We start from the raw sequence: 57,200 nt of genomic DNA, 5'->3' as shown, positions 1-57,200 counted from the left end.
TCAGATACTGCCCCTGCATGATTGGGTGCTGCCGGTGGTCTTCCGGCAACACCGGGTCGATCTCGGGTTGCGGGAGATGCGGCCGGGGGAAGCCGACTCCTACGAGGCGCGTGCGTCGAAGGTGGGCGCCGAACCCACTCCGGAGTACGGCTTCGTCGGTCGGGATCTGGATGTGCACGGTATCGAGCGGATGCTGCTGACCGATCCCGACCGCAACCAGATTCTGGTGCGTGGCATGGCGGGAGCGGGAAAGTCCACCCTGCTGGCACATCTGGGCTGGTGGTGGCAACGCACCGGACTCGTGGACGAAGTGTTCACCTTCAGTTACGAGGATCGAGCATGGACGGCGGATCAGGTCGTTCGGGCGATCGCCGCCCGGTTGTGGCCGGATCGCACGGCGAACGCGACCTGGGAGTCGTCGTCGGAGGAGGCGAAGCGGGAACTGGTCGCGCGCACGCTGCGTGCGCAGCGTCATCTGCTGGTGATCGACAACATGGAATCGGTCACCGGCGCGCCCGCCTCGATCCCGCACGCCCTTCCGGCGGGTGACCGAGAGGCATTGCGGGAGCTGCTCGCCCGGTTGCGCGGCGGTCGTACGCTGGTGGCATTGGGGTCGCGTGAAGCGGAAACCTGGCTCGCGGCGGAGAGTTTCGGCGCGTGCGTGCACGAATTGGGTGGATTGGACCCGCAGGCCGCGTCGGTGCTGGCCGACCGTATCCTGAACCGTCACAACGCGGTCGGCTACCTCGACGACCCGGATCACCGGGAGGCGTTGACCGCGCTGCTCGAGTCGCTCGGCGGCTATCCGTTGCCGATGGAAGTGGTGTTGCCGACACTGTCGAGCACCACGCCCGCCCGTGTCCTGGAAGAACTCGGCTCCGGTGGTCCCGGCGCCGATCCGACGGGGTCGCTCCGCGCGGCGATCGAATACAGTTACGCCGCACTCGACCACGCTGTGCAACGCGCACTCGCCTTGTTGGCGCCGTTCACCGCCGTCATCCCCGGCGCGGACCTGCTCGCCGAATATCAACGGCTGCTCCAGGAATACGAGCCGGACGACGATCGGTGGGGCGCCCTCGATGTGGTCGCGGGGGTGGAAGCGGCGGTGCGAATCGGTGTTGCCGCCCGGCACGAGAATCTTTCGGGCTGGGTACGAGTGGTGCCGGTGCTGCCGTACTTCCTGCGCCGAACCGTGCGCGCGCACCCGGGGTGGTGGCAGGCCGCTCGCCGAGCGCACTACCGGCTGCATGTCCTGCTGGGTGAGCGCCTGCTTTCGCAGATGATCGGCCTCGATCCCGCGAGTCGAGCGAGCGGCCACGCGACCGTCCAAGCCTGCTACGCCAACTTCACCGATGCCATGGACACCGCCCTCGAACACGGCTTTCCCGTCACTCCGGTCCTGTGGCCGATCGAGGTGCTACTCGATCAGACACGCCAGTACACAGCCCGCGAACACCTACTGCTCGGTGCGGCGACCGCGCTGAGCTCGCACACCGGTGCGGTCGCCCGTAACGAACTGGCCCGCCTGCTGCACCAATTGGGCTGGGTGGCCCACGATCAGCGACGGTTCGACGAAGCCGAGGGCCACTACCGCCGAGCCCTGGAACTGCTGCTCGAACTCGGTGACAGACGCACCGCCGGGCGCACCTATCACCAACTCGGCCTGGTATGTCATGACCTGCGCCGGTTCGATGAAGCCGAGAGACACTACAAGCAGGCCGTCGAAGTGTGGCTGGAATTCGGCAGCAGGCACGCCGCCGCACGCACCTATCACCAATTGGGCGTAGCAGCCCACGCGCGGGAGCGGCTCGAGCAGGCCGAGGATTATTACCGCCAGTCGCTGGAATTGAAATTGGAATTCGGCGACCGGCCCGGCGCCGCGGTTACCTACCACCAATTGGGGAAGCTGGCACGTGACCAGCGGCGGCTCGAGCAGGCCGAGGAACATTTCCTGCAATCCCTTGGGTTGAAGCTCGAATTCGGTGACCGGCGCGGGGCCGCGAGTACATACCACCAACTCGGCATGATCGCTCACGACCGGAGCCATTTCGAGCAGGCCCAGGACTACTACCGCCAGGCCCTCGAATTGAAACTGGAATTCGGTGATCGACACGCCGCCGCGCTCACCTATCATCAGCTGGGCTCTGCGGCCCAGGACCAGAGGCGATTCGAGCAGGCCGAGGACTACTTCCGCCGGGCTCTCGAGTTGAAGTTGGAATTCGGTGATCGACACGGCGCCGCGAGCACTTATTACCACCTGGGGATGGTGGCCGAGCAGCAGCGGCGTCCCGATCAGGCCGAGAATCATTATCGCCGGGCGCTACAGGCGTTCCCTGTCGAGGACGGCGAGCGTGGACCTGTCCATGCGGCGACCGCTCTCGGCCGATTGCTGATCGAGATCGGCCGCCGTAGTGATGCTTTCACCGTGCTCGTCGAGGCCGCGGCCGGATGGTGGCGGATCACGGGCGGTTTCGATTTCCCTGGAATCGACGCGCTGGCCGAGCAATACCGCCATCTCGACCAGCGCACGACCGACGACGTGATCGATGCGCTCGCCCCGACCGTCGCGACCGCACTACGACAACGTCTCGCGCCCCGCGTGTGACCACCGGTTGCCCCATAACCGACGACTGGTGTCCACTGATGCGGTCGAATGTAGATCCACCATATTCCCAGGAGCGGCGATGCCACGATCCGCAGTCGGTTCCGCCTACGGCCGAGCGCTTTTCACGAATCAGGGTGTCCTGGCGACCTGGTTGCCCGATCGCGATCTACGTGTCGGCGATATCGTCGCCCGTGCTTCGGGAACCGGGATCCTCACCGTCGAGACGACATTGGCCGACTTGCTGCACGGCGCCGCACCGGCCACCGTCACACGCGACGGTCCCGACGCCGTGACATTGCAGCGCGGCGCCACCATCGACTACGCCGCGGCCACAGGCGTTCCCGTGCTCACCGCGGCGCTGAGTTTCGCGTCCGAATCATCGTTCATCTTCGTCGCGAGACAGGGGGTGTCCGAGCATTACGAGCGACTGGAACCGATCCGCGCCGCGCTGCTCGACTTGGCCGCCGCCAACGCGTGGCGCGCCACCTGGCAGATCGTCACCGGCGTACGGCGTTTCACCACGTGCACCATCGTCATCGCCCGGCAAGCGGGCACCACCGCGCGAATCACACTCGATCCCGCGATCGCGCTCCCCGGCCTCGACACCCTCACCGCGGCGGCGAAGGTCGCCATCACCGGCGGCGACGCATCCACCTGGGAACTGACGAACGCCGCGCCACTCTACGAGGCCCTCACCGTGCAACGAAACTTCTGGACCGGGCAACCCGGCGTATCCGATGGCACATTCATGGACCTCGATTCCCGACCGCCCGACGAACATATCGTCATCCGCGCCGAGCCCGGCGAACTCGACCTTCCGTGATTCCGGCCAGAACAGTTACTACACGCGTATGCCCAACACCGCGGTGGCGTCGTAATCCTCGGATTCGGTGATGCGCGCGCGTAATCCGTTGGTGCGCAAGATGTCAGCGGCCGCCGCGGCTTGAGAACGACTTTCCTCCACGAGCAGCGCTCCGCCCGGCGCCAGCCAGTTTCCGGCCTCGGCGGCCACGCGGCGCAGGATGTCCAGACCGTCGGGTCCGCCGTCGAGGGCGCGGCGCGGTTCGTGATCGCGGGCCTCGGGCGGCATGTGCGCGATTCGGTCGGTCGGGACGTACGGGGTGTTGCACAGCAGGATGTCGATACGTGCGCGCAGTTTCGCGGGCACCGGCTCGAACAGGTCACCCTCGTGAACGGTCGCGCCGAGTGCGGTGAGATTGCGCCGGGCCAGCACGACCGCGGCCGGTTCGATATCGGAGGCACTCAACTCGATCGAGACACCCGCATCCGCCGCCGCGACGCCGAGCGCAAGTCCGAGCGCACCGCTACCGCAACACAGATCGAGCACTACCGGCCGCGTGACCTGCGATGTTCGAAGGTGATCGAGTGCCAGATCGACCAGGAACCCGGTGCGCCGCCGCGGCACGAACACCCCGGGACCGACCGCGACACGCAAACCATGGAACTCCGCCCACCCGACGATGTGTTCCAGCGGCTCACCATGAATCCGCCGCACGATCAACCCCTCAGGATCGACCCCGTCGCGCTCGGCGGACTCCAACAGCAGCGCCGCCTCCTCTTCGGCGAACACACACCCCGCCGCCCGCAAACGCCTTGTCACTTCGGCATCGTCTGTCGACATCACCGCGCCATCCTGCCCCGTCCCAGGCCGTCGCGCAGCCGAATTTCGGGGCGAGCATGTGCCCGCCGCCCCGCGCTCAGGGGCGGGCGGGGTGGGTCAGCGGCTGGTGGAGAGTTGGAAGGTGCGGGTGGCATCGAGGTAGATACCGCGTTGGTTGGGGCGGGAGGGGGGTGGGAGTTGGGAGACCAATTGGTCCATCGAGGTCATCGCGCCGACCACGGCGGTGCCCGCGACGATGAAGTCGGCGACGGCGCGGCGGATGTGGTTGGGGGAGGTCACGACTACCGCGCTGGTGGCGCCGATGTCGCGCAGGAGTCTTGTGGTGTAGAGGGCGTTGCCCACGGTGGAGCCCGCTCTGGTTTCGAGGTGGATGCGGTTGGGCGGGAGGCCGTGTCCGACCAGCCAGGCGCGCATGGCTTCGGCTTCGGTGATGCCGTTCTGCGGGTTGCCGCCGGTGACGACGACGGGGGAGAAGGGGGCGGCCACCGCTTGGATCCAGGCGGCGGTGAGGCGGTTCACCAGTTCCGGGCGCAGGGCGCCGTCTGGGAGCAGGCCGTAGCCGAGTACCACGATGCCGGTCTGCGGGCCGATGAGTGCGGGCAGCGGGTTGGGCAGGGTGCCCGCCGCCGCGCCGACGGCGTCGATGACGTGGTTCGTGCCCGCCGCCATGCCGGGGTCGACGGCGTTGAGCCTGGCCATCGCGTCGACGAGGGCGGGGATGTCGCCCGCGAAATGCGACCAGATGGCCTGCAACGACAGTGCTTCGGCGTCGGCGGGGTCGGCGCCGATGAGGGCGCGCAGGTCGGCGCGGCCCGCGGCGTCGTCACCGTCGGTGAAGTTGCGTTGCGCTGAGTTGTACAGTGCGTCGGTCTCCGGACCCGCCGACGCGGGCGTCGCGGCGACACCGCTGAGAGCGACGGCCGCGCAGGACGCGGCGATCAGGGATTTCCAATGCCTCGAGATCTTCACTGCAGTCGACACCTTTCCACGTGCGAAACGGGTTTTCGGTATGTCAGCTGGCGGATGGCCGTGGGCAAACTGTGACAACGATACGGCCGGTCACCGCCGTCGCCCGGCAATTGCGGGGCCGAATGCGAGGGCTGTGTCGCCGGTGCGAGGCGCGCTCGGGCGACGCGCGGCGATCCGGCGCACGGCGCGCGGGCGTGTCACCGTAGGGTGGGGCAACGTGGATACCGTTTCGCTGACCGGCAAGGAACTCGCCGCCGCCATCAACGCCGACACCGGGGCCCGCGCCGCCGCGCTCGCCGCGAACGGCCCCGCGCCGCGCCTGGCGCTCGTCGTCGCCACCGACGACCCGGCCAGCGCCTGGTACGTGAACTCGCTGCGCAAGGCCGCCGAAAGACTCGGAATCGCTTGCGACCGTATCGATCTCGGCGCCGAGGCGAGCGCGGAGACGATCCGCGCCGAACTCGCCGCTCGCAGCGCCGACCCGGCCGTCGACGCGATCATGCTCCAGACCCCGCTGCCCGACGGCGTCACCCTCGACGACGTGAGTTCGTCCATCGCCGCCGACAAGGACGTGGACGGGGTGAGCCCGCTGTCACTGGGACTGCTCGCCGCCGGGCGCACCGGATTCGTGCCCGCGACCTCCGAAGCGGTCGTGGAACTGCTGAAGCATCACCGGATTCCGTTGGTGGGCAAGCATGTCGCCGTCGTCGGCCGGTCCAATGTGGTCGGCAAGCCGCTGGCGCAACTGCTGCTGGCCGAGAACGCCACGGTCACGGTCGCGCATTCCCGCACCGCGGATCTGGCGGCGGTCACCTCGGTCGCCGACGTGGTGGTCGCGGCGGCCGGGCGCATCGGCCTGGTCACCGGCGCGCACGTGGGCGAGGGCGCGGTGGTCGTCGATGTCGGCACCAACGAGGATGCCGACGGCAAGATCGTCGGCGATGTCGAGGCGGATTCGGTGCGCGGCAGAGCGTCGGGCCTGAGCCCGGTGCCCGGCGGTGTCGGTCCGGTGACCACGGCCCTGCTGATGCGCCACGTGGTGGTCGCCGCCGAGCGCGCCCGCGCCGTGTGACCCGGTAGGCGGGAGATCGCGACTGTCCGGTCTCGCACCGCGGAGGATCGAGCCGAACGAGGCCGAGGACCAACGACGCTCAGGTGCGCATCGGGTGGGCGCGGAAGAAGTCCCAGATGAGCTCGGTCGCGTCGACGGCGACGGTACTCGCGCCGACCAGCGGCGCGGGGGAGAAGGTGGCCGCGGTTCCCGGCCACACGTGGCCGCCGCCGACGATCGAATACAGCTGGACCTCGCCTTCCTGCGGGCACGGGTAACTGCGCAGGACCACCTCGGGGGCGACCCACTGCTCGGCGGGGTCGCCCGACCCGCAGCCGTTGCGCCGTGCCCATGCGTCGGCGTCGGCGGTGATGCTCTGCGCGCCGGGACCGTTCGCGCTCGGCCGGTCGCCGCGGCTGCCCGCGGATCCCGAGCCGTCGGAGGCGGGGAGCAGGCGGGCGTTGGGGCCGAGACCGCCTTCGTAGGCGACGATCGGGTCGGCGGTGCCGTGGAAGGAGATGACGGGGACCGGGCGTGTGGTGTCGCACCACGCGAAGTCCTGGAGTCCGGCGACCGGTGCGATGGCCGCGATCCGGTCCGAGAATCGGCAGGCCAGCGCCGAGGAGGTGAATCCGCCCATGGACAACCCGGCGGCGTAGACGCGACGCAGGTCGACGCAGACGGTCGATTCGATGTGGGTCAGCAGTTCGCCGAGATAGGCGATGTCCACGCTGTTCTCGCCCTGCTCCCATCTCGGGAGCGCGAGTTCGTCGATCTGCGGGGTGATCGTGAGGTATCCGTTCGCCATGCCGTGCGGGCCGAATCCGGTGCTCGCGTGTTCGAGCGCGGCGGGTTCGAGGTAGCCGTGCAGGTCGAGGATCAGCGGCAGCGGGCGGTCCGCACCGGGCGGCACGTTTCGGATGTAGCTGCCGGATTTGCCGAGCGCGGCGAACGACAGGGTCGATTCGCCGGGGGCGGGTGCGGGCGCGGCGCAACCCGTCGACGCGCGCGGCGCGATATCGGAGTCCTCGGCCCGCGCGGGCTGTGCGGCGGCGGTGAGCACGGCCGCGACGGCGACGAAGGCCGCGGCGAGCGCGAACAGAGGTCTGCGTCCGATCCGGCGCCCGGCGTCCGATCCGGTGAGTCTGTTGCCGATCATGAAAGGGATGCTCTCACGCGTCGCGCGCGACGATGGCCGGTCGCCGCGGCCTTTGTCGCCGTTCACAAGCCCGCGTCCGCGCGGGTGTCACCTCTCGGCGACGAGTAGGCGAAGGCGCGTCCGTGTGCGCCACGCCGGGCGATGGAAGTGGTGGGGTGCGGTCTCCGACGCGCGCGGTGGTCACCGACTGCGATGTGGGTGAGCGCCCGTGAGTGTCGTGCCGGGTGACGGCGGTGACGAGGGTGCGGTCCACGATCGGCGCGGCGATGACCGACTGCGCCGTGTGGGCGAACGCGCGGGTTATGCGGGGGCGATAGCGGTGATGAGGGTGCGGTCGCCGACGCGTGCGGTGGTGACCGACTGCGCGGTGTAGGTGAACGCCGCTGTGCCCGGTCGGTATTCGGTGACCGCCACCAGGTATTGGCCCCCGGTGGGGCCGGGAGTCATGCTCACGCAGTAGTTGGTGCCCGCCGGGATGGAATCGATGCCGCGCTGGATGGCGGGCGTGGTCGATACCGAGGCGTTCGGTGAGACGAAGGAGCGCGCCTGCGAGGCCGAGCGTGTGACGTAGTAGGCGTGCTGGAAGGCGAAGATGACGGCGGGTCCGGAATCGACCCCGCCCGCGCCGTTGCCTTGGATGCGATCGCCCACCCGTTCGGCCGGGCACTGGGCCACCGCCCGACCCTCGGTGGACCCGGGGACCACGACGACTTCGGCGGAGGTGCTCGATGCCACCGACTGTGGCGCGGGTCCGCCGCGGAACTGGAAGAACGCGAGGCCGACCAGTATCACCGCCGCGAGCGAACCCGCCAGCGGCGCGGCCCAGCGCGGAATTCGCCTGCGCCGCTTGGACCTGTCGATCATGCGGGCGAAGACGTCTTCCTCGGGTGGCGGCGCTTGCGGCCCGGTGTTCGGGCGCGGCGCGTACGTCGGCGCGACGGACGCGTGCGCCATCCATTCCGGCCGGTGGTCGTAAGGCCGTTCGACCGGTCCCGCGTCCGGTGGCAGCGATAGCGGAGCCCGCCCCCGAAGTGCCGGTCGCACACCCATGTTCGGTCGATCCATTACCCCGCCTCCATCAGGTCCACACCGTCGAGTTCGTTCCCACATCGGATGCCGCCCCCGGAACGATACTGCCAGTTTGCTGTCCCCGACATGCTGCGCCGCTCGCGCGGTGCTCGGCGTATCGAAACCGTTCTATCGCAGCCGATTCTAACCGCGCGTCGCGATAAGGGAAGGTGAGTGTCGCGTCTACGTCGCCGGACGCGGTCGGGGTGCGGTCACGGAATCGCCGTTCGCGGTAGCGAAATCCGTTGTGGTGATGGAAGAATCGGGTTCGGGGGCGGTGTTCCCGGCGTCGGATGCGGCGAGGTCGGCGAGGAGTTCGCGCAGCAGTTCGCGCCGAGCGGAGCCGAGCGGCGCGAAGATCTCGGCGGCGGCCTCGTGTCTGGCTCGCGCCATGTGCTCGAGTGCGCCCGCACCCGCGTCGGTGAGCGCGAGGCGGATGGCGCGACGGTTGGCCGGGTCGGGCGTTCTGGTGACCAGTCCCGCGCTTTCCAGCGCGTCGACCACGGTGGTGGCCGAACGCGGCACGATGCCGAGCCGCTCGGCGAGCTCGGTCATCGACGGCGGGTGCTCGGCGTATCCGACGACACGCAGGGCTCGCGCGTTCGCGGGAGTGAGACCGAGCGGGGCGAGCCGCGCCATCTGGTTGCGCCGGATGCGTTTGGCGGTGCGCAGGAAGAGCTCGGGAAGGTCGGCTTCGGGACCGCTGTCCATATTTCCGAGCTTAGCTCATTGTTCGGTGGAACAATTATGAGTCATACTCGGTTTCACGGTGTGATTCCAGGAAGGAGGCGCCTGTGACGCCACCACCCACTCGTCTGCGCCGGATACTCCGGCTCTTCCGCCCCTATCGCGCCCGCCTCGCGTCGGTCGCCGCACTCGTCGGCCTGTCCTCACTGGTCGGGCTGGCCTCGCCGTTCCTGCTGCGCGCCGTCCTCGACGACGCCCTGCCGCACGGCCGCACCGGCCTGCTGACCGCGCTCGCCGCGGGCATGGTCGCCGTCGCCGCGCTGACCAGCGTCTTCGGCGTGCTGCAAACCTATATCTCCACCGCCGTCGGCCAAGATGTCATGCACGACCTGCGCTCGGCGGTCTACGCCAGATTGCAGAGCATGCCGCTGGCGTTCTTCACCTCGACCCGCACCGGCGAGGTCCAGTCCAGGATCGCCAACGACATCGGCGGCATGCAGTCCACGGTCACCTCGACGGCCACCTCGCTGGTCTCCAACGTCACCACCGTCCTGGCCTCGGTGATCGCCATGATCGCCCTTGACTGGCGACTGACCGCGGTCTCGCTCGCCATGCTCCCGCTGTTCGTGTGGATCTCGCGCCGCGTCGGTGACGAACGCCGCAAGATCACCGGTCAGCGGCAGCGCCAACTCGCCTCGATGTCGGCCATCGTGGAGGAGTCGCTGTCGGTGAGCGGCATCCTGCTCGGGCGCACCATGGGCCGTTCGCCCGCCCTCGTCGACGATTTCACGCGCGAGTCGCGCGGCCTGGTCGACCTGGAGATCCGCGCGAGCATGGCCGGTCGCTGGCGGCAGTCCACCATCCAGATCGTGCTCGCCGCGATGCCCGCCGTCATCTACTGGGTGGCCGGGCTCACCGCCGCGGGCGGCAGCCCGCTGGTGTCGATCGGCACCCTTGTCGCCTTCACCACACTTCAGGCCGGACTGCTGCGGCCCATGGTGCAGATGCTCGGCACCGGCGTCGAGGTGCAGAGTTCGCTCGCTCTGTTCGACCGCATCTTCGAATACCTGGACCTGCGCCCGGACATCGCGGAACCCGCGCACCCGACGCCGCTGCCCGCGCCGCGCGGCGACCTGCGATTCGACGGCGTCGGTTTCGCCTACGGCGTCGACGGCCGCCGGGTGCTCGACGGCGTCGACCTCGCCGTGCCCGCTGGTTCGAGCCTGGCCGTGGTCGGTGCGACCGGATCGGGCAAGACCACCCTCGGCTACCTGGTCGCGCGCCTCTACGACGCGAGCGCGGGCCGGGTGACCGTCGACGGCGTCGACGTGCGCGAGCTGTCCTTCGCCGACCTCGCGGCGGCGGTCGGCGTGGTCTCCCAGGAGACCTACCTGTTCCACGCCTCGGTGGCCGACAACCTGCGCTTCGCCAAGCCCGACGCCACCGATGCCGAACTCGAGGCCGCCGCCCGCGCCGCCCGCATCCACGACCACATCGCCGGACTGCCCGATGGCTACGACACGCTGGTCGGCGAGCGCGGCTACCGGTTCTCCGGCGGCGAGAAGCAGCGCCTGGCGGTGGCGCGCGCGATCCTGCGCGATCCGCCGATCCTGGTTCTGGACGAGGCGACCAGCGCGCTGGACACCCGCACCGAACGCGAGGTGCAGGACGCCATCGACGCGCTCTCGCACGGTCGCACCACCGTCACCATCGCGCATCGGCTCTCCACCATCCGCGACGCCGACCAGATCGTGGTCCTCGACCATGGCCGCGTGGTCGAACGCGGCGCCCACGAGGAACTGGTGCGCCTCGGCGGTCGCTACGCCGAACTCGTGGCCCGCGACGCGACGGCGCTCAGTGTGGCCCGATGAAGTGTCGCCCGCCGAATTCGTACCCCGCCGAATTCGTAACCCGTCGCGAGCGCACGGGATTCGCGGACCGAACGCCGAACTCGTGGCGTGACGCGATGGCGGCCGGTACTGCCCGATGAATTCGTAACCCGCCGGAAGTACGCGGGATTCGGCAGACCGAACCGCCGAATCCGGCGCACCACAAAGGGATCGGCCTACCGACCAGCGGTATGGCCGATCCCGCGGTGTCACATCACCAGTGGATGGTCACCGGATCGCCGACGCCGACGTTGTTGTAGTACCAAGCCGCGTCCTCCGGAGCGAGGTTGACGCAACCGTGACTGACGTTGGCGTAGCCTTGGGAATCCGTCGACCAGGGTGCGGAGTGTACGAAAACACCACCCCAGGTGAGCCTTTCGGCGTATTCACCGTTGATGTAGTAGCCCTCGGAGGAATTGCGCGGGATTCCGATGGTGCTGGAGTCGAACACCACCGAACGGAACTTCTCCAACACGGGGAAGGTGCCGACCGGCGTCTCCCAGCCCGGTTTGCCGAACGACGCGGGCATCACCCAGACCACCTGACCGCCCTGGCTGACGGTGAAGGTGTGCGCGGACATGTCGCCCACGGCGACCACGCCCACATTCGTCTGGAATTCGCTGCGCACGGTGCCGAACTGGACCGTGATGGTCGAGCGCGCGGGTAGGAACTCGGCGGGCGTCCAGGTGAGTTCGGAATCGCCGGACCAGGAGTAGGTGCCGGACAGTGGTAGAGCAGAACGGATGTGGAGGTTGCTCTCCGCGCGGGCCTTGTCGGCGACGGGAGCGGCGAAACGAACAGACACAGGATGTGCGATACCCACCGTTGTCCCGGGTTCCGGCGAAATCGCCGTGACCCGGTCGACCGATGGGGTTCCGATCATTGTCGCTGCTGCCGCACCGGACCCGAACACGGCCACCGAAATGGCCACGAACGCGAGTAGCAAATGGCGTAGTGCGCCCCTCATGGCATCCACCCCTTTCGAGATGGTGTGGTACGGGGAACACCAGCTTACGTCCTCATGATCAACACAGTCGAGCCGGGTGGGGCGGATATGTTTCGGATGTGACGCATGGGTTCTGTAAGGCCTGAGAGGTCGCGAATCACCCGCGAACGGCGTGCAACACGTCCGCGTAGATGCCTTCGGCGCGCGCGACGATCTCCTCGACGCGCAGCAGCGTCGGCGCGAACCTGTCGCCGTCGGCGGCCGCAAGCGAGGCCACGTTGATCTCGATGTTGAGCCTCGAACTCGTCGCCGCGGCGCGGGCGGCGTCGGCGGCTGCGCCGATGTCGGTCACCACGTTCGGGTTGCCGATCGGCAGCAGTTCCGCGGCCAGCGACAGCACCTCGTCGGCTTCGTCGACCACGGCCGCGGGCACCCGCGCGGCCTCGATGAGCGCCACGGTGATCGCGGCGGCGCGCGCCGCGGCCTGCTCCTCGGTGTCCTTGGGCAGTTTGTAGGCGGCCCCGACCGCGGTGAACGCGGCGGCGTCGGCGTCGGCCAGTGCGAGCGCGCGGCCTCGGGCGGCGTCGGCGGCGTCGACGACGCGGTCGACGACCGGGCGGTGCTCGGCGTCCTTGGCGCGGGTGGTGTAGCGCGCGACCATGGCGATCAGCGCGGCGCCCTGCGCGGCGTGCAGCGCGGCGACCGCGCCGCCGCCGGGTGCGGGCACCTTGGCGGCCAGCTCCGACAGGTACTCCGACACCTGTACCGCGCCGAAGGACGCGGATTCCGGGGAGGAGATGGATGGCTGCGACACGGAAGCTGTGGCCTTTCGCTCTGTGTTGTCTCGACGTCCCACGCTACCGGGTGCCGCCGCGCGGGCGGCCACGGGCGCGCCCGCGTGTGCCGGTGCCACCTGTCGGCGTAGCCGGGGATATGTTGACCTCATGCGGATCGGATTGAGCATCAACTATTCGGGTGGCTTCAAGGAGGCGGCGGCCGAGGTCGCCGACCTCGAGCGCGCCGGACTCGACGTCGTGTTCGTTCCCGAGGCGTACTCCTTCGACGCGGTCAGCGGCCTCGGCTACCTCGCGGCGAAGACCGAGCGACTGCAACTCGCCTCGGGCATCCTGCAGCTCTACACGCGCACCCCGACGCTGACCGCCATGACCGCGGCCGGTCTGGACTACGTCTCCGACGGCCGCTACATCCTCGGCCTCGGCGCGTCCGGCCCGCAGGTGATCGAGGGCTTCCACGGCGTCGCCTACGACGCGCCGATCGGCCGCACCAGGGAACTCGTCGAGATCTGCCGCAAGGTGTGGCGCCGCGAGAAGCTCGAGTACCAGGGCAAGTACTACCGCATCCCGCTGCCCGAAGCCGAGGGCACCGGCCTCGGCAAACCGCTGAAGTTGATCAATCATCCGGTGCGCGAACGTATTCCGGTGCTGCTCGCGGCGCTCGGGCCGAAGAACGTGGAACTGGCCGCCGAGATCGCCGAGGGCTGGCAGCCGATCTTCTTCCTGCCGGAGAAGGCGAAGCAGGTGTGGGGCGAGGCGGTCGACGCCGGCAAGGCCAAACGCGACCCCGCGCTGGGCGAACTCGAGATCTACGCGGGTCCGGCGCTGGCCATCGGCGAGGACGTGGAACCGCTGCTGGAATTCGTGAAGCCGATGATCGCGCTCTACATCGGCGGCATGGGCGCCAAGTCCAAGAACTTCTACCACGCGCTGGCCACCCGCTACGGCTACGGTCCCGAGGCCGACCGCATCCAGGAGCTGTACCTGGCGGGCAAGAAGGACGAGGCCGTTCGGGTGGTGCCGGACCAGCTGGTGCGCGACGTGTCGCTGATCGGTCCGCTCGGTTACGTGAAGGAGCGGGTCGCCGCCTTCCGCGAGGCCGGGGTCACCACGCTGAACGTGGCGCCGCTGGCCGCGACCGCCGCGGACCGGGTGCGGTTGATCGAACAACTGCGCACGATCGTCTGACCCGGGCGCGCGAACGACGAGGCCGGACCCACCGCCGCGGTGGATCCGGCCTCCTTCGCGCTCGTGCGCTCAGTCCTCGCGCAGACCGGCCAGGGCCGATTCCAGCGTGGAATACAGCGCGAACACCTGGTCCAGGCTGGTCATCTTGAGCTGGCGGCTGGTGGCGGGCCCGTCGGCGACGACCGCGATGGTGGTCGCCTGTCCCGCCCGCTGATGGGCGGCCACCAGGGCCGCCATACCCGCCGATGCGAGGAAGCTGACGCCGGACAGATCGATGATCAGGGCCGCGGGTTTCGCGGCGAGGATGCCTTCGATCGCCGTCTCCAGTGCGGGAGCGGTCGCCAAGTCGACCTCGCCCGCCACCGTCAGCACCGTCGCCCCGTCGTGCACGGCGACGGAGGTGCTCATCGTGTCCGCGAGGGGATACGCGTCTCCGGAAGTGTTGGTCACGACTTTCACAACACACAAACTCACGCGAAAGCGCAACTCCGACAGGTCGCGGCGTCGAAGACGGTCGGTATGTTCGGTGCCATGGCGAGTCGATGCCGCCTGCGGCCCGGGCTGCCCGCGGACGAATAATCGCCCGGTGGTGGTCGCCGATCGGTGCGCCGCCGCGCGCGGCGGCGCGGATCGCCGACCACCGCTCGGGTCATTCCTCGTGCGCCTCGGTGTAGCGCTGCAGGTAGAGTGCCTCGCCGAGCTTCTCGACGAGGTCGAGTTCGGTCTCGAGGTAGTCGACGTGCTTCTCCTCGTCCTCGAGGATGTGCTCGAAGATGCGCGCGGAGGTGACGTCGCCGCGCGAGCGCATCAGGTCGATGCCGCCGCGCAGGCGCTGCACCGCCTCGAGTTCGATCTGGAGGTCGGCGCGCAGCTGCTCGGGCACGGTCTGGCCGATGCGCAGCGCGTTGAGTTTCTGGTAGTTGGGGAGTCCTTCGAGGAACAGAATCCGGTCGGTGAGGATCTCGGCGTGCTTCATCTCATCGATGGATTCGTGACGGGTGTACCTGGCCAGCTTCGGGTAGCCCCAGTTCTCCTGCATCTTGGCGTGCAGGAAGTACTGGTTGATCGCCGTGAGCTCGGCCGTCAGCTGCTCGTTGAGCACCGTGATGATGTCCTGGTCGCCTTCCATGCCTGCATGGTGACACAACTGTGGCCCGATCGTGCACTCACGATCGGGTGTGTCGGATCACGCGGCCGGCGTGTCGCGATTCAGGCGGCAGATGTTTCAGCGGTCGCTACGGCGAGCCTGGCCCGGGTGATCACCTCCGAAAGTCGTGCGGTGCAGCTGCCGCAGCCGGGTTTCCAGCCGCAGGCGGTCTTCACTTGCCGGGTGGTGCATGCGCCTGCCGAAACGCAGTCGTGCACATCTCCTTCGGAGACTGCGTTGCAGATACAGACGTACATGACACCCTTGTCGGCAGGAGCGATATTTCCCTGAGGTTAGCCTCTACTGAGGAGGTAAGCCTCCCCTAATGTATAGCAGTCGCTCATGAAAATGGGAACACCGTCGCCCGTAAAAATTCGCACTGCCGATCAGCCCGACGGCGGGCCGAAAAACGTAGGGCCCCTCCGGTATCTGGCGCAACCGCCCTTGACGGGACGTGTCGAACCGATCGCACCGGGAATGACGGCCGGTGACGGAAAGAGGTAGCCATGAGCATCTTGGGCAGTAGGAACAGATACGCGACCCGATATCGCCGCCCCGTACGCCGCCGCCGGTGGGGTTCGAGGTACGGGGGAGGGTGGAGCAGGCGCGGCCAGGCGCGCGCGCCGCGGACGGCTTCGAGCTCGGGCGGCGTGGCCTCGGTCGCGCGGTTCGGGTTCGCGGCGCGCGGGGTCGCCTTCCTGATCCTCGGCATCCTCGGTTTCCTGCTGGCGATCGGCACGGCCGAACACGAACCGGATCCGGGCGGCGCGCTGGCCGCGGTCGCCGAGAAGCCGCTGGGTTATCTGCTGCTGTGGATCCTGGCCTTCGGATTCCTCGCGCTCGCGGTGTGGCGCGGCGTGCAGGCCGCGAGCGCGGGCCGCACGTACTCGGGCGGACACCGGCTCTACGCCGTCGTCTCCGGAATCACGTACGCGCTCGCGTTCCTGGTCACGCTGCGTTTCGTGGTGCACGGGCGGCTGCCCGCCCCGAGCGACGCGGTCGCCCGCGACCTGAGCGCGCGGGTACTGAGCTGGGACGGCGGCCAGGTGGTCGTACTGCTCGCGGGTATCGCGCTCCTCGCCTTCGGGGTGTGGCAGACGCTGCGCGGACTGCGCCTGGACTTCCTCGACGATCTGCGCATGGGCTGGATGACCCGCGGGGCACGCCAGGCCGTGGTCTGGCTGGGCCGGTTCGGCTACGCCGCACGCGGCCTCATCGTGATCTGCCTCGGCTTCGCCGCGACGCTCGCCGCGCTGAACTACGACCCGGCCGAGGCGAAGGGCATCGACGCGGTGCTGCGCGACTTCGCCGAGAAGCCCTTCGGCCCGTGGCTGCTCATCCTGGTCTCACTCGGCCTGATGGCCTTCGGCCTGCTGTCCTTCCTCGAGGCCAGGCACCGTCGCACCTACGGCGGAGTGCCGGTCTGATCCGCCGGACGGCCCGGTCAGCGCCGCCGCACCCGCACCAGCCAGGCGGCGACGTCGACCGGGCCCTCGGCGGGCAGCCCGTGCCGCACGGCGTCCTCGGCGACCACCGAGGTGACCCGCCCGCGATACGAGGTGGGGACGAGATCCTCCAGCTCCCATTCCCGACCCGCGAAGGACTCGCGGATCAGCGACTCTCCGATACGCGGTCCGAATCCGGCCTCGACATCGGAGAGCGCGAGTATGTGCAGGGTCGCCTCCGGCACGCACAGTCGGTGCAGCGCGCGCACATAGGTGGCGCGCAACTCGGGTTCGGTGCCGAAGACGTGGAACAGGGCGCTGTCGAGGACGGTGTCGAATTCGCCGGGTGCGGCGACCTCGGGATCGGCGAAGGCGAGCATGTCGGCGACCTCGAACCGCGCGCCGGGCACTCCCTTGGCCTCGGCGTTGCGGCGCGCGTAGGCGACCGCGCTCGGCGACAGGTCGAGCCCGAGTACGTCGTAGCCGAGCGCGGTGAGCGCGATGGTGTGCTCACCGGCGCCGGTACCGGGATCGAGGACGCGGCCACGGATGCCGCCCGCGCGCTCCAGGGCGACGATCGCGGGCTGCGGTTCGCCGATCACCCAGGGCGCGGTGTCCTCGTCGTAGACGGTGTTCCAATCTCGCACGATCTGTGTCATGGCTCCAGGATCTAACCCCAACCATGCTTAAGGTCAAGTCGCCGCGCGGACTCCGTCCAGCACCCCGGCGACCACGTCGGCCATCCGGGCGCGGAACATCTCGGGACCGAAGGATTCGGCGTGCGCGCGCACGGCAGCGGGATCGTAGGCGGTGGTGTCGGTGCGCAGGAATTCGGCGAAGGCCGCGACGACTCGGTCGTCGGGGCCGAAAGGCAGATGCGCGCCGGTGACGCCGGGGACGACGGTGTCCAGCGCGCCGCCCTGGCCGACCGCGAGCACCGGCGCGCCGCAGGCCATCGCCTCGACCGGAACGATGCCGAAATCCTCCACGCCGGGCATGAGCAGCGCGGCGCAGCGGCGATACATGTCGACGAGCACGTCGTCGGGTGCCGCGCCGAGAAAGGTGGTCTCCGGGCCCGCCATCGCCTCCAACTGGGCGCGATAGCGTCCGTCGCCGACGATCACGAGGCGGCGACCGGACTCGCGCGCGATGCGAATCGCCAGATCGGGCCGCTTGTAGGGGACCAGACGGCCCGCGAACAGCAGGAAGTCCTCGCGTGCGACGGCCGGGTCGGGCGCGAACCGGTCCAGTCGCACCGGCGGATTCACCACGGTCGCGGGCAGGCCCCACCAGTCGCGCACCCGCTCGGCCACGGCGTGGGAATTGGCGACGACGGCGGTCAGGCGCGGGGCGGCGGCCCGTTCGGCCCGTCGCGCCAGCGCGCCGAGCACCGTGAGCGCCGCCCGCCCCGCGAGCCCGCCCGCCTCGCGCGCGCGAAACGCCGGATCCCAGGCCCAGCGGGCCGGGCTGTGCACGTAGGCGACCACCGGCGCTTCGGTGGCGAAGGCGGCCTGCACCGCGAACGCGTGATGGCTGACGACGACCGCGTCGAAGCCGTCGCGCAGCGGCAGCCCACGCAGCGCGCGCGGCGCCAGCGGCAGCAGCGGCGCGTGCGAGCGACGGCCGGTGGCGGTGTACGCGCGGGTGAGCCAGGTGTCCTCGATGGTGTCCCACGGCGGGTGCGCGATCGCGGGCGCGGCGGCGGCGTCCACGATCGGGGCGAAGACCCGAGCGCCAGGCCAGGTGCGCGCGAATTCGCCGACCACGGCCTCGGATCCGCCGTACTCGGTGAAACGTTCGTGGACCAGGGCGATACGCGGTTCGCTCATCGCGCGGCTCCTTCCAGACTGCCCAGCTGTCGCGGGGCGGCGTAGCGGCGCAGCGCGGGCGCGACCGGCCTGCCCCCGAGGAAGGGGGCGGCGCTGCCGTGGTCGAGTGCGCGGCGGTAGATCACGGCGGCCGCGCGGCACGCGTCGATCGTGTGGTCGATATCGGCGTCGGTGTGCGCGGCGGAGGTGACGAAGGACTGCCCGAGCACGCCGCGCCCGAGCAACTCGCGGAGGAACAGGGTGCGGAACTCCTGCGATGGCATGCCATCGGGATCGAGGGTCTGGAAGATCAGGCACGAGGAGCGACCGGCGACTTTCAGCCGGTCCGCGATGCCGAATTCGGCGGTGACGGCCGCGAATCCGGCGCGCAGCCGGTCGCCCGCGCGCTCCATGCGACCGATCGGGTCGGTGGTGGCGTAGGCGTGCACGACCGCGCGGAAGGCCGCGAGCGCGCCGGTCTCGGGCCCATGGGTGGTGGAGAGCAGGAAGACCCTTGGCAGGTCGGTGCGCAGCCCGCCCAGTTCCATGTACTCGCGGCGGCCCGCCAGCGCGGACAGCGGGAAGCCGTTGCCCATCGCCTTACCCCAGCAGGACAGGTCGGGCGTCACGCCGTACACGCGCTGCGCGCCGCCCGATGACCAGCGGAATCCGGTGATGATCTCGTCGAAGACCAACAGCGCGCCGTAGCGGTCGCACAGCGCGCGTACGCCTTCCAGGTAGCCGGGCAGCGGTTCGTGCAGCGCGGTCGCCGCCTCGAGCAGCACGCAGGCGATGTCGCCGCCCGCGAGTACCGCCTCCAGCGCGGGCAGGTCGTTGTAGGGGAAGCGCACGGTCGGCGGGGTCGGGATGCCGCCGTTCATCTCGGTGGTGCCGATGAACCAGTCGTCGACGGAGAAGAACGGCTGCTCGCAGGCCGCGACCGTGACCCGTCCGGTGACCGCGCGGGCCAGCCGCACCGCCGCCGTCGTCACGTCGGAACCGTTCTTGGCGAATTTCACCATGTCCGCGCCGGGGACCAGATGCAGGAAGTCCTCGGCGGCGAGCAGTTCGAGTTCGGTCGGCCGGGAGAAGTTCACTCCGTTTGCGATGGCGGCGGCCACCGCGTCCACCACGGGGCGGTAACCGTGGCCGAGGGTCACCGACCGCAGCCCCATCCCGTATTCGACGTACTCGTTGCCGTCCCGGTCGACGACCCGGCAGCCGTTGCCGCGCACCAGGATCGGCGCCATGTCCTCGGGGTACTGGTCGTCGCCGCGCGCGTAGGTGTGCGCGCCGCCAGGCACCACCTCGTGCAGCCTGGCCCGCGCGGCATCGCTGCGGGCGGAACTCCTCGGCGTGATCGGGTCCATGCTCGCTCCTGTCCTCAGCAGCCGAATTCGGTGACGGCTTTGAGATATCCGGCGCTCTGGCGCAGATACATCCACGCCCAGAACCACGGGCCGGAATCGCTCGGGCTCGCCACCATGGTCAATTCACCGTCGAAGCATTTGCCGACGATGTAGCGCGCCCGCGACACGTGCGGGGTGAAGGTGACCACGATGATGTGGCGCCACCCCTCGGTCTCGGCGCGGCGGCGGATCTCCTGCGCCTCGCCGCGCGTCGTCCACGGGTCGGGTTCGAAACACGTGACGCGGAACGGGTATCGGCCCGCGCAGTACTTGGCCATCATCGGGTCGTCGAGACCGGTCGAGGCCGAGATGACCAGCTCCGGCGCGTATCCGCGCTCGGCGAGGTCGAGGCCGAGGTCGAAGCGCTCGTAGGCGGTGCCGCCGAGCACCACGATGGCGTCGGCGGGGCGCAGCGGGTCGACCTGCGGGTGCACGAACACCGGAAGACCGCCCACCGCGAGCGCCGCGAGCAGCAGCGCGGCCGCGACCGCGAACACCCACCGCCGCAGGCGGGTTCGGGGAGATCCTGAGGTGCGCGCGGTCACGGGTGCACCTACCGTGGCCGTTCCCGGCCCAGCGGCGCCGAACCGACCGCGCCGGTCGGAGAGACGGTCAGCCGCCAGTAACCGCCCTCGGCGTCGCGCAGCACCACGCCCGCGTCGGACCGGTCGGAGACGTAGGCGCCGTTGGCCAGCACCGAGGCCACCACCGCGCCGTCGGCGGCCTTGGCCCGCACGATCTCGGCGTCGCCGCCGCGCGCCTCGGCGGTGACGGTGCCGCTGAACACCGGCCGATATTGGCGACCGCGCCCCACCACCTGCCACGCCTGCGGGAACACCGCGGGATCGATGTCCTCCCCGAGTCCCGACACCAGGTTCACCGCGGTGCCGTCGGGGCAGCCCGCCGCGTCGATGCGCAATTCCGCAGGCCGCGAACCGGGATCGGGGTCGAAACCGATATTCGCCAGATAGGGCTGGCGGCAATGGTTCAACTCGACCCCGACCGAGCGCGCCGCCACCTTGCAGTTCACCATGCCGAACTGCGCGGGCCCGCCCTTGCCCGCCGCGCCGACGGTCACCGCCACCTCGGCGCCCTCGAACCACACGTTGGTCAGCCACCAGTTGTTGGCCGCGCCGTCGATGAGGATGTGGCGGTCGGTGGTGCCTGGATCGGTGTCGGAGACGAATTCCATATTGGTCAGCGACAATCCGGCATTGTGGTCGTTGCCGGTGCCGAGCACGCCGATGCGGTTGCTGGTGAACTTCGACGAGCTGATGTAGTTCTGGATGCACGAGGTCGAAAGCCCGACCCCGAAGTTGTTGATGTCGCAGTCCATGAACGCCGTGCCGCCGGTGTTGTCGCGCAACACGATTCCGCGCTGCTTGGCGTAGCGGGGGTAGTTGTCGCTGAGGTGGTTGCCGCGCACCAGCACCATGTCGAAGCTGCACCGGAAGCATTCGGCCAGGTCGATGGCGGTGGCGGACGGGCCGGTGAGGTAGAAACCCAGGCGCGAGAAGCGGATTCGCTGCTTGCCGCGCAACGCGACCAGCGTGGTGTCCTTCTCGCAGAACACCGTGGTGACATCCGCGCCGTCGCCGTAGACCACGGCGTAGTTCGGGAGGTCCGGCCACTCGGTGACCTTGTAGTCGCCCGCGGGCAGGTACACCACCGGTGCGGCCCCGTCGAAGCGGCAGGCGGCCGCCAACGCCGAGGTGTCGTCGGCCTTGCCGTCGCCGACCGCGCCGAAATCGCGGACATTGCGCACCGTCGGCGAGACCGGCCCGCCGGTGCCGACCGGGGTCTGCGCCTGCTCGCAGGCGGCCAGCGGCACCGCGGCGGCGCCTACCCCGGCCGCGCCGAGTCCGGCGACGAGCAGGCGACGGCGACGTAGGCCGCTCACCGGTTCGATCCTCGGCGCGTCCATGGCATCGGCGCTCCTCGGCCCGCCCCTGTCGTAGGCGATGCTCGGCGCGCTCGTGTCATCGGCGCTTCTCGGTCCGCCGGTGTCGTGGGCGCTCCTTGGTCCACCCGTGTCGCGGGCGCTCCTCGGTGCGCCCGTGTTATTGGCGTCGCTCGGTTAGCCCGCGTCATCGGCGGTCCCCCGACCGTCGCCGCCACCGGCGCGGCGCCGCCACTGTGACGAAACCGGTGAGTGTCGCGCCCGCCGCGGTGAGCGCGTCGCGGGTAGCGCCGACCCGCTCGGGGTTCGGCGCGGGCAGCGCGACCACGGCCACGGTGGCATCGCATTTCGACGCCAGCGCGAGGGCGTCGGTGCCGTACGCGCCGACCAGCACCCGGTCGTAGCGCGCGGCGGCTTCGACGAGGACGGCGTCGAAGCGCACCGAGGCGAGCAGGTCGGGGGTGCGCAGGTCGGCGTCGCCGAGTGCGAGTCGCGCGTAGGACCGCTCGCCGGGGGCGAGCACCGCGTCCTCGAGTGTGGTCTCACCGCGCAGCACGGCGGCCAGTCCGCCCTGGTCGGGGCCGCTCGCCTTGTCCTCGACCGGCGGCGTGGCCGGGATCTTGCGGGTGTCGAGGACGGTGGTGCGCTGTGCCGCGTTCTCGAAGAGGCTTTCGGCCTCCGCAGATCCGGAAACGGTGCCGTTGCGCACCGGCCAGTCGATATCGACGCCCGACGAACCGACCGACGGCGACGCGGCGGCCTCGCGGGCGATCTCGGCGGAGATCACGAGTACCGTCTCGGTGTCGATGAGCAGCACCTTTCCGCCGGTCGCGGCGATGCTGTCGGCGAGTCCGGCGCTCAGGTCGGGCGCGTAACCCCGATCGGTGGCGGCGACAAGCACGGATTTGGCCTTATCGGGCAGCCTGCTGCGCAGCGCGCGCAGTTCGTCGAGCTGGTCGTCGGTGCCGAGGGTGACCGATCCGAGGACCGCGCCCAGCGGTTCGAGTTCGTCGGTGGTGCGCACCTTGCGGTCCAGCCGTTCCCACACGTAAGCGGCTGCGGCGCCGAGCAGCAGGCCCGCCAGGATGCCCGCGGCGAGGATCTTCGACGTGCCGGGTCCGCTCGGTTCGCGGGGGCGTTCGGCGCGGTCGACCACCGCGACCCGGGCGGCGGGCGCCGCGGAGCGCTCGATGGTTTCCAGGTCGTCGACCAGCGCGCGGAACTGCGAGACCACCTCGTCGGCGAGCACGCGCGCGCGTTCGGCCTGGGTATCGGTGACCGTGACCCGCAGCAGGGTGGTCGCGGGCGGCGCGTCGGCGCTGATCTTCGCGCGCAAATCGTCGCGGCTCATCTTCAGCGAGAGCTGCCCGATCACCCGGTCGACCACGGAGTCGCTGGAGACGAGTTCCATATAGGACCGAACCCGCTGCTGGGCGGCCAGTCCGCCCTGGTAGGAGTCCGCGACCGAGGTGCCCGTCGCCATCGACACGTACATGGTGCTCGACGCGCTGTAGGTCTCGGTCGTCGACTGGATCTGGTAGCCCGCCAGCGCGACGCCGAGCACGAGCCCGGCCACCAGGACCACCCAGCGTCGGCGCGCGATGCGCAGGTAGTCGGCAAGTCCCATCATTGATTTCCTTTACTTCCCACGACCGCCGGCGCCGGTGGCCCGGCCGTGGTCGTCACGTGTTCGTTGTTCCGTCGTTCCCGATATGCGCGCCATTCGATCACCGCGAGATGGGTGAGCCAGGCCAGGACGACGACTTGCAGATATTTTCCGAGCGTTTCCGCGCTGCCGAGCATGCCGCGTTCGAAGACGACGGGCACCTCGATCAGCGCGATTCCGAACATGACCGCGACCAGGCCGCGCGAGTACAGCGAGCGTGACCAGCCGACGAGCAGCACGGCGGTGAACAGCATGCCGATCACGACGCCCGCCGTCCCGCCGAGCACGTAGCCCTCGTTGACATTGCCCTCGGCCAGCGACACCGAGATCTGGCTCATGTCCACCGAGGCGCCACGCACCTCCTGCGCCCACGCGGTGCCCGAATGCAGTTTCTCCCCGGTGAGCAATTGCGAGGGCACCATGCTGCGGGCCAGGTGCCCGACCACCTCGCCGGGCGACAGCCACGACGACGGCCCGACATAGTAGGCGTCGGTGGCGGCCTCGAGCAGGTCGAACCGGCGCAGCAGACCCAGGAACGGGCGCACCTGCTCCGGATACGCCGAGTCCACGATCGCGGACTCCGCGCGCAGGTAGGGCGTGGATTTCAGGGACTGCAACCAGTCGAATCCGGCGATGCCGGCCCCCGAGACCGCGCCGATGCCGAGCAGTTTCGCGCGCGACCAGCCGGTGAGGGCGAAACGCACCGCGATGGCGAGCGCCGCGCCGAGGACCGGCGTCTTGGACTGGATCGCGGTGGTCCACCACAGCTCGCCGAGCAGCACCATCCCGAGTATCACGGCGGTGGTCGACGGGCGCGCGCGCAGGAACACGATCGCGCCGATCGCGCCGAGCGTCGCGGGCATGGTCAGCAGGCTCAGCACCGGCGAGGCGCTCTCGACCTCGCCCGCCGCACCCGCCGCGCCTACCGCCACCGAGGCGAGGCGGGCCAGCGTGCCGAGTACGTAGAGCACGCCCAGGGTGGCGATCAGGTCGGGATCACCGGCCAGCGCGGCCACCCGTGGCGTTCGCCCGCGCGACCACAACACGTAGGCGAGCAGCACCGCGGCGTAGAGAGCGAGTCCGAAGGCGACCGGGCGCAGCGCGGCGCCGATCGCCACGTCGTAGCCGAGGTCGGCCAGGCGCGGGTCGGCGACATTGTCGCCGAAGCGCGGTTCCGGACGCACCGCGAGCAGCACCACCGGGCGCGCCACATACGACATGCCCCAGTACACGGCCTGTGCGACGAGCAGGACGCGCAGCACGCCCGAGGTGATGCATGCCGCGATGACCATCGTCGCCAATGCCGCGATGATGGTGAGGATTTCGGGTCCGAGGACGGGCATTGTCACGGCCGCGCCCCCGCGGTCTCAGCCGAGCGCACGCAGGATCTCCTCGGCACGGTCGGCGTAGCTGTGCCCGCCCTCCACGATTCGGCGGTGCCCGGCGGCGGCGACCTTGGCGACCTCGTCCGGGAACGCCACGCAGCGCTCCAGGATGTCGTCGAGTTCGTCGCGGCTGGAGAACAGGTACGCCTCGGCGCCGTCGGAGAGCAGTTCGGCGTGCTCGTCGGTGCGTTCGCCGACGAACAGTCCGCCCGCCGCGGGCACTTCGAAGGTGCGGCAGGTGTGGGTGTCGCGGTTGTCGGAGTTGAGCAGCACGAGGTTCGCGGTCACCGAGGCCACCGCGATGGAGAAGTCCTCGCCGTACACCGCGCCGCCGATCTCGGCGCGCGTGGTGCGCAGCTGGCGCACCCGCCGCCAACCGGGGCCGCGCACCAGCAGTTGGGCGCCGTAGGTGCGGGCCAGCGACACCATGCCGTCGCGGCGGTCGGGACGGCACGCGCCGATGAAGCCGACCAGGTACTGCCTGCTCGTGCGGCGCGCGCTCGGATGATGCCAGGCCGGGTCGTAGGCGCTGCGCACGAACAGGGCGTTCCTGGCGCCGCGGTCGAGCAGTTCGCGCACGTTGTGCCGCTTGGTCGTGACCACCAGATCCCATTCCGACTCGGTGGCCAGATAGCTCGGGGTGGTGTTGACCGGGTTCGACACATCGTCGGGACTGTAATGCACATGTAGCGCCGCCGGGATGTCGAGCAGGCGGCGCTGGTCGAGATGCACCGATTTGAACGCGAACACCAGGTCGGGCCGTAGTTCGGCGGCCGCGCGCTCGAGTCGCGTGTGCACGTGTTCGACGGTCCACGGCGCGCGCCGCTCATGGGATTTCGCGTAGGCCCACGAGGGCGACAGCCGCGGCGGCAGCGTGGCCGGGGTCGAGTCGATCACCATGATCTCGTGCCCGCGTGCCCGGAAACCTTCGGCGAGCGAGCGGGCATTGCTGCCGAGCCAATCGTCGCCGACGAAGAGGATCTTCATCGCGTCTCACTTTCGCCGCGCCGCGGCGGCCGCGGCGCGTTCTCGGACGATCAACCCGCGCATACGCGCGAGATACCAGACGGCCACCGCGAATTCGGCGGCCACGATGCCACCGACGAGCGTCCACAGCGAGTGCGTGCGCAGCGCCAGCAGCAGTGCGATCGCCGCGACGGCGGTGCCGGTCACCGCGCCGATCAACACGCCGACGGTGTCCTGCCGAACCGGCAGGACGGCCGTGGTGACAAAGGAGGTGACGGTGGTGGCGGGCAGGATCAGGGCTTCCAGCCGCAGCACGTCGACCGCGCCCTGGAATTCCTCGCCGAAGACCAGCACGATCACCGTCGGCGCGGCGACCCACAGCAGTGCGCACGCGATCACCGCCGCGCCGACGCAGGCGGCCAACGCGCGCAGGGCGTCGGGCCAGAACCGCTCGCTGCCGCCGCGCCGGGCCATCCTGGGCAGCAGCGCGAATCCGATGGGGTCGAGCAGGGATTGCACGGCGCGCACCAGGCGGTCGGCGGCCGAGTACAGGCCGAGCGACACCGCGTCGAGCACCGAACCGTAGACCGTGGCCGAACCCTGCCCGTAGCTGGTCACCATCAGCCGCCCGGTGACCACCGGCGCGGCCACCCGCAGCAGGGTGAGCACCTCGCGCGGCCGCGCGGGCGGGCCGAAGCCGCGCCAGGAATCCCACCAGGTCAACGCCACGCTCACGGCGGCCGACGCGAGCAGGCACAGCAGTGCCATGGACGCGGTCGGCCAGCGCGGCAGCAGCAGGAGCAGCAGACCGAGGTAGGCCAGTCGCGCCACGCCCTGATAGATCGTCGACGCGCCGAACCGGCCTTGTCCGATCAGCACCCAGTCCTCGGACATGGACCAGAACCCGCCGACGAACAGTCCGAGCAGGATCATGTGCAGATGTTCGGGCGCCTTCGCCGCGATGCCGACCGCGAGCGCGAGGCCGAGGATGCCGAGGATGCCCGCGCGGATCGCCAGATAGGTGCCGCGCGTGCGGTTGACCAGGTCTTCGCGGGTCCCCGATTCCTGGACGCGCGCGGCGAGGAAGGAGGTGATCCCGAGGTCGACTACGAGCGAGCCGAGGAAGTAGGACGACATGCCGATGGCGAGCAGGCCGAGCCCGGACGCGCCGAGTACGCGGGCGATGATCGGCAGCGTGGCCACTGTCACCAGGTACTGGCCGTACTTGCCGAAGCTCACGTAGGCGATGTCGCGGATCACCCCGAAGATCTCCTTGCCACGTGAGCTCGGCCCCGAAACTCCCGGCAGCGCACCGGCTTCGAGCAGCGAGACGGTGATGACGGGCAGTTTGACGGTCGGCATGTCGGTATTGGTCGGCATGTCGAGCGCGACAGGTAACTTGATCTTCTCGGTAGGCGGGTCGTATTCGGGGCCGCGCAGGCCGTCCAGCGAAACCGGGTAGTGGCGCGGCACGATCCGGATCGGGACCGTGCGCTCGGCGAAACGGGTCATCGCGGCACCGCCGTGGAGTCGGCGTCGCGGCGCAGCACGGTGGCGAGCAGTCCGGTGACGACGCGCGCGGTCTCCTCGATGCCGAAGTCGGCGGCCCGCGCCCGACCGGATTCGGCCAGCCGCGCGCGCAATGCCGGATCGGCGATCAACCGGTCGAGGGCGGCGGCGAGCGCGGCCGGGGCGCCCGGTGTGACCAGGACGCCGTCGCGTCCGTCGCGCACGATCTCGGTCGGCCCGCCCGCGTCGGCGGCGATCACCGCGCATCCGGCGCGCATCGCCTCGACCACGACCTGTCCGAACGGTTCGGGGGTGACCGAGGCGTGTACCGCGATGTCGGCGGCGGCGAAGTGGTCGGTGGGATCGTCCACGTGTCCGGCGAATTCCACCGGCACGTCGAGTTCGGCGGCGAGCGCGCGCAGTCGGTCGCCGAACTCCTCCTCGTCGAAGAAGGCGCCGCCGACCAGCGTGACCGCCGCGGGACGATGCCGCAGCAGCGGGAGGGCGCGCAGCAGTACGTCCTGGCCCTTCCACGGGGTGAGGCGGCCGACCATCACGATCCGCACCGCGTCGGGAGCGCGCTGTGCCTCGCGCTCGACCGCGCGACCCGGTTCGAGCCCCGGATACGCGACGACCGCGCGCCTGCCCGGGGTGAACAGTGTCCGCAGGGTGGAACGGCTGTTGGCCACGACCCCTCGCACGGCCAGCCAGCCGAGTACTCGCAGCCCGAACGCCAGTGGGCCGCCGAAGTAGTCCGCGGCGATGCGATCGTGCACCTGCCACACCAGCGGCACGCCCGCGCGCCGCGCCGCGATGGCCCCCATGAGCAGCGCCTTGGTGCTCTGCGCGACCACCACGTCGGCGCCCGCCGCGCTGACCTCGGCGCCGAGGCCGCGGCCGAGGCGCATCAGATCGCGTGCGCCGCCGAGCAGGCGCAGCGGGCCCGAGCCCGCGATGGTCAGCGAGCGGCTGTCGAAGTCGTTGCGCCACACCGTCACCGGTATGTCGCGCGCTTCCAGCAGCGCGACCAGCGGACCGTCGGCGGTGAGCAGCACGGACGCGCGCACCCTGCCGTCCCGCGCCAACGCGGTGAGCAGGCGCAGCGTCGCCAGTTCCGCCCCCGACGGGGCGGCGGTGTGGGTGAGGAAGACCGCGCTGATCATCCGATGAGCTCCCGGTACAGGGCGATGTGCCGGTCGGCGGCGGCGGACCAGGAGAAGGTCTCGGCGTGCATGCGGCAGCGTTCGGCATCGGGCAGGTCGCCGTCGAGCGCGGTGATCAGGCGTGCGGCGAGCGCTTCGGCGTCACCCGATGGCACGATCAGCGACGGGTCGAGCGCGCGCACCGAATCCGGCAGACCGCCGCAGTCGGTGACGATCGGCGCGCGACCCGAGGCCAGCGATTCGAGCGCGATCAGACCGAAGCCTTCCAAGGTCAGCGAGGGGACGACGGTGCAGTGCGCCCGCGCGTACAACTCGGTGAGGTGTTCGTCGGTGGTGTGGCCCGCGAAGGTCACGGTGTCGGCGCAGGTGCGCGCGAGTTCCCGCAGGTGTGCCTCGGCGGTGCCGGTGCCGACGATCACCAGCTCGGCGTCCGGCCGCGCCGCGACCACCGACGGCCAGCCGCGCAGCAGCACGTCGATGCCCATCCGGTGTTCGAGCCTGCGCACGCACAGCACCACGGGCCCCTCGGCCGCGCGTTCGGGTGCGCGCGGACGGAACCGCTCGAGGTCGACACCGGGCGGCACGACCCGCACCGCCTCGGGCCGCACCCCGTACCGCTCGACCAACAGGTCGCGGAAATGCTCGGACAGCACGACGAAACGACGCGCCCCCGCGGCCCGCATCCGTTCCACCGCGAATTTGGCGCGCACGGCCAACGGGCCTGCGCCCGCGGCCTGACTCTCGGCCGCCCACGGCCCGTGGAAATGCACGACGAGGGCCTGCTCGCCGCGCGGTCGCGGGCCGTACAGCGCGAAATGCCGGTCGAGGATGGCCGGTTCGGACCGGTCGCGGTCCAGATAAGCGGTGCGCGCGCGCCGCAGCGTCGAACCACCGGTCGGCCCCCAGGACGTGGCGCCCTCGGGTGCGGCGCCGAAGGCCGCGGCCGACACCCGCGCGTCGGGATGCGCGGCCAGCGCCGCATACAGGTCGGTGAAATAGCGGTTGAGCCCGCCCGGCGCGGAGCCGAACCACTCCGAACCGGTCATGTGCACGCGCAACGGGGATCGCGACACCGTCATCGCCACCTCCGCGTCGTCGTGGTCGCGTACATCGCCCATCCGTGCGTCATCGCCATCGCAACCTCAGCGTCCGATCCGGGCGCGCAGCAACGCGCTCGCGCGCACCCCGAGCCGTTGCAGGGCCGTGCGGGCAAGTCGCAGGTCGCCGATGGCGATGTCCAGCGGGGAGAGCAGGCGGGGGCAGTCGCGGGCGAGTCGGTGGTGGAAGCGCAGCGTTTCCATGAGCTTGCTGACCGTCGAGGTCTGGCTGCAGAGGTTGAACGTCGAATCGCGCCAGGCGGCGGCGACCTCGGTGAGCCCGAAGAACAGGCCGAACTGTCCGACGCGGGCGAACAGGTCGACGTCCATGGGGAAGACCAGGTCGCCGCGCAGGCCGCCGACGCGGTCGAAGTGTTCGCGGCGGAACATGGCGGCCGCGGTCGGCCCGAAGTCGGCGGGACCGCGCCGCACGATGGTGCGCGCCAGTGAACGCGGACTGTGCACGCCGCGCAGTCCCGGCAGGCCGAGTCCGGTCTCGAGCAGGGTGCCGCTTTCGTCGATGACCTGGAATCGCGAGGAGCTGATGGCGAACCTCGGATCGCTCATGATCTCGAGCTGCGCGTTGAGCGATCCAGGCAGCAGGATGTCGTCGGCGCACACGACCTTCACCAGGTCGCCGGTGGACAGCCGGATGGCGCGGTTCCAGTTGTCGCCGATCGGCAGCGTGGTCTCGTTGCGTTCCAGGCGCAATCGCGGGTCGCCGAAGGAGGCCGCGATCTCGCCGGTGGCGTCGGTGCTCGCGTTGTCGAGGACGAGTAATTCGAAATCGGCGTCCTGGCTCAGGATCGAGCGCAGGGTCGGTTCCAGTGTCCGTCCGGCCTCATAGGCGGGGACACAGATCGAAAGGCTGACCACTTCCCCTCCTTTTAGAGGAATAAAAATGAATTCGGCAACATGGTGGCAATATGACCTGAATTGATCGGGAGCGGCGGGCGGAGCGTGCTCTGCTCGGTCACGCCCGCTCGGCGATACGGATGGACAATCGCGCCGGTAGCGATGGGAATCGCGTAGGAATACCGGAGATGAACAAGTGGGATGCGGCTCGCCGATACATTGTCGGCACCGTTCCGAAAATTTCCATAAAGCCCTCGTCGCAGATCACAGCAATATAAAAGCTATCTCGATTTCCCGGCGGTGGGAACCCCTCCCATCGCACGTGGGCGACCTCACACCAGGTCAGGCCGTTGGCGCGGACTACCGGTTCGGGCGCACCTCCGTCACCGCGGCCGGTTCGTCGACGAGCCAGCGACCGGCCAGTTCCGGATAGCGATCCTCGACCTCGGCGCGCAGATCGGGCACCGTGAGCAGCACCCGGTCCGGTCGCGCCGCCACGAGTTCCTCGGGCGAGATGATCGGCACGTCGGTGCCCGGCATGCGCCTGCCCTGTTTGGCGGGCGAGGCATCGGCGACCGCGGTCAGCACGCCGCGATGCGCGCCCGCCAGCCGCAGCAGCGCCACCGCGCGCGAGGCCGCACCGTAGGCGTACACCCGGCTACCCCGCGCGGCGAGCTCGCCCAGTTCCTCGCGCAACGCGACAGCCTGCCGATCCGCGGCCCGCTGGAGTCCGCGCAGCACCTCGGGATCCCGGGCGCTCGACTCCCGCGCGAGCACGCGTTCGATGGCTGCGTCGGGCGCCTCGCGCGCGTTCGCCGCGTGCACGGCCGCGATCAGCACGGTGCCGCCGTAGAGCTCGAATTCCCACGCGGTGACCGGCGCCATGCCCGCGTCGCGCAGCAAGGCCGTGAGGACCGACAGTGTGTAGTACGCGAAGTGACCGTGCCGCAACGCATTCCACTGTTCTCCTGCCACGATGGTATGCACCGAATGGTACTGCACCAGCAACACACCGTCCGGCGCGGTGGCCGCGGCGCGCGCGGCGAAGGCGGCGCGCTGGTCCGGTTCGTGCATCAACCCGAAGCTGTCGAGCACGATATCGGCGGGCGCCTCGGTGGGGGAGAAGCCGCGCGCGGCAAGCAGATCCAGCCAGCTACCGCCGTGCGGACTACCGAATTCGCGCACGCCGCGCCCGGTCAGCAAACCCGAGGCCGCCACCCGAGCGACCGCGTCGGCGGCCTGCTCCCGCAGCGCGCGCGGCTCAACCCCGCGCGGCTCGGCGGTGTCGGTCTCGTCGGGCCCCAACTGGGTCAGACCGCAGGCGCGGCAATGCCGCATGGTCAACGGATGCACGGCCTCGTCCGCGCGCACCGGCTGCGCGGCGGGCGGGAAGTGATCGGCCGCTGGCATCCGCCCGAGATCGAGCACGGTCACCAGATCGCCGCTACGGCAGCCCCGGCAGATATCGGCGAACGGATCGGTCATCGCGCGCACCCCTCGCCACGTCGCCACCGCGACGGTCCCGGCGACGTTCTCGGCCGTGGCGACAATCGGGGCGGTGGCGACGTTCTCTGTTGCGCCGACATATCAGCCACCGACTCCGATCGGATCGCCGCCCGCCCGCGCCGATTCGATGCCACCGGCTCCCGAGGAGAGCGACGCCGAATCGGCACGCGAGGGCGTCGTCGACGTGGCAGGCGCCTGCGCTTTCGGCTCCGGTGTCACCGAATCGGACAGCTCGGCCGACGTCGTCGCCGCGGTCTCGGTCGATGTCGCCGCGGGTGCTGCCGTCGCGGGCGCGACCCTGCGCAGTTCCGCATCGATCTCGCCCTGCTCACCGAGGGCGCGTAGTCTCGCCAGGCGCACGAAGCGCCCGGTGAAATCCGCGGCGGTGAGTCCGCGCGCGCAGTATTCGGTGGCGAGTTCCGCCGCCCCGTCGGCCACGCTCCACAGCGCTTCGAAACCGAGTTCGCGCCGAGCGGCGCTGAAATCGACCCGATACGAACGTGGATCGGCCCCCGACTCCCCGGTGATCAGCACCTCGGCGCCCGGCACGACCTCCGCCACCGCGTGCGCGATATCGGCGACGGTCAGATTGTTGACCTCGGCGCCGATGTTGTATGCGCGGCAGTGGATCGCCTCGACGGGCGCGTCGAGGCAGCGCGCGAACGCGCGCGCGATGTCCTCGGCGTGCACCAGCGGACGCCACGGGGTGCCGTCGGAGAGCACCTTGACCACACCGTCGAGCACCGCGTGTCCGACGAGATTGTTGAGCACGATGTCGGCGCGCAGCCTCGGGGAGAAGCCGAACGCGGTCGCGTTGCGCAGGAAGACCGGGCTGAAATCGCCGTCGGCGAGCGCCACCAGATCGTCCTCGACCCTGACCTTGCTCTGCGCGTAGGGCGTGAGCGGGCGCAGCGGCGCGGATTCGGCGACCAGTCCGTCGCCCGCCGCGCCGTACACCGAACAGGTGGAGGCGTAGAGGAATCGACGCACGCCCGCGTCCTTGGCCAGGCGCGCGAGCCGCACCGAAGCGTGGTGGTTGATGTCGTGGGTGATCCGCGGCGCGAGCGCGCCGAGCGGATCGTTGGACAGCGCGGCCAGGTGGATCACCGCGTCGAATCCGGCGAGGTGTTCGGCGCGGACCTCGCGCAGGTCGACGGCGAGTCCGGGCGGATCCTGCGGCGCGTCGCCGAGGACGCAGTCGGCGAACCAGCCGATGTCGAGTCCGGTCACCTCGTGGCCCCGCGCCCGCAGCACCGGAACCATGACGGTGCCGAGATAGCCCTGATGGCCGGTGACGAGTACCCGCATCCTTCACGCACCTCCGAAATCGATGACAGCTTTGTCGAGTGAGAAACCTTCGGCGTATTCGGCCCGGCACTGCACCCCGCGGATCCGGGCCAGCCCGAGGAACGCCGCCTCGTCGAACCAGTCGCGGTCGGCCTGCGACGGGTAGCACTTGTGCAGCAGCTCGACCTTGCGTCGCGCGAGTTCCGCCGAAACCGGGTGCAGCACATCGGGTCTCGGTGTGTCGGTCTCCCACTTGAGTATCTCGTAGCCGAGGATCATGTGGTCGCGGAACTCCGTCGGCGCGAGTTCGGCGAGCAGTCGGTGGTCCTGGTGTGCGTCGGCGCGCTGCGGCGCGAACACCAGATCCGGGTCGACGCCCGCGCGGAATTCGGCCAGCGCCCCCTTGATCCGCGCCCAGTGCGCAGGCGCGCGCCCGTCCGGGACGTCCAGCACCGTCAGGTCGAGATCGGCTGTGCCGCAGAAGGATTCGAGCGCATGCCGTTCCTCTTCGGCGCGCGGTGTGCCGCCGCCCGCGAGGACGAGTGCCCGCACCCGCAACTCGGGACGGCGCTCGGTGATGGTCAGCAGCGTCGCGCCCATGCCGATGGCGATGTCGTCGCAGTGCGCGCCGAGTACCGCGATCTCGTCGACCCGATCGGTCCGCAGGGTGATCACGACGCTGGACGCTCCCACACCATCCACGGCCGGTCGCCGCGATGATAGGCGGCGTCGAGTTCGGCGCGCTCCTTGAAGGTGTCGGCGGGCTTCCAGAAACCGAAATGCTGGTAGCCGAGCAGTCGACCGCTCGCCGCCAGCGCCCCGCAGGCGTCCTCAACGAGGTCGCCGCCGGGCGGCAGGTGGTCGAAGATCTCCTGCGTGAGCACGAAATAGCCGCCGTTCTCCCAGATCGGCAACTGGGCGACGGGGGTGATCTCCTTGATCTCCCCGCCCGGCTTCATCTCCACGCAGTGGAACGAGGACTGCGGCGGCACCACCATCATCGACGCGGCCGCACCGCTTTCGTGCCGCCGCGCCACCATCTCGTCGAGCGGCGCGTCGGTGAGCACGTCGGAGTAGTTGGCGAGGAACACCTCGTCGCCGTCGAGATGCGGGCGCGCCCGGCGCAGCCGTTCCCCGATGGCCGATTCCACGCCGGTGTCGACGAAGGTGATGGTCCAGTCGGCGATATCGGAGCCGAGCAGTTCCACCGCGCCGTCGCGGATGACGAAGTCGTTGGACATCGTCTCCTGGTAGGTGAGGAAGTAGTTCTTGATGTGGTGCGCGCCGTAGCCGAGGCACAGGATGAATTCGCGGTGCCCGAAGTGGGCGTAGTAGCGCATCACATGCCAGATCAGCGGGCGCGGGCCGACCATCTGCATGGGTTTGGGCACCACATCGGTATCACTGTGACGCATACGCATGCCGTATCCGCCGCAGAAGAGCACGACCTTCATACCGGGACGACCTCCACGACATCGGAGCCGACCGCGTTCGGGTCGAGCACCCGCACGGTCGGCATCGGATAGACCAACCGCCCGCCCCAGGCGCCGATGTGGCGCAGCTGGGCGGTGAGTTCGGTCTCCAGATTCCAGGGCAGCACCACGACGACATCGGGCCGGTCCGCGTCGATCCGCTCCGGCGGATGGATCGGAATGCGGGCGCCCGGCGTGTAGCGGCCGTGTTTGTAGGGGTTGCGGTCGACGGTGTACTCCAGCAGGTCCGGTCGGATACCGCAGTAGTTGAGCAGGGTGTTGCCCTTGCCCGGCGCGCCGTAGCCGACCACGCGCTTGCCCTCGGCCCGCTGTTCGAGCAGGTAGCGCAGCAGGTCGTGGCGCACGGATTCGGCGCGTTCGCGCAGCGGCGCGTAGCCGTCGACCCGGTGCAGTCCGGCCTCGGCCTCGCGGGCGAGCAGCCGTGCGACGCGTTCGCTCGGTTCGGCGACCGCCTCGGGCCGTGCCCAGACGCGCAGCGATCCGCCGTGGGTGTCGAGTTCGTCGACATCGGCGACCGCGAGTCCGGCGGTGGCGAGGGCGCGCTGCGCGGAGGCGAGCGTGTAGTACTGGAAATGTTCGTGGTAGATGGTGTCGAACTGGCCGTGGCGCACCAGGTTCAGCGCGTGGTGCACTTCGATGGAGATCCAGCCGTCCTCGGCGACCAACGTGCGCAGCGCGCGAGTGAAACCGAGCAGATCCGGAATGTGCGCGTAGACGTTGTTCGCCACCACCAGATCGGCCGGACCGTGTTCGGCGCGCACCGCGGCCGCGACCGACTCGTCGAGGAACGCCGTCAGCGTCGGCACGCCGGATTCGCGCGCGGCCGCGCCCACGTTCACCGACGGTTCGATGCCGAGACAGCCGATGCCCGCCTCGACCACCCCGCGCAGCAGATATCCGTCGTTACTCGCGACCTCGACCACGAACGAATCCGCGTCGAGTCTGAGCCGTTCGACGGCCGCGCCGACGAATGCGCGCGCGTGCCGCACCCAACTGTCGGAGTAGGAGGAGAAATACGCGTATTCGGTGAAGGTCTCCTCGGGCGTGATGAGCGCCGGGATCTGCAGCAGCAGACATTCCTCGCATATCCGCAGGTGTAGCGGATAGGTGGGTTCGGGCAGGTCGAGTTCCCCGGCGGACAGGAATTTCTCACACGGGGGTGTGGCTCCCAGGTCCAGCACACTCGACAGCCGGACCGAGTCACACAGACGACAACGCACGCGGGCTCCGCTCGGAAATACTTCTACTGACGTCGCACTTGATGTCGGCAGCCTGATGTCGGCAGCCTGACATCGGCGGCTTCATATCGGCGGTGCCCCACAGCCCGAGAAGCGAACTTCTCTGCCGACCGTCAGAAATTATCATCCGCGCCCCGGATTCGCGAGTCGCGCGGCGGCCGGAACCGGCCGCGAAAATGTGAACAGCACGTCTTCAGTTACCTCCGGTTCGGCGCACATCGCTCGACGGTCGCATACGCCGCCGTATCCGCCCCGCCACCGACTTCTCGCCCAGGCGTCGTGATTCGTTACAGCGGACCAGCCGGGCTCACTGTGACGTGAGTCCCACGACTTGTGCGGAAGCGTGTGAGGGAGCAATATTTTCGCAACAGATCGGCCCGGCTTCGAATCGTCTCAGCACAAACGTCGCCGGACGCGCTGTCGCGACAGCGTCGCTCCACGATCGTTCGCGGAGCGAAGAAAATGACGATTCAAGCTCGAGCAGGTATTTCTCCATGGTTATCGAACTCGGTGCCGCAGGCGGCGCGGTAGATCTGCGCCTGCGCGACGCCCATCCCGGCGCCCGCGAAGACTGGCGCGCCGGCTACGTCCGTCGCCTCGTCGTCACCGATATCGCGGTCGTTTCGGCGGCCGTGGCATTCGCCCAGCTTTTCTCCTTCGACCTGTCGGCGTCCCGTCCGCTCGCCTGGGACCCGCGCCTCGGCCCCGCCGCCACCGCGTTCTCCTTCGGGATCGTGGCGGCCTGGTCGATTCTGTTGGGCTGGAACGACTCCCGCGCCACCCGCAGCGTCGGCACGGGCAGCGGCGAATACCGCCGACTGCTCTCGGCGACCCTGCACCTGTTCGGCATCGTCGCGATCGTCTCGCTGGTACTCGACATCGAGGCCACCCACGACTTCCTGTCGCTGTCGCTGCCGCTCGGTCTCGGCGGACTCACCCTCACCCGCACCCTGTGGCGCGGCCACGCGGGCCGCCACCGCGCGCTCGGCCGCTACCGCCATTCGGTGCTCGTGGTCGGCGGCCCCGCCGCCGCCCGCGCCATCGCCGCCGCCTTCTCCCGCGACCACCTGCACGGCTACCACGTCGTCGGCGTCTGCACGACGACCGGCCCCGAGCCGGGCCAGACCATCACCGTCGGCGGCCGCGTCATCCCGATCGCGGGCGACGACCGCTCGGTGGTGCGCGCCGCCCGCAGCACCGGCGCCGACACCGTGGTCGTCATGGCCACCGACCGTCTCGGCCCGCGCGACATCCGCAAGCTGGCCTGGGACCTCGAGGTGATCGGCGCGGAACTCATCGTCGCGCCCGGCGTCATGGACATCTCCGGCACCCGCATGTCGGGTCGGCTGCTTGCCGGAATGCCGATGGTGCACATCGAGAAGCCGCGCTACGATCGCGCGCTTTCGCTGGGCAAGGCGGTCTTCGACGTCTGCTTCGCCGCGGTGGCGGTGACGCTCATCGCCCCCGCGCTGCTGATCATCGCGACCGCGGTGAAACTCACCAGCAACGGTCCGGTGTTCTACCTGTCGGAGCGAATCGGCATGGACGGCAAGCCGTTCCGCATGATCAAGTTCCGCAGCATGTACGTGCACGCGGACCGGCACGTCGGTTCGCTGATCGCGAGCAACGGCGGCAACCCGCTGTTCTTCAAGATGAAGAACGACCCGAGGGTCACCCCCGTCGGCCGGATCCTGCGCAAGTACTCCCTCGACGAACTCCCGCAGTTCTTCAACGTGCTGCGCCGGGACATGAGCGTGGTCGGCCCGCGCCCGCAGGTGCGTCGCGAGGTGCACTCCTACGACGGGATCACCCGCAGGCGACTGCTGGTCCGCCCCGGGATCACCGGACTGTGGCAGGTGAGCGGGCGTTCGGATCTGGCGCCGGAGGAATCGGTGGAACTCGACATCTCCTACGTCGAGAACTGGTCCATGCTGCTCGACCTGCGCATCATCGTGAAGACCTTGCGCGCGGTCGCCGAAGGTGAAGGCGCGTACTGAATTCTCGCGGATCGAGCCGGAATATCTCGACGGGTGCGCTCGATGGATAGCGCTGTCGCGAAATGTCCGATTCGCGGCGCAGCGCACCCGAATGAAATCGGCGTAACCATCTCCGACCGACATATGCCCCGGTAGGTGCAACCTTCTGGCGTGTCAGGAATATTGCTGTATTCGATGCCGGATGCCGTCGCGCCCGCGGATCGGCTCGATAGGCATCGACCTGGATACGAAATCACGGCGCCCTTCCCATTTTCCGGCGGGGCGGTGACACTGAATACGCGGTTTTCCTGATCGGTGATGTTCGACGCGGCGGTACCAGTTCCTGTCACCCGTTATGTCCGATTCCCGTTCGAGGAGTGTCCATGAGCGCATATCCGCCGATCGCCGATCACGGAATCGTCGGCGATCTCCAGACCGCGGCCCTGGTCTCCGCCGAGGGCGCCATCGACTGGTGGTGCGTACCGCGCTTCGACTCACCGAGCGTGTTCGGCTCGCTGCTGGACAGCGAACGCGGCGGATACTGCAAGCTGGCCGCCGAACCGACGAGCGACGGCATGACCGTCCGGCAGCTCTACATGCCCGACACCGCCATCCTGGTCACCCGGTTCATGGCCCCCGAAGGCGTCGGCGAGGTCGGCGACTACATGGTCCCGGTCACCGACCTCGAACCCACCGACCGGCACCGGCTGGTGCGCGTGGTCCGGGTCGTGCGCGGAACCATGACCTTCGCCCTGACCTGCCGCCCCCGCTTCGACTACGGCCGCGCCGAACACACCCTCGACCGACCCGACGTCCGCACCGCCGTCTTCCACGGCCGCGGCGCCGACCTGCACCTGCAGGTCACCGACCCGATCGCGCTGCAGGCCGACGGCGCCGACGTCACCGCCCGATTCACCCTCTCCGAAGGCCAGTCCGCGGTGCTCACCCTCACCGGCACCGCCGCCGACGCACCCGCCCCCGAGCATCCCGACCGCGCCGAGATCGGCGCGGAATTCGATCGCTGCCGCGACTTCTGGCAGAACTGGCTGCGGACCTCGACCTATCGCGGCCGCTGGCGGGACATGGTCAACCGCTCGGCGATCACCCTCAAACTGCTCACCTACGCGCCGACCGGCGCGCCCATCGCCGCCGCGACCATGGGACTGCCCGAACAACTCGGCGGGGAACGCAACTGGGACTACCGCTACACCTGGATCCGCGACGCGTCGCTGTCGGTGCGCGCGCTCACCGACCTCGGATTCACCGAAGAGGCGCACGCGTTCCGAAGCTGGCTCGCCGACCGGCTCGACGCGGGCGGCACCGCATCCGGCGAGCCGTTGCAGATCATGTACCGGGTCGACGGCGACCCGACCCTGGTCGAGGAAGTCCTCGAGCACTGGGAGGGCTACCGAGGCTCGGCGCCGGTGCGGGTCGGCAACGGCGCGGCCGACCAGATCCAGCTCGACATCTACGGTGAGGCCGCCGACGCCCTCGCCCAGGCCGCCGAGGTCGGCGGCATCCGCAACTGGCGGAAATTCGCCGACCTGCTCGACTGGCTGGCCCGCAACTGGGACCGCCCCGACGAAGGCATCTGGGAAACCCGGGGCGGCCGCCAGGAATTCACCTACAGCCGCCTGATGACCTGGGTCGCCTTCGAACGCGGCATCCGGGTGGCGACCGCGCATTCGCGGCCCGCCGACATCGCGGGCTGGACGCGGGCCCGCGACGAGGTGTTCGCCCAGATCATCGATCGCGGCTGGAGCCGCAAGCGGCAGGCGTTCGTCCAGCACTACGCGACCGACGTGCTCGACGCGTCGCTGCTGCTCATGCCGCGCATGGGTTTCCTGTCCCCGCGCGACCCGGCCTGGCTGAGCACCCTCGACGCCATGGACGAGGAACTGGTCAGCGACAGCCTGGTCTACCGCTACGACCCCGCCGCCGCACCCGACGGGCTGCTCGGCTCGGAAGGCACCTTCAACCTGTGCAGTTTCCTCTACGTCGAGGCGCTGGCCCGCTCCGGGCGCGTCACGCAGGCCCGCTACGCCTTCGACAAGATGCTGACCTACGCCAACCACGTCGGCCTCTTCGCCGAGGAGATCGGGCCGTCGGGGGAGCAGCTCGGCAACTTCCCGCAGGCGTTCACCCATCTGGCGCTGGTCGCCGCGGCCATCGCGCTCGACGAACAACTCGACCGGGCCGAAGCGCGATCCGAACCGGCCCGATCCGAACCGGCGCGGACCTGAACGGCGGCAGGCGATGGCGGATCGTTCGGAGGCGGTTCGGACGGCGGCGCCGCGCGGCGTGCTGATCCCGCTGGCGCTCGCGCAATTCATCTGCAGCTTCGCGGGCAGCAACATGAACGTGATGATCAACGACATCAGCGTCGACCTGAACACCACCGCGCAGGGCGTGCAGATCGTCATCACGACATTCCTGCTGGTCATGGCGGCGTTGATGATTCCGGGCGGCAAACTCACCGAACGCTACGGGCGCAAGAGCTGCTTCATGGCCGGGCTGATCGTGTACGGGATCGGGGCGCTGCTCAGCGCGGTGGCGCCCGGACTCGGCGTTCTGCTGCTCGGCAACTCCATCCTCGAAGGCATCGGCACCGCGCTGCTGATCCCGCCGGTCTACATCCTCGCGACCCAACTGTTCGCGGGCACCACGGCGCGAGCCCGCGCCTTCGGCGTCATCATGGCCATGGGCGGGATCGGCGCGGCGGCGGGTCCGCTGATCGGCGGACTCATCACCTCGGCGATCAGCTGGCGCGCGGCCTTCGTCTTCCAGGCTCTGATCATCGCGATCATCATCGTGTCCTGCCGCAGGCTGCGCGACCCCGAACCGCCCGATCCGACCGCGCGCCTCGACAAGTTCGGCGCGGCGCTCTCGGCTCTCGGACTCGTGCTGCTCGTGCTCGGCATCCTCGCCGTCGACGACGACCTGCGGCTCGCGGCGGGACTGCTGCTGGCGGGCGCGGCCGTGCTGTTCTGGTTCTTCCACACCATCCGCGCCGAGGAACGCGCGGGCAAACAGCCGCTGATCTCGCCGAGCCTGTTCGACAACCGCGTCTCGAATCTGGGTCTGATCACCCAGAACATCCAGTGGCTCGTCCTCATGGGCACTTCCTTCACCGTGGCCACCTACCTGCAGGTGGTGCGCGGCTACGACGCGATCGAGACCGGTGTGATCTTCACCGCCGCCACCGTCGGGCTGCTGATCTCCTCGCTCGGCGCCGCGCGCCTGGCCCGCCGCCGCGCGCAGCGCACCCTCATCATGGCGGGCTTCGCGGCCACCTCGGTCGGCATCGTCATCCTGATCACCCTCGCGAACCGCACCATCGACCCGTGGGCCTTCGCTCCCGGCCTGCTGCTGATCGGCCTCGGACTCGGCGTGATGCTGACCCCATCGGTCAATGTCGTGCAATCCAGCTTCGACGACGCCCACCAGGCCGAGATCTCCGGACTCTCCCGAAGCGTGTCCAACCTCGGATCTTCCCTCGGCACCGCCGTAGCGGGCACCATCCTCGTCGCCGACCTCACCGGTCACGCCTACGCCGCCGCCATGATCGTCCTCGCGGTCGCCTCTCTCGGCGGATTCGCGGCCGCCACCCTGCTACCGCGTGCGGCCACGGTCGACTCGGCGGTGTGATCGGAGGACTCGGCGCGCTCCGAACCCATCCGGGTCGAATGCAGGCGAAACTCTTTATCGCCGTATCTATTCCGCGAGCGCCGCGAGCACGCTGCGAGCTTGATAATCGACCCCGAGCTGGTTGGGATGGAAGGGAACGGCGGGCCCGGGCGGGTCGCTGGTGTAGGGCACCAACCCTTCGGCCCACCGGACACCGGGCGGTTGGCAGGCGTCGTGACCCGCACTGCCCGCGTAGGTGTCGACCAACTGAACACCGGTCCGCTCCGCCACGCGCGCGAGCATGGCATCGAGTTCGACGAGTTTCGCCGCCAGCCAATCGGCGTCGGTGGGGGAGACCGGAACGGTCGGCCAGCAACCCCCGTTGGCGGCGACCCCTTCGAAGTAGTCGAGCATGAGGATCCGCGCGGCGGGGGAGCGCTGCCGAATGCCTGCGACGGCGGCGGTGACCTTCGGTTCGGCGGCGGCGATCTGCTGCGACATGCGGTCGACTCCGTCCACGATCCAGGTCTGTCGACACGGCGAGATCGCCGGGTCGGGAGTGATGCAGCCGCGCACGGCGGCGGCGAGTCCGGCGTCGTTGCCGCCGATGAGGATGGTGACCAGATCGGTGTCGGGGGTGAGCCGGTCGAACTGGGGCGTGTTGGTGCCCAGGTACAGGTCGCGTTCCACCGGCTGGGGCGCCGTCATGTCCGCGGTGGTCGCGCCAGCGCAGGCCGCGTCCCGGAACGAGGTCACCGACAGCGCCGCCGCGACCTGCCGCGCGAAGTTGCTGATACGTTGCGCACATCCGGGCGGCACGAATTCGGTGGTCAGCAGCGACCGGTTGAAGGTGGCGTCGGCCGCCCACGAGTCTCCGAGTGCCACGTATTCGTCGTAGCTCGGCGCCGCAGTGGCGGGCGCCGCTACGAAGCCGGTCATGGCCACGCACAGGGCGGCCGACGCGACGAGACTTCTCATGAACGCCTCCGTGGTGAGGGCGGCCGCCGGTGGGAAGTGCGGCTGCCGGGGCATGTGTCCAGCGCTCCGTACGAAAGCTAGCAGGCGATCTGGCTAACTCGCAGCAAAATGCGCGGCGCTCATCGCCGGAATCCCCGCTGCGTGCCGCGCAGCGGGTTCGCGACCGGCGACTTGATCGCGGGCAGCGTGATCGACATCCTGACCGTGGTCCCGGTGTCGGTGTGATCGATGTCGAGTTCCTCGGTGAGCGCCCGCATCATGTCGATCCCGCGCCCGCGATGTCCAGGATCGGCCGAACGCGGCTTCCAGGTCCCCGAGTCGGCGACCACGATCGCCACCGTCTGGGTGTCGCAGGTCGCGGTCAGCTCCACGATGTGCTCGTCGTCGCCCGCGTCGCGATAGGCGTGCTCGATGCTGTTGCTGCACGCCTCGTTCGCCGCAGCCACCAGGTCCGAGGCGAGATCGTGCGGCACCGCCGCCGCCGCGAACCACCCCTTGAGGCTGCGCCGCAGCGCCGCGAGCCGATCGGCGTGCGCGGCGACGCTGATCTTCAACGGCGCGGGCGGCTGCCGATACACCACCATGGCGACGTCGTCGTCGTAACCCGCGGCGGGCCGCAGCCGCGACAGCACCGCGTCGGCGACCTCGCGCGGCAGTTTGCCCGAGGTGTCGGCCAGCACCGTCGCGATCTTGGCGAACCCCTCGTCGATGTCGACGCCGCGCTGCTCCACGAGTCCGTCGGTGAACAGCACCACGGTCGCGCCGGGCGACAGCATCGCGGTGGCCTCGGGGCGGCTCGGCATCTCGAAGGTGGCCAGCGGCACCGAGCGCCCGTCCTCGAGCAGCCTGCCGCGCGCGCCGACGTCGGCGACGATCGCCGGCATGTGCCCGGCGCTGCTGTAGCGCAGGATGCCGGTGGTCGGGTCGAGCACCGCGGCGAACACCGTGGTGCACATGGCGCCGGGAATGCGCCCCGCCACCGCGTCGAGTTCGGCGAGCAGCTGCGCGGGACCGGTGTGCCGCAGCAGCAGAGCCCTTGCGGCCGTGCGCAGTTGGCCCATGACCACGGCCGCGGACAGGCCACGCCCGACGCAGTCGCCGACCACGACGCCGATGCTTCCGTCCTTGAGCGGCACCACGTCGTACCAGTCGCCGCCGATCTCGAGCGGCGGCAGCGCCGGCTCGTAGTGCACCGAGAACCGCGGCGGCAGTTCGATCGGTCCGAGCATGGCGCGCTGCAGGGTCAGCGAGGTGGAACGGGCCTGGTCGAAGTTGCGCGCGCGCTGCACGGCCAGGCTGAGGTGACCGATCAGCAGTGAGAACAGCGTCCAGTCCGCGGCGGTGATGGCGCGCGGCGCCGCGAACCGCAACCACAGCGCGGCGTCACCGATCTCGCCGAGCGGCGCGAGGATCCCCTCCGAGGATTCGGCACCGTCCGGAATCGCGGACAGGCTGCGCGGCGGCCTGCGGCGCGCCCGTTCCAACAGCGCGCTCGCCGCCGCGTCCAGCTTCGGCGCCGCGGTATTGCCGACCCCGGGTTCCACCGCACCGGACATGTAGACCTCGGGGGCGGCGTTGCGCGTCGGCCACACCGAAACCACCGCGGATTCCGCGCCGACCGTGCGCCGCAATTCGTCGAGTCCGACGGCCAGCACCTCGACCACGCTGGTGGCCGCGCCGACCGCGGTGGCCAGGCGCGAGGCCGCCTGATCCCTGGCCTGTGCGTCGTGTTCGGCGGTCACGTCGCGAATGGTGCCGACGAAGATCTGCTCGTTGTTCTCCGGTTCGACCAGCGAACTGCTGCTGACCGCGAGCCAGAGTTGGCGTCCGTCGCGATGCCGGATCGGGATGACGAAACGTGAAGCCTCGGTGCCGAGATCGGGATAGCGCGGCCCCGATGGCACCGACCACGGGTGCGGCAGCGCGTAGGGCACCTCGGCCGCGCCGTAGCCGGTGAGCGCGCCGAAGGCCGAATTGACCTCGACGATGGTGCCGTCCGCGTCCGCGACGAAGAATCCGTCCTGCAAGGATTCGACCAGCGCGGTGCGGAAGGCGTCGCGGCCCGCGAGATCGTCCGCGCGGGAACGCTGTTGCTCGTAGCGGCGGGTGCCGTCGAGGTAGCCGCGGGTGGCGATGTCGAGCGCGGCCAGGGTTTGCAGCAGGAATTCCAGCGCGTTCTCGGCCAGTCGCGGATCGGCGGTCCGCGCGGATTCATCGGTCACGAAACGGAAGTGGTGTTCGGTGAGGTCGAGCAGGCTGATGTCCTCGACCAGCGCCCGCCGCCCGAGTTCGTAGCCCTCGGACAGGGTGGCGTGGGTTGGCGAATCCAGGTGCCGCCGCAGCGCGTTCGCGTAGGCGTCGAGGAAGGCGGCCAGCACCGAGGTCACGGCGCCCCGTTCGTGGTGGCGCCGCGGTGGCGTGCGGCGAGCACCAGGGCGTCGTCGGTGTCCTTGGCGTAGCGGGCCAGGATCTCGGCGGTGATCTCGGCCGTCGACTTCGCGAGGTCGATGTTCTCGGCGGATTCGCTGACGATGCCGTCGGTGGACATCAGCAGCAGGTCGCCGGGGCGGATGTGCACGCTCTGCGGTTGCAGGTTCTGCGGCAGCCGGTAGCCGACGATGCCGCCGGTCAGCAGGACCGTGGCGCGCACCGTCAGACCCGCGGGACTCGCGCTGAGCACCCGTGATTCGACATTGCCGACGCCGAGCCAGCTGATCGCGTCGCCGACGCCGAACTGGGCGAGCGAGACCGCCGCGCCCCTGGTGTCGACCATCGCCCGGTGGCACAGCACCATCAGCACGTCCAACGGTTCGGCCCGGTTCTCCGAAAGCACCTGCGCCGCACGGTCGGCCGCGTCGGCGGCGGCGGCGCCGTGGCCGAGCCCGTCGAGCACCGCGAAGAGCGCGCCGCCGCTACCGGAGTCGAGGACGACGCAGCGGTCACCGGAAATGTGTTGTCCCGGAAGTGCGCGACCGGCCACCGCCCACTCGATCCGGCCGATGATGCCGTCCTCATGCACCGTTCGGCACCCACTTCCACATCTCGACCAGGGTGCCGCGGCCGGGCGCGGAATCCACGATGAGGCGATCCATCAGTCGTCGCGCGCCCGGAAGGCCGAGGCCGAGTCCGCGACCGGTGGAGTATCCGTCGTCGAGGGCGCGCGCGATGTCGCGGATGCCAGGCCCCTGATCCTGGGCCTGCACGACGAGCGCGCGGCGTCCTTCCCGGTCGTCGACCAGCAGCCGGATCTCCCCGCTGCCCGCGTAACTGGTGATGTTGCGCGCGATTTCGGAGATCGCGGTGGAGATCATGGTCCGGTCGGTGAGGGAGAAGCCGAGTTCGGCGGCCAACTCCCGGCCGGCCTGACGCGCGGTCACGATGTCCCCCGACATCTTGACCACGATCACCATGCTCTCAGCGGCCACTGTCACGACCGTCTCGCTGGCGACGTCCCGATGCCTTGCGATTGAGCCAGGCGAGTCCCTCTTCGAGGTCGAGGGCGGTGTGCATGTCCTCGAAGGTGAGGCCGAGCTGCACCATGGCGAACGCCACTTCCGGCTGCAGGCCGACGATCACCGTCTCGGCGCCGCGCAGCTGCGTCATGTGCGCGATGGTGCGCAGGGATCTGGCCGCGAAGGAGTCCATCACATCGATCGCCGTGACATCGACGATGATGCCGTGCGCTCGATATTTGCTGACCTGCTTCATGAGATCGTCTTGCAGGCGCTCGGTATCGGCGTCGGTCAGTGCGGACTGGACCGACGCGATGAGATAGGTGCCCTGCTTCAGAATGGGTACTGGCATGAGCAGGCCCGCTCAGCGCCCGTCCCGCTCGAGGAGACGGTCGGACGTTCGGGTGACCTCGTAGCCCAGCAGGAGTTCGGCCTCCTCGATACCACCCTGGAGGTCGCCGACCGCGTTCATCTTCGACAGGTCGAGGCCGATGGTGACCAGGGTGAGCGCGATCTCCGAGGACAGGCCGGTGATGATGACGTTGGCGCCCATCAGACCGGAGGCGTCCACGGTCTGCACGAGGTGGTTGGCGACCGTGGAGTCGATGGTGGGGACGCCGGTGATGTCGATGACGACGACCTTGGCGCGGTTGGCCCGGATGGCGCGCAGCAGCTGTTCGGTGAGCTGGCGGGCGCGCTGGCTGTCGAGCACGCCGATGATCGGGAGGATGAGTAACTGCTCGCGCACCTGGAGCACCGGGGTGGAGAGTTCGCGGATCGCCTCCTGCTGCTGGCGGATGACGCGCTCGCGCTCCTGGACGAAGGAGATGGCGACGGTGCTGGCGATGCGGTTGGCGGCGGGCTCGTAGGCGTCGAGCACGTGGTTGAGCAGTTCGAAGTTGGACTGGTATTTCTCGAACAGCGAACGCGCGAGCACGTCGCGCAGCAGCAGCACGATGCCGAGGACCTCGTCGGTTTCGACGCCTCGGGGGATGATGCGTTCGGACAGGTCGCGCGCGTAGGCCTGCAGCGCTTCGACGCTGCCGGTCTCGAGCACGTCGACGTAGTTGTCGTAGACCGAGGTGACTTCGGAGAAGATCTCCTCCGGGGTCATCGCGGTGAGCAGCTGGGCGTCGGTGATGCGGCGCAGCCACTCCTCACGCAGGGCGGTGCGGTTCTGCCGCAGGTGCTCGACGAGCTGTGGCAACAGATTGTCGACCGGCCCCGCGGGCAACGAGTCCGCCGAAAGGCTCATGGACACCTCGGACATGGAAATTCCAGCCCCTCTCGACGGGTGGTCGTGATCATCGTGCGTCGCGGCTGCTAGCCGATACCGAGCCTAGTCATACCCCACGGGGATTGCGCGCGAAACCTGCGGGCAGCTCCCGGTGTACCGGGCTCACAGGTCGAATCCGCGTTCCAGGGCGGCCAGGGCCAGGTCGAGATACACCGTGAGGTCGGCGTCGGCGGCGGCCAGCCAGGCGTCGAAGGCGGCGCGGGCGGCGGCAAGGGTGGTGCGCCCGACCGCGAGCGGGATGAGCGCGTCCTCGGGTTGCCCGAGCCGACGGGCGGCGAATCCGCTCACCGCCCGTTCCCAGGCGTCGTAGTGCGCGCCCGCGGTGGCGGCGAGCGCGGGGATCGTGCCGACGAGTTGCATCCTGACCCGCAGTTCCGGCACGTCTTCGGCGCGATACCGGTTGGCGTTCACCACGACTCGGCGCACCGCGGTCATCATGGGCTCGTCGTCGCCGACGGTGGCGAAGGCGGTGCGCAAATTCGTCACCTCGTCGTCGAACTGCGACCACAGCACCTCGGCCTTGGTGGGGAAGTAGCGGAAGAAGGTGCGGCCGCTGACGCCCGCCGCCGCGGCGATCTGTTCGACGGTGGTGTTGTCGAATCCGTGCTCGCTGAACAGCCGCATGGCGATCAGTTCCAGTTCCCGCTTGCTGGTGCCGCGTGGGCGTCCTCGGCCCGCCGTGCCGGTTGTCGTCACCGGTCGAGTATCGGTCAACAGGGGAACGCCTTGATTATGTCAGTGACTGACGTTAATCTCGGGGCATGTCAGTGGCGGATCTCACGTGGCCGGAGGCGGGCGAATACTCGACCCCGGATGTGATCCTGGCCGTGCCGCTCGGCGCCACCGAGCAGCACGGTCCGCACCTGCCGCTGTCCACCGACACCGAGATCGCCGTCGCCCTGTGCGAAGGACTCGCCGCGCGCCGCCCCGGCGTGCTCGTCGCCCCGCCGCTGCCCTACGGTTCCAGCGGCGAACACGCGGGCTTCCCGGCGACCCTCTCCATCGGCCAGGCCGCCCTGGAACTGGTGCTGATCGAACTGTGCCGCTCGGCGACCGACACCTTCGACCGCGTACTGCTGGTCAGCGGCCACGGCGGCAACCTGGAACCGCTGCGCCGCGCCGAGACGCTGCTGCGCTCGGAATCGCGCGACGTGCGCGGCTGGTTCCCCCGCTACGACGGCGACCCGCACGCGGGCCGCGCCGAGACCGCCCTCATGCTGGCGCTGCGCCCCGACGCGGTGCGCGCCGACCGCGCCGAACCCGGCGACACCCGCCCGCTGCCCGAGGTGCTGCCCCTGCTGCGCGCGGGCGGCGTGCGCGCGGTCAGCCCCAACGGCGTCCTCGGCGACCCGGCGGGCGCGAACGCCGACGAGGGCCGCGCACTGCTCGACCAACTGATCACCGACCTGCACGACACGACCCGGCTGTGGTGGCCGGTGGCCACACCCGAAAGGATCCACTGATGAATCCCTGGTTCGAAACCGTCGCCGAGGCGCAACGGCGCGCGAAGAAACGCCTGCCGAAATCGGTATACGGCGCGCTGATCGCGGGCTCCGAGCGCGGCCAGACCATCGACGAGAATCAGCAGGCGTTCACCGAACTCGGCTTCGCCCCGCACTGCGCCGGTTCGATCGGCGACCGCGACCAGTCCACGACCGTCCTGGGACAACAGCTCTCGATGCCGGTCATGATCTCTCCGACCGGCGTGCAGGCCGTGCACCCCGACGGTGAGGTCGCGGTGGCGCGGGCGGCCGCGGCGCGCGGCATCGCCATGGGACTCAGCTCGTTCGCCAGCAAGCCGATCGAGGAGGTGATCGCGGCCAACCCCGCGACCTTCTTCCAGCTCTACTGGTGCGGAAGCAAAGACGACATCGCGGCGCGCATGGAACGGGCGAAGGCGGCGGGCGCGGTCGGCCTGATCCTCACCCTCGACTGGTCCTTCTCGCACGGCCGCGACTGGGGCAGCCCGGTCATCCCGGAGAAGCTCGACCTGCGCACCATGCTGAAGTTCGCCCCGCAGACCCTGGCGCGCCCGCGCTGGCTGGCCACCTACGCGCGCTCGGGCAGCATCCCGGACCTGACCGCCCCGAACATGGTGGTCGGCGACACCCCCGCCCCCGGATTCTTCGGCGCCTACGGCGAGTGGATGGGCACCCCCGCCCCCGATTGGGACGACGTGCGATGGGTCGTCGACCAGTGGGGCGGCCCGGTCATGCTCAAGGGCGTGATCCGCGTCGACGACGCGCAGCGCGCGGTGGACGCGGGCGTCGCGGCGATCTCGGTCTCCAACCACGGCGGCAACAACCTCGACGGCACCCCCGCCTCGATCCGCGCGCTGCCGGTGATCGCCGACGCGGTCGGCTCACAGATCGAGGTCGTGCTCGACGGCGGCGTGCGGCGCGGCAGCGACGTGGTCAAGGCCGTCGCCCTCGGCGCGCGCGCGGTCATGATCGGCCGCGCCTACCTGTGGGGCCTCGCGGCCAACGGGCAGGCGGGCGTGGAGAACGTGCTCGACATCCTGCGCGGCGGAATCGATTCCGCGCTGCTCGGACTGCGCAAGACCACGGTGGCGGAACTGGAGCGCGGCGACATCGTCGTGCCCGACGGTTTCGAGCGCGCGCTCGGCGTGCCGGAGCGTGCGCGGGTGGCCTCCGCGAGCTGATCCGGCTCAGGTCTCCTCGGCCGGTCTTCGGTGCTCGGCCGGCCTGCGGTGATGGGCGAGCAGCGCGTCGTAGATGTCGGCGAGCGCGGCGAGCTGGTCGCGGTCGAGGGCGTCGATCATATGCCTGCGCACGCTGTGCACGTGCGCGGGCGCGGCGCTGCCGAGCGCCTCGACGCCGCGCGGGGTCAACCGCGCGGCGGTGCGGCGGGCGTCGTCGGGAATCGGTTCGCGCGCCACGAGTCCGCGCTTTTCCATGCGGGTGATCTGGTGCGACAGCCTGCTCTGCGACCATTCCAGCCGCTGCGCCAGATCCGCGAAGGTGCAGCGGTTGTCGGGGGCGTTCGCCAGGCCTGCCAGTACCGAGTATTCGACGTAGGTGAGATTGGAATCGCGCGCGGAATCGCGTCCGACGGCGGCTGCGATGAGATCGCGGGTCCGTACGAAACCGAGCCACGCGCGCATCTCGACCTCGTCGAGCCATGGTTGTTCGTTCACGACACCGCCTCGCTGCGCTCGCTCACGGCGGCCCTCCAAACTCTGACGCGTCATATCAATGGTCGGGCCGAAACGGGCCGCGACGGTTGTCGGACTGAGAGGTAGCACCACTGGGGTTGAACGTGCAACCTATAGGTTCCGTGGTCTAGGTAGGGTTGCCTAACCCATTCGGCTCGCGGGCCCATGGATACGCTCGATGTGCTTGTGCCCCGCCGGGCTCCGCAGCCCAGGCCCGCCCGAAGGAGAGCGATCCGTGACCGCGCCGGAATTCCGCTATTCAGATCTGCTGCCCATCGGCGCCGACGACACCCGGTACCGCCTGCTCACCACCGAGGGCGTCAGCACCGTCGAGGCCGCCGGACGCACCTTCCTCCAGGTGGAACCGGAGGCGCTGCGGCTGCTCACCGCCGAGGCCATGCACGACATCAGCCACTACCTGCGCCCGACGCACCTGTCGCAGCTGCGCACGATCATCGACGACCCGGAATCCTCGGGCAACGACCGATTCGTCGCGCTCGACCTGCTCAAGAACGTCAACATCTCCGCGGGCGGCATCCTGCCCATGTGCCAGGACACCGGCACCGCCATCGTGATGGGCAAGAAATCCGAAGGCGTGCTCACCGGCGTCGACGACGCGGAATGGATCAGCCGCGGCGTCTTCGACGCGTACACCGAGCTGAATCTGCGCTATTCCCAACTCGCGCCGATCACCATGTGGGACGAGAAGAACACCGGCTCCAATCTGCCCGCCCAGATCGAGTTGTATTCCACTCAGGGCGATCCCGCGAATCCGGCCTATAAATTCCTCTTCATGGCCAAGGGCGGCGGTTCGGCCAACAAGTCGTTCCTCTACCAGGAAACCAAAGCCGTCCTGAATCCCACCCGGATGCTGGAATTCCTGGACGAGAAGATCCGCTCCCTCGGCACCGCGGCCTGCCCGCCCTATCACCTCGCCGTCGTTATCGGCGGCACCAGCGCGGAATTCGCCCTCAAGACCGCGAAATACGCCTCGGCGCACTACCTCGACAACCTGCCCACCGAGGGTTCGATGGCCGCGCACGCCTTCCGCGACCTGGAACTCGAGGAAGAGGTCTTCAAACTCACCCAGTCCTTCGGCATCGGCGCGCAATTCGGCGGCAAGTACTTCTGCCACGACGTGCGCGTCGTGCGGCTGCCGCGCCACGGCGCGAGCTGCCCCGTCGCACTCGCGGTGTCCTGCTCCGCCGACCGCCAAGCGCTGGCCAAGATCACCGCCGAAGGCGTCTTTCTCGAACAGCTCGAGCGCGAACCCGCGCAGTACCTGCCCGAGCAGACCGACGCCATCCTCGGCGGCGACGTGGTGCGCGTCGACCTGAACCGCCCGATGGCCGACATCCGCGCCGAACTGTCGAAATACCCCGTGAAGACCCGTCTTTCGCTGACCGGCCCGCTCGTGGTCGCCCGCGACATCGCGCACGCCAAGATCAAGGAACGCCTCGACGCGGGCGAACCCATGCCGCAGTACCTGCGCGACATGGCCGTCTACTACGCGGGCCCCGCGAAAACCCCCGACGGTTACGCCTCCGGCTCCTTCGGCCCAACCACGGCCGGTCGCATGGACTCCTATGTCGACCAGTTCCAGGCCGCGGGCGGATCACACGTCATGCTGGCCAAGGGCAACCGCTCCGCGCAGGTCACCAAGGCGTGCAAGGAACACGGCGGTTTCTACCTCGGCTCCATCGGCGGCCCCGCCGCCCGGCTCGCCCTTGACTGCATCAAATCCGTCGAGGTGCTCGAATATCCGGAACTCGGTATGGAAGCCGTCTGGAAGATCGAGGTCGAGGACTTCCCGGCATTCATAGTCGTGGACGACAAGGGCAACGACTTCTTCGCCGAAACCCAGAAGCCCATAGCTCTGCGCGTACGCACCCGCTCCGCCGAACGGGTCTGATCGCGGGAAGCTCGCTGAGCGGTCCGTCGCGGTGGGCCGCTCGACTTCCGCGAAAGCGATCCACCGCGACGGTGTCGCGGTTCGGCGAGGGGGAGCCGTGGCTGGGGACGTGCGGCTATCTCGCGCTCGCCGAACACCTCAGCGGTGTCAGGATCACGGCCGAACTCCTCGATGATGCTGTCTACAGCACCTGTCTCGTCTCGTTGCCGGTGCGCGACCACCGGCAGCCGCGCGCACATTCCGAGCGCCTCGATCGCGGATTGGCTGCGCTGATTCCGTTGCCCGACAAGTAAGCACGTGCGTGGCAGGTGCGGTGACCGGCTGCGACGGTCACCGCCGGTCGGTAGAGCCCGCGGGTCTCGTCGGAACTATTGCGTTGGTTCCAGCAGCAGCCCGAGCACCTTCTTCGCCGCGATATTGAACCGGCCCGTACTCACCGACGGCGCGCTGGTGACGATGAGTAGCAGCGTGGAACTGACGGGAAAGATTCCGACGCAACCGCGTTCGGCCTCGAACACCGCCGACTGCAGCCGCCCCTGCGACACCAGGCTGGTGAAATGGTCGCCGATTCCGGCCGCAGCCGCCGCCATGGCCGAACCGCGCATGGCGATGCCGTCCTCGCCGGAGTCGCCGCCCGAGTCCTCGTTGGCGGCGACGACCAAGCCGTCCCGGCTGGTCATCACCGCGTGTTCGACCTCGTCGATCTCCCGGCAGGCGCGTTCGAGTACCCGGCCGACGGCATGTCGGTCGCGCAGTGCGACCTCCTGACGTTCGGCAGCGCTCACAGCGTGATCGCCTGCTCGACGCGCCGCAGCTGATGTCGGGCCAGAGCCAGATTGCCGCGCGCCTTGTCCAATACCAGATACAGGAACAGCTGCTCCTCGTTACCGCGGACGACCGGCATGATGATGTGGTACTGGACGCCGAGAGTCACCAGGATGTCCTGCACTTCGTCGTCGAGTTGCAGCGCCTCGATCGCCCGCAGCTTGGCCCGCAGCACCTCGGTGTTGAGCGCACCCGCCATCTCCAGGTCGAACAGCGAATGCCCGCCCTGTTTGGCCAGCAACATCCCACTCCGCATATCGACGAGCGCGATGCCGATGGCACCGTCCACACTCATCCCGTCACGCAGCGCATCATCGAGCTTCATCCGTGCCGACTCCTGAATCCATTTCGGCGAGGGGAATTCTCGATACGAACGAGATCGCCCATCCCAGCGCCGATGAGAACCGCATCACCGCGCTTCTCCCGAACTTGTTCCACACCAAGGGGAAACCGGTCGGTTCCCCTCGACGGCGACAGCTTAGCAACGATCTCCCACCGGGTCGAGAGCCGAAATTGCGGAATCCGTATCACCGCACGGCACGTCGGGATTCGCCCGTTCACCCGTCACGGCGCATACCACATTCGGTTTTCGCCGCCGTCGCGGATCCCGATATATTATGAGCCTAGCTAACTGATCGCACGACCGGAGGAATCGGCGCCGAGATCGAAGGGATTCCCGATCGCGACGAGAATTTCCGTAGGGAAGGTCCAACCGCCGCGCTATTTCGAAGCAGCGCGCAATTCGCCGTTCGCTCGCGCGGCGGAGACGACTCGGTTCCCCGGCGATCCTCCAGACCGAGTTCTCGTATTCGGTGAACATTCGCGGTTCGGTGCGCCAGGTCCGTCGCGGGCGCCGACACGCCGCGCGACGTTCGATCATCGACGAGCGAAAACCCTTCGGCGGCAATAGCATGACACTGCTCGCGACCACCTGACGGTCGCGCGATCATCGTTCGATCCTGTCGGTTCGATCCAGGAGTGGAAGTGTCGATCCTCGCCTCGGTAGGCGTGTCCTTGCTGACCGTGCTGTCCACCCTCGTCGGCGGCTGGCTGGTATCAACCCGCATCGCCGATCACTGGGATCAGATCAAATCGCGCCGTGACGGAAATTTGGCCGCGGCGAGGGACTTTCAAGTCCTCTACGGTGAGTTGATCGCGACCTGGAAGACCTGGAACAACCTTGTCGGCGCGCGCGCGAGCGCGGCCGCGGCGCTCGAGTCCGCCCGGTGGGACTGTCTCCAGCGCGCGACCGCCGCCGAAGGGGCGATCGAAGCGCTGGTGGCCAAACTCGCCGCGGACCGACCGCTGACCGACGCGCAGATCGACCAGCTCGGTGCGCTGCGCCAAGCGTTCAAAATCGTCCGCCGTGCCATCGGCAGCGACAAACCGGTGCCATGGTCGTCATCGAGCAGCGAACCCTATCTCGCCTTGAAGAAGCTCTCCGCCGCGACATCGGTCCTGCTCACCACTCCTTCCGGAACCGGAGAACGCCCCGACTCCGCTCGTGCCGTCCGAGCCTTCCTCCGTATCACCGACAATCGGCACGAACGGAACTGGCTGACCACCGCCGCCGCGCTCGGCTGACCGCATCGCGCGCATAGCCTTGTCGAGTGACCTCAGAGAATGTCCGGTACAACGACTACGACCGGTTCGCGCGGACCTATGGGCGGCAGAACGAGACGGGCCCGTACAACGCCGATTACGAACGGCCCGCGATTCTGGATCTCGCCGGAGACGTCAGGGATCTGCGGGTGCTCGACGCCGGATGTGGCACCGGCGTTCTCGCCGCCGAACTGACCGAACGTGGCGCGCGTGTCACCGGGATGGATCTGAGCGGGTCGATGTTGGAGATCGCCCGTGCGCGTCTCGGGCCGGACGCGTCCTTGCGGCAGGGTGATCTGAGCGCCCCACTCCCGTTCTCGGACAATGTCTTCGAGCTGATTCTGTCCTCGCTGGTGATGCACTACCTGCACCACTGGGAACCCACTCTGCGGGAGTTCCGTCGTGTACTGTCGCCGGGCGGCAGGGTGGTGTTGTCGACCCACCATCCCTTCATGGACATGCGAATCAGCGGCAGCGACGACTATTTCGGAACCTATCAGTACACCGAGAACTGGTTCCGCGACGAGCAGACCATGGCCATGCGTTTCTGGCATCGTCCACTGCGAGCGATGCTTGCGGCGTTCGAAACGTCCGGATTCACCGTCTCCGCGATCCGCGAGCCCGAACCGCGCGAGCGCATGGCCGACAGCGCCCCGGACGTCTACCGCTATCTCACCCACAACCCGCAATTCATCTTCTTCGAACTCACCCCGGCGACACCGTGACCGAAATCGGTGAATCGCGGCCATAATTCTCGTCGAGTCATGTTTCCCGCATGAGAATCAGTGCGTGGGAGACCGACTCAGCGGGTGGTCGACTTTCCTCCTGACGTGACGAGTGATTCGTGTTCCACCACCTCGCTCGCGGCCCGCTCGCCCGAGCGGATCGCGCCGTCGACCCACCCGCACATGACGGCGGAACTTTCGGTTCCGGCCCAATGGATTCGTCCGCATGGGCGGCGTAGGGCGTGGCCGAATTGGGTGAGTACGCCGGTCGGCGCGTGGCTGAGCATGCCGCCGCCGGAATAGCGTTCGATGCTCCAGTTCTGTTCGATGTAGTCGACCGGTGTACGGGCCTTGTCGCCGAAGCGCTCGGCGAGGGCGGTGAGTGTCGCCGCGCGGCGCTCGGGAGCGTCGAGTCGTCCGATTCTCCGTGCGATGGGGCCTTCGGTGATGACGCACAGGATGCCGGGGCGGCCGGTGTCGGTGCAGGCGTCGATGGTGATGGTCGCGGGGGAGCCGGGGGCCGCCGATTGGCCGGACAGGTCGTCGGCGCGCCAGAACGGTTCGTCGTAGACGACGGCGGTCTTGATGATCGAACCGCTCGGCATCCGCTGGTGCAGGAAGGAGCGGTCGACCGGCAGCATCGGGTCGAACAGGATCTGGCTCGCGATCGCGAGCGGGACCGCGACGATCACACGGCGGGCCCGCACGATCAGCTCGTCGGAGCGCACGGTCACCTTGTCGGCGTCCTGGTGGATGTGGCGGACGGGCTGTGCGAGGTGGATCGAATCGCCGAGTTCGACGGCCATCGGACGGTAGATCGCGCCCATGCCGCCGACGGGGCGAGCGTCCTGGGCGCCGTCGTGCACGCCGAGGACGAACCCGGGCCCGCCTCCCGACGCCATCTGATACAGCACGAACAGCAGCGACACCTCAGCGGCGTCGCTGGTGTAGCATCCGGCGATCGCGGTCTCGAGCAGCGCGTACGCGGATTTCGAGAGGGTGTTGTGGTGCAGCCAGTGCGCCAGGCTCACCCGGTCCCACTTGTCGGCGTTCCCGGCCGTCCACGGCGCCTCGAGCGGAATCGATTTGCACATGTGCCCCAGTTCGAGCAGCGCCGCGCCGATGTTCATCGCCGCCCACGGGCTCATCGACCACGGGACCGTGCCCGTGTAGCGGTGCTGTTCGCCGTCGACCACGATCATGGCCTCGCCGTCGGTGTACTGCCGATAGCTCGGCACGCCGAACTCGTGCATCATCGCGCGGACCCGGTCCTGTCCCGGCCCGATCCAGGCGCCGCCGCGGTCGATCCACGACCCGTCCGTGCGCACTTCGGTGAATGTGCGTCCGCCGAGTCGGTCACGGGCCTCGAGCAGCGCCACCGTTCGTCCCGCTTGTTTCAGCCGCAGCGCGGCCGCCAATCCGGCGAATCCCCCGCCAACAACGCAATAGTCGACGTCGGTCATGTGCAGCGCCGTCCTCGGTTCGAAGTTCCGCGCGCGCCCGCTGTGCGGTCGCACGCTCCTTTATCGCGCCCTCGTGGAAACGGGCGCGAATTCGCCTTCGGTGCCGCCAAACCTTCGAACTGCTCAGCAATTGTAGAGCAATTTCAACGTGGTGTTCGGATTACTTCCGGTTAAGCCGCGCCGGTGACGTGTCTGGTGGCTGCGGTCGTGAAGCATGCGAGGCGTGGACCGGTGGCACGCGACCGGCAGTCTGGATCCTCGTCGCAAATCGGCGGCCGATGTGGCGTGGGAGTCCG

52 protein-coding genes and 1 pseudogene (1 of these 53 running past the window's edge) are annotated in these 57,200 nt (G+C 69.3%); 15 read left to right on the top strand and 38 right to left on the bottom strand.

Going from position 1 to position 57,200, the window contains the following annotated elements; all coding sequences use genetic code 11:
• Together IT779_RS00530 and IT779_RS00525 are read left to right on the top strand one after the other, a co-directional pair.
• Positions 1 to 2,605 carry the 3' portion of a tetratricopeptide repeat protein gene (locus IT779_RS00530; protein WP_198428023.1) on the top strand. The gene continues 1,124 nt to the left of window position 1, outside the view, so the window shows 2,605 of its 3,729 coding nt (coding positions 1,125-3,729); the start codon falls outside the window, past its left edge; its stop codon occupies positions 2,603 to 2,605.
• Positions 2,606 to 2,684: 79 nt separating this feature from the next.
• Positions 2,685 to 3,428 carry a hypothetical protein gene (locus tag IT779_RS00525; RefSeq protein WP_196147136.1) on the top strand — a complete coding sequence of 248 codons (744 nt, stop codon included), beginning with the start codon at positions 2,685 to 2,687 and terminating at the stop codon, positions 3,426 to 3,428.
• Positions 3,429 to 3,446: 18 nt separating this feature from the next.
• Here IT779_RS00525 and IT779_RS00520 read toward each other — a convergent pair whose 3' ends face one another.
• Together IT779_RS00520 and IT779_RS00515 are read right to left on the bottom strand one after the other, a co-directional pair.
• Positions 3,447 to 4,247, bottom strand: coding sequence for a putative protein N(5)-glutamine methyltransferase (locus IT779_RS00520; protein ID WP_196147135.1), 801 nt, complete (start codon positions 4,245 to 4,247; stop codon positions 3,447 to 3,449).
• A 96-nt stretch (positions 4,248 to 4,343) separates the two neighbouring features.
• Positions 4,344 to 5,216: a YdcF family protein gene (locus IT779_RS00515; protein ID WP_196147134.1), complete on the bottom strand. Its 873-nt coding sequence runs from the start codon at positions 5,214 to 5,216 to the stop codon at positions 4,344 to 4,346.
• Positions 5,217 to 5,433: 217 nt separating this feature from the next.
• Here IT779_RS00515 and IT779_RS00510 point away from each other — a divergent pair, with 217 nt between their 5' ends.
• Entirely contained in the window at positions 5,434 to 6,288 is an 855-nt protein-coding gene (locus IT779_RS00510; protein ID WP_196147133.1) for a bifunctional 5,10-methylenetetrahydrofolate dehydrogenase/5,10-methenyltetrahydrofolate cyclohydrolase, read from the top strand.
• 79 nt (positions 6,289 to 6,367) lie between these two features.
• Here the strand turns inward: IT779_RS00510 and IT779_RS00505 are convergent, their stop codons facing one another.
• From IT779_RS00505 to IT779_RS00495, 3 genes are all read right to left on the bottom strand, one after another.
• The gene (locus tag IT779_RS00505) at positions 6,368 to 7,426 is read right to left on the bottom strand and encodes an alpha/beta hydrolase family esterase (protein WP_196147132.1); all 1,059 of its coding nucleotides are present in this window, start codon (positions 7,424 to 7,426) and stop codon (positions 6,368 to 6,370) included.
• Between the two features lie 300 nt (positions 7,427 to 7,726).
• Positions 7,727 to 8,380, bottom strand: coding sequence for a hypothetical protein (locus IT779_RS00500; RefSeq protein WP_196147131.1), 654 nt, complete (start codon positions 8,378 to 8,380; stop codon positions 7,727 to 7,729).
• A gap of 297 nt (positions 8,381 to 8,677) precedes the next feature.
• On the bottom strand, positions 8,678 to 9,205 hold the full coding sequence (locus IT779_RS00495) for a MarR family winged helix-turn-helix transcriptional regulator (RefSeq protein WP_196147130.1): 528 nt from the start codon (positions 9,203 to 9,205) through the stop codon (positions 8,678 to 8,680).
• An 83-nt stretch (positions 9,206 to 9,288) separates the two neighbouring features.
• Here IT779_RS00495 and IT779_RS00490 point away from each other — a divergent pair, with 83 nt between their 5' ends.
• Positions 9,289 to 11,052: an ABC transporter ATP-binding protein gene (locus tag IT779_RS00490; protein WP_196147129.1), complete on the top strand. Its 1,764-nt coding sequence runs from the start codon at positions 9,289 to 9,291 to the stop codon at positions 11,050 to 11,052.
• A 232-nt stretch (positions 11,053 to 11,284) separates the two neighbouring features.
• Here IT779_RS00490 and IT779_RS00485 read toward each other — a convergent pair whose 3' ends face one another.
• Together IT779_RS00485 and IT779_RS00480 are read right to left on the bottom strand one after the other, a co-directional pair.
• Entirely contained in the window at positions 11,285 to 12,037 is a 753-nt protein-coding gene (locus IT779_RS00485) for a L,D-transpeptidase (protein ID WP_196147128.1), read from the bottom strand.
• Positions 12,038 to 12,173: 136 nt separating this feature from the next.
• Entirely contained in the window at positions 12,174 to 12,830 is a 657-nt protein-coding gene (locus IT779_RS00480; RefSeq protein WP_196147127.1) for a cyclodeaminase/cyclohydrolase family protein, read from the bottom strand.
• Here IT779_RS00480 and IT779_RS00475 point away from each other — a divergent pair.
• Positions 12,814 to 13,998 (top strand): LLM class F420-dependent oxidoreductase, encoded by a 1,185-nt coding sequence (locus IT779_RS00475; protein ID WP_269781516.1) that lies wholly within the window; start codon positions 12,814 to 12,816, stop codon positions 13,996 to 13,998. The genes IT779_RS00480 and IT779_RS00475 overlap by 17 nt on opposite strands.
• 69 nt (positions 13,999 to 14,067) lie before the next feature.
• Here IT779_RS00475 and IT779_RS00470 read toward each other — a convergent pair whose 3' ends face one another.
• From IT779_RS00470 to IT779_RS00460, 3 genes are all read right to left on the bottom strand, one after another.
• Positions 14,068 to 14,406, bottom strand: a complete 339-nt coding sequence (locus IT779_RS00470; RefSeq protein ID WP_196147716.1) for an STAS domain-containing protein — start codon at positions 14,404 to 14,406, stop codon at positions 14,068 to 14,070.
• Between the two features lie 241 nt (positions 14,407 to 14,647).
• A complete protein-coding gene (bfr, locus tag IT779_RS00465; RefSeq protein WP_196147125.1) occupies positions 14,648 to 15,127 on the bottom strand; it encodes a bacterioferritin in 480 nt (159 codons plus the stop codon).
• Positions 15,128 to 15,207: 80 nt separating this feature from the next.
• Positions 15,208 to 15,402 (bottom strand): (2Fe-2S)-binding protein, encoded by a 195-nt coding sequence (locus IT779_RS00460; protein WP_196147124.1) that lies wholly within the window; start codon positions 15,400 to 15,402, stop codon positions 15,208 to 15,210.
• Between the two features lie 393 nt (positions 15,403 to 15,795).
• On the opposite strand from IT779_RS00460, the gene IT779_RS00455 reads away from it, so the two are divergent.
• Entirely contained in the window at positions 15,796 to 16,572 is a 777-nt protein-coding gene (locus IT779_RS00455) for a DUF1206 domain-containing protein (protein WP_196147123.1), read from the top strand.
• Between the two features lie 17 nt (positions 16,573 to 16,589).
• Here the strand turns inward: IT779_RS00455 and IT779_RS00450 are convergent, their stop codons facing one another.
• From IT779_RS00450 to IT779_RS00370, 17 genes and pseudogenes are all read right to left on the bottom strand, one after another.
• Positions 16,590 to 17,249 (bottom strand): class I SAM-dependent methyltransferase, encoded by a 660-nt coding sequence (locus IT779_RS00450; protein ID WP_196147122.1) that lies wholly within the window; start codon positions 17,247 to 17,249, stop codon positions 16,590 to 16,592.
• A 33-nt stretch (positions 17,250 to 17,282) separates the two neighbouring features.
• On the bottom strand, positions 17,283 to 18,419 hold the full coding sequence (locus IT779_RS00445; RefSeq protein ID WP_196147121.1) for a glycosyltransferase: 1,137 nt from the start codon (positions 18,417 to 18,419) through the stop codon (positions 17,283 to 17,285).
• Complete coding sequence (locus tag IT779_RS00440; RefSeq protein ID WP_196147120.1) at positions 18,416 to 19,768, bottom strand: glutamate-1-semialdehyde 2,1-aminomutase; 1,353 nt, start codon at positions 19,766 to 19,768, stop codon at positions 18,416 to 18,418. Before IT779_RS00440 ends, IT779_RS00445 begins: the two co-directional genes overlap by 4 nt.
• Before the next feature lie 14 nt (positions 19,769 to 19,782).
• Positions 19,783 to 20,352 (bottom strand): YdcF family protein, encoded by a 570-nt coding sequence (locus tag IT779_RS00435; protein ID WP_196147119.1) that lies wholly within the window; start codon positions 20,350 to 20,352, stop codon positions 19,783 to 19,785.
• Between the two features lie 8 nt (positions 20,353 to 20,360).
• Complete coding sequence (locus tag IT779_RS00430; RefSeq protein WP_408637706.1) at positions 20,361 to 21,707, bottom strand: glycosyl hydrolase family 28-related protein; 1,347 nt, start codon at positions 21,705 to 21,707, stop codon at positions 20,361 to 20,363.
• 187 nt (positions 21,708 to 21,894) lie between these two features.
• Positions 21,895 to 23,337: a protein tyrosine kinase gene (locus tag IT779_RS00425; protein ID WP_232541335.1), complete on the bottom strand. Its 1,443-nt coding sequence runs from the start codon at positions 23,335 to 23,337 to the stop codon at positions 21,895 to 21,897.
• Positions 23,334 to 24,716: a hypothetical protein gene (locus tag IT779_RS00420; RefSeq protein WP_232541378.1), complete on the bottom strand. Its 1,383-nt coding sequence runs from the start codon at positions 24,714 to 24,716 to the stop codon at positions 23,334 to 23,336. Before IT779_RS00420 ends, IT779_RS00425 begins: the two co-directional genes overlap by 4 nt.
• Positions 24,717 to 24,740: 24 nt before the next feature.
• Complete coding sequence (locus IT779_RS00415) at positions 24,741 to 25,745, bottom strand: CgeB family protein (RefSeq protein WP_196147115.1); 1,005 nt, start codon at positions 25,743 to 25,745, stop codon at positions 24,741 to 24,743.
• Positions 25,746 to 25,751: 6 nt separating this feature from the next.
• The gene (locus IT779_RS00410) at positions 25,752 to 27,236 is read right to left on the bottom strand and encodes a lipopolysaccharide biosynthesis protein (protein WP_232541334.1); all 1,485 of its coding nucleotides are present in this window, start codon (positions 27,234 to 27,236) and stop codon (positions 25,752 to 25,754) included.
• Positions 27,233 to 28,396, bottom strand: coding sequence for a glycosyltransferase family 4 protein (locus IT779_RS00405; protein ID WP_196147114.1), 1,164 nt, complete (start codon positions 28,394 to 28,396; stop codon positions 27,233 to 27,235). Before IT779_RS00405 ends, IT779_RS00410 begins: the two co-directional genes overlap by 4 nt.
• Entirely contained in the window at positions 28,393 to 29,442 is a 1,050-nt protein-coding gene (locus IT779_RS00400) for a glycosyltransferase family 4 protein (RefSeq protein ID WP_196147714.1), read from the bottom strand. Before IT779_RS00400 ends, IT779_RS00405 begins: the two co-directional genes overlap by 4 nt.
• A 96-nt stretch (positions 29,443 to 29,538) precedes the next feature.
• On the bottom strand, positions 29,539 to 30,369 hold the full coding sequence (locus tag IT779_RS00395; RefSeq protein WP_196147113.1) for a glycosyltransferase family 2 protein: 831 nt from the start codon (positions 30,367 to 30,369) through the stop codon (positions 29,539 to 29,541).
• A 339-nt stretch (positions 30,370 to 30,708) separates the two neighbouring features.
• Complete coding sequence (locus tag IT779_RS00390) at positions 30,709 to 31,833, bottom strand: class I SAM-dependent methyltransferase (RefSeq protein WP_196147112.1); 1,125 nt, start codon at positions 31,831 to 31,833, stop codon at positions 30,709 to 30,711.
• A gap of 315 nt (positions 31,834 to 32,148) precedes the next feature.
• Positions 32,149 to 33,162, bottom strand: a pseudogene (locus IT779_RS00385) (NAD-dependent epimerase/dehydratase family protein); the annotation flags it as partial.
• 3 nt (positions 33,163 to 33,165) lie between these two features.
• The gene (locus IT779_RS00380; RefSeq protein ID WP_196147713.1) at positions 33,166 to 33,816 is read right to left on the bottom strand and encodes a PIG-L deacetylase family protein; all 651 of its coding nucleotides are present in this window, start codon (positions 33,814 to 33,816) and stop codon (positions 33,166 to 33,168) included.
• Positions 33,813 to 34,595 (bottom strand): glycosyltransferase family protein, encoded by a 783-nt coding sequence (locus IT779_RS00375; RefSeq protein ID WP_196147110.1) that lies wholly within the window; start codon positions 34,593 to 34,595, stop codon positions 33,813 to 33,815. Before IT779_RS00375 ends, IT779_RS00380 begins: the two co-directional genes overlap by 4 nt.
• Positions 34,592 to 35,854 carry a methyltransferase domain-containing protein gene (locus IT779_RS00370; RefSeq protein WP_196147109.1) on the bottom strand — a complete coding sequence of 421 codons (1,263 nt, stop codon included), beginning with the start codon at positions 35,852 to 35,854 and terminating at the stop codon, positions 34,592 to 34,594. The genes IT779_RS00375 and IT779_RS00370 overlap by 4 nt, the downstream gene beginning before the upstream one ends.
• A 512-nt stretch (positions 35,855 to 36,366) precedes the next feature.
• On the opposite strand from IT779_RS00370, the gene IT779_RS00365 reads away from it, so the two are divergent.
• The 3 genes from IT779_RS00365 to IT779_RS00355 all read left to right on the top strand — a co-directional run bounded on the left by IT779_RS00365 (position 36,367) and on the right by IT779_RS00355 (position 41,496).
• Entirely contained in the window at positions 36,367 to 37,869 is a 1,503-nt protein-coding gene (locus IT779_RS00365; RefSeq protein WP_196147108.1) for a sugar transferase, read from the top strand.
• Positions 37,870 to 38,231: 362 nt separating this feature from the next.
• Entirely contained in the window at positions 38,232 to 40,091 is a 1,860-nt protein-coding gene (locus IT779_RS00360; RefSeq protein ID WP_196147107.1) for a glycoside hydrolase family 15 protein, read from the top strand.
• Between the two features lie 13 nt (positions 40,092 to 40,104).
• Positions 40,105 to 41,496 carry an MFS transporter gene (locus IT779_RS00355; RefSeq protein ID WP_196147106.1) on the top strand — a complete coding sequence of 464 codons (1,392 nt, stop codon included), beginning with the start codon at positions 40,105 to 40,107 and terminating at the stop codon, positions 41,494 to 41,496.
• 66 nt (positions 41,497 to 41,562) lie between these two features.
• Here IT779_RS00355 and IT779_RS00350 read toward each other — a convergent pair whose 3' ends face one another.
• The 7 genes from IT779_RS00350 to mftR all read right to left on the bottom strand — a co-directional run bounded on the left by IT779_RS00350 (position 41,563) and on the right by mftR (position 47,898).
• Complete coding sequence (locus IT779_RS00350; RefSeq protein ID WP_196147105.1) at positions 41,563 to 42,453, bottom strand: SGNH/GDSL hydrolase family protein; 891 nt, start codon at positions 42,451 to 42,453, stop codon at positions 41,563 to 41,565.
• Between the two features lie 119 nt (positions 42,454 to 42,572).
• Entirely contained in the window at positions 42,573 to 44,840 is a 2,268-nt protein-coding gene (locus tag IT779_RS00345) for a SpoIIE family protein phosphatase (protein ID WP_196147104.1), read from the bottom strand.
• On the bottom strand, positions 44,837 to 45,472 hold the full coding sequence (locus IT779_RS00340; protein ID WP_196147103.1) for a SpoIIE family protein phosphatase: 636 nt from the start codon (positions 45,470 to 45,472) through the stop codon (positions 44,837 to 44,839). Before IT779_RS00340 ends, IT779_RS00345 begins: the two co-directional genes overlap by 4 nt.
• Complete coding sequence (locus tag IT779_RS00335) at positions 45,465 to 45,863, bottom strand: ATP-binding protein (protein WP_196147712.1); 399 nt, start codon at positions 45,861 to 45,863, stop codon at positions 45,465 to 45,467. Before IT779_RS00335 ends, IT779_RS00340 begins: the two co-directional genes overlap by 8 nt.
• A 4-nt stretch (positions 45,864 to 45,867) precedes the next feature.
• Positions 45,868 to 46,257: an STAS domain-containing protein gene (locus IT779_RS00330; protein WP_054813072.1), complete on the bottom strand. Its 390-nt coding sequence runs from the start codon at positions 46,255 to 46,257 to the stop codon at positions 45,868 to 45,870.
• 12 nt (positions 46,258 to 46,269) lie between these two features.
• Positions 46,270 to 47,175: an STAS domain-containing protein gene (locus IT779_RS00325; RefSeq protein WP_196147102.1), complete on the bottom strand. Its 906-nt coding sequence runs from the start codon at positions 47,173 to 47,175 to the stop codon at positions 46,270 to 46,272.
• A 129-nt stretch (positions 47,176 to 47,304) separates the two neighbouring features.
• A complete protein-coding gene (gene mftR / locus IT779_RS00320; RefSeq protein ID WP_196147101.1) occupies positions 47,305 to 47,898 on the bottom strand; it encodes a mycofactocin system transcriptional regulator in 594 nt (197 codons plus the stop codon).
• Positions 47,899 to 47,963: 65 nt separating this feature from the next.
• Here mftR and mftE point away from each other — a divergent pair, with 65 nt between their 5' ends.
• Entirely contained in the window at positions 47,964 to 48,665 is a 702-nt protein-coding gene (mftE, locus tag IT779_RS00315) for a mycofactocin biosynthesis peptidyl-dipeptidase MftE (protein ID WP_196147100.1), read from the top strand.
• The gene (gene mftD / locus IT779_RS00310) at positions 48,665 to 49,864 is read left to right on the top strand and encodes a pre-mycofactocin synthase MftD (protein ID WP_196147099.1); all 1,200 of its coding nucleotides are present in this window, start codon (positions 48,665 to 48,667) and stop codon (positions 49,862 to 49,864) included. Before mftE ends, mftD begins: the two co-directional genes overlap by 1 nt.
• A gap of 6 nt (positions 49,865 to 49,870) precedes the next feature.
• Here the strand turns inward: mftD and IT779_RS00305 are convergent, their stop codons facing one another.
• Positions 49,871 to 50,359, bottom strand: coding sequence for a MarR family winged helix-turn-helix transcriptional regulator (locus IT779_RS00305; RefSeq protein WP_196147098.1), 489 nt, complete (start codon positions 50,357 to 50,359; stop codon positions 49,871 to 49,873).
• Positions 50,360 to 50,612: 253 nt separating this feature from the next.
• On the opposite strand from IT779_RS00305, the gene IT779_RS00300 reads away from it, so the two are divergent.
• Together IT779_RS00300 and IT779_RS00295 are read left to right on the top strand one after the other, a co-directional pair.
• Entirely contained in the window at positions 50,613 to 52,289 is a 1,677-nt protein-coding gene (locus tag IT779_RS00300; RefSeq protein ID WP_196147097.1) for a fumarate hydratase, read from the top strand.
• Positions 52,290 to 52,360: 71 nt separating this feature from the next.
• Entirely contained in the window at positions 52,361 to 52,582 is a 222-nt protein-coding gene (locus IT779_RS00295) for a DUF6461 domain-containing protein (RefSeq protein WP_196147096.1), read from the top strand.
• A 75-nt stretch (positions 52,583 to 52,657) separates the two neighbouring features.
• On the opposite strand, the gene IT779_RS00290 is transcribed toward IT779_RS00295, so the two are convergent.
• A complete protein-coding gene (locus IT779_RS00290) occupies positions 52,658 to 53,074 on the bottom strand; it encodes a roadblock/LC7 domain-containing protein (RefSeq protein WP_196147095.1) in 417 nt (138 codons plus the stop codon).
• Positions 53,071 to 53,439, bottom strand: a complete 369-nt coding sequence (locus tag IT779_RS00285; RefSeq protein WP_196147094.1) for a hypothetical protein — start codon at positions 53,437 to 53,439, stop codon at positions 53,071 to 53,073. Before IT779_RS00285 ends, IT779_RS00290 begins: the two co-directional genes overlap by 4 nt.
• A 659-nt stretch (positions 53,440 to 54,098) precedes the next feature.
• On the opposite strand from IT779_RS00285, the gene IT779_RS00280 reads away from it, so the two are divergent.
• Positions 54,099 to 54,698 (top strand): hypothetical protein, encoded by a 600-nt coding sequence (locus tag IT779_RS00280; RefSeq protein ID WP_196147093.1) that lies wholly within the window; start codon positions 54,099 to 54,101, stop codon positions 54,696 to 54,698.
• Between the two features lie 26 nt (positions 54,699 to 54,724).
• Positions 54,725 to 55,441: a class I SAM-dependent methyltransferase gene (locus tag IT779_RS00275; RefSeq protein ID WP_196147092.1), complete on the top strand. Its 717-nt coding sequence runs from the start codon at positions 54,725 to 54,727 to the stop codon at positions 55,439 to 55,441.
• A 77-nt stretch (positions 55,442 to 55,518) separates the two neighbouring features.
• Here IT779_RS00275 and IT779_RS00270 read toward each other — a convergent pair whose 3' ends face one another.
• Entirely contained in the window at positions 55,519 to 56,904 is a 1,386-nt protein-coding gene (locus IT779_RS00270) for a flavin monoamine oxidase family protein (RefSeq protein ID WP_196147091.1), read from the bottom strand.
• Between the last annotated feature and the right edge of the window lie 296 nt (positions 56,905 to 57,200).

This window comes from Nocardia bovistercoris (genome assembly GCF_015674855.1).
GTDB classification, from domain to species: Bacteria; Actinomycetota; Actinomycetes; order Mycobacteriales; family Mycobacteriaceae; genus Nocardia; species Nocardia bovistercoris.
Note: the sequence above shows the minus strand (reverse complement) of the source record. Positions and strands in the feature narration are given on the sequence as shown.

What these genes read in the sequence shown, in the direction of transcription:
- IT779_RS00525 (WP_196147136.1), top strand. Translation starts at nt 2,685, where the DNA reads ATGCCACGATCCGCAGTCGGTTCCGCCTACGGCCGAGCGCTTTTCACG.
- IT779_RS00520 (WP_196147135.1), bottom strand. Translation starts at nt 4,247, where the DNA reads ATGTCGACAGACGATGCCGAAGTGACAAGGCGTTTGCGGGCGGCGGGG.
- IT779_RS00505 (WP_196147132.1), bottom strand. Translation starts at nt 7,426, where the DNA reads ATGATCGGCAACAGACTCACCGGATCGGACGCCGGGCGCCGGATCGGA.
- IT779_RS00500 (WP_196147131.1), bottom strand. Translation starts at nt 8,380, where the DNA reads ATGGCGCACGCGTCCGTCGCGCCGACGTACGCGCCGCGCCCGAACACC.
- IT779_RS00495 (WP_196147130.1), bottom strand. Translation starts at nt 9,205, where the DNA reads ATGGACAGCGGTCCCGAAGCCGACCTTCCCGAGCTCTTCCTGCGCACC.
- IT779_RS00485 (WP_196147128.1), bottom strand. Translation starts at nt 12,037, where the DNA reads ATGAGGGGCGCACTACGCCATTTGCTACTCGCGTTCGTGGCCATTTCG.
- IT779_RS00475 (WP_269781516.1), top strand. Translation starts at nt 12,814, where the DNA reads ATGGATGGCTGCGACACGGAAGCTGTGGCCTTTCGCTCTGTGTTGTCT.
- IT779_RS00470 (WP_196147716.1), bottom strand. Translation starts at nt 14,406, where the DNA reads ATGAGCACCTCCGTCGCCGTGCACGACGGGGCGACGGTGCTGACGGTG.
- bfr (WP_196147125.1), bottom strand. Translation starts at nt 15,127, where the DNA reads ATGGAAGGCGACCAGGACATCATCACGGTGCTCAACGAGCAGCTGACG.
- IT779_RS00460 (WP_196147124.1), bottom strand. Translation starts at nt 15,402, where the DNA reads ATGTACGTCTGTATCTGCAACGCAGTCTCCGAAGGAGATGTGCACGAC.
- IT779_RS00450 (WP_196147122.1), bottom strand. Translation starts at nt 17,249, where the DNA reads ATGACACAGATCGTGCGAGATTGGAACACCGTCTACGACGAGGACACC.
- IT779_RS00445 (WP_196147121.1), bottom strand. Translation starts at nt 18,419, where the DNA reads ATGAGCGAACCGCGTATCGCCCTGGTCCACGAACGTTTCACCGAGTAC.
- IT779_RS00440 (WP_196147120.1), bottom strand. Translation starts at nt 19,768, where the DNA reads ATGGACCCGATCACGCCGAGGAGTTCCGCCCGCAGCGATGCCGCGCGG.
- IT779_RS00425 (WP_232541335.1), bottom strand. Translation starts at nt 23,337, where the DNA reads ATGATGGGACTTGCCGACTACCTGCGCATCGCGCGCCGACGCTGGGTG.
- IT779_RS00420 (WP_232541378.1), bottom strand. Translation starts at nt 24,716, where the DNA reads ATGCCCGTCCTCGGACCCGAAATCCTCACCATCATCGCGGCATTGGCG.
- IT779_RS00415 (WP_196147115.1), bottom strand. Translation starts at nt 25,745, where the DNA reads ATGAAGATCCTCTTCGTCGGCGACGATTGGCTCGGCAGCAATGCCCGC.
- IT779_RS00410 (WP_232541334.1), bottom strand. Translation starts at nt 27,236, where the DNA reads ATGACCCGTTTCGCCGAGCGCACGGTCCCGATCCGGATCGTGCCGCGC.
- IT779_RS00405 (WP_196147114.1), bottom strand. Translation starts at nt 28,396, where the DNA reads ATGATCAGCGCGGTCTTCCTCACCCACACCGCCGCCCCGTCGGGGGCG.
- IT779_RS00400 (WP_196147714.1), bottom strand. Translation starts at nt 29,442, where the DNA reads ATGACCGGTTCGGAGTGGTTCGGCTCCGCGCCGGGCGGGCTCAACCGC.
- IT779_RS00390 (WP_196147112.1), bottom strand. Translation starts at nt 31,833, where the DNA reads ATGACCGATCCGTTCGCCGATATCTGCCGGGGCTGCCGTAGCGGCGAT.
- IT779_RS00375 (WP_196147110.1), bottom strand. Translation starts at nt 34,595, where the DNA reads ATGAAGGTCGTGCTCTTCTGCGGCGGATACGGCATGCGTATGCGTCAC.
- IT779_RS00365 (WP_196147108.1), top strand. Translation starts at nt 36,367, where the DNA reads ATGGTTATCGAACTCGGTGCCGCAGGCGGCGCGGTAGATCTGCGCCTG.
- IT779_RS00360 (WP_196147107.1), top strand. Translation starts at nt 38,232, where the DNA reads ATGAGCGCATATCCGCCGATCGCCGATCACGGAATCGTCGGCGATCTC.
- IT779_RS00355 (WP_196147106.1), top strand. Translation starts at nt 40,105, where the DNA reads ATGGCGGATCGTTCGGAGGCGGTTCGGACGGCGGCGCCGCGCGGCGTG.
- IT779_RS00350 (WP_196147105.1), bottom strand. Translation starts at nt 42,453, where the DNA reads ATGAGAAGTCTCGTCGCGTCGGCCGCCCTGTGCGTGGCCATGACCGGC.
- IT779_RS00335 (WP_196147712.1), bottom strand. Translation starts at nt 45,863, where the DNA reads ATGGTGATCGTGGTCAAGATGTCGGGGGACATCGTGACCGCGCGTCAG.
- IT779_RS00330 (WP_054813072.1), bottom strand. Translation starts at nt 46,257, where the DNA reads ATGCCAGTACCCATTCTGAAGCAGGGCACCTATCTCATCGCGTCGGTC.
- IT779_RS00325 (WP_196147102.1), bottom strand. Translation starts at nt 47,175, where the DNA reads ATGTCCGAGGTGTCCATGAGCCTTTCGGCGGACTCGTTGCCCGCGGGG.
- mftE (WP_196147100.1), top strand. Translation starts at nt 47,964, where the DNA reads ATGTCAGTGGCGGATCTCACGTGGCCGGAGGCGGGCGAATACTCGACC.
- mftD (WP_196147099.1), top strand. Translation starts at nt 48,665, where the DNA reads ATGAATCCCTGGTTCGAAACCGTCGCCGAGGCGCAACGGCGCGCGAAG.
- IT779_RS00285 (WP_196147094.1), bottom strand. Translation starts at nt 53,439, where the DNA reads ATGAAGCTCGATGATGCGCTGCGTGACGGGATGAGTGTGGACGGTGCC.
- IT779_RS00270 (WP_196147091.1), bottom strand. Translation starts at nt 56,904, where the DNA reads ATGACCGACGTCGACTATTGCGTTGTTGGCGGGGGATTCGCCGGATTG.